We start from the raw sequence: 56,059 nt of genomic DNA, 5'->3' as shown, positions 1-56,059 counted from the left end.
TTCATCGCGCCGGATGAAGGCGGCAAGGATGTGTTCGTCCACATCTCGGCCGTTGAGCGCTCCGGGATGACGGGGCTGGCCGACAATCAGAAAGTTTCCTACGAACTTCTGGACGGACGCGACGGCCGCCAAATGGCCGGGGATTTGAAAGCGTTGTAAGCATTCCCCCCTTTAAGTCTCGCCCGCCCCTGCCCCCTTGTCGGGGCGGGCGTTTCCCCTAGCCTCCGGGTCCGGGCTCTGCGGCGACCTTCGGCATGAAGGTCTGCCAATTTTCCCCCATTGCCAAAAGACAAGATATTCCAGTCGCATAGGTCGCCACCAGCGCCCACGCACCGTTCTGCGCGGACCACAATTCGATCACCTGATCCTGGTCGCGGATGCCGCTGGCGGTGCGGCTGAGGCGCATCCGCCGCTCCAGCCGGTCGTGCATCTTGTCGGTCGGTTCGCAGATCACCTCGGCCAGGGGCGAGGCCGCCCGCACGGAAGCCCCCGCGCCAAGCGCGACGATCAGGGCCAACGGGGCGAGGCATCGGAACATGATGCCAATGTAACGTATTTATGACGCCCTGAGTAGCGTGACGCTATAGACCGCCGCTTCGCAACAGGTCCCGCGTCGCACCGCAGCGACTCCCGTCATAGAAGGTCTCCAGCAGCTCGGCAAAGACCGGACCGCCGCCCGCCGCCTCGAACAGCGTCGCGCAGGAGCGCAGCTTGACCGCGTCCACCGGGCCCAGAATCGCCTGGGCGCTGCGCTCGGGATGATCCAGCATCGCCCGTGCCGCCTGTTGCAGCCGCGCCCCCAGCACCGGATCGGCGAGATAGGCCCTGGCCTCGGCCAGATTGGCAAGGCCATAGCGCCGCGCGGTGGCCGACCGGCCGAGCCCACGCAACTGCGGAAAGATGAACCACATCCAGTGGCTGCTCTTGGCTCCCGCCTGCAGTTCGGCCAGGGCTTGGGGCCAGGCATCCTGCTGCGCGTCGTGAAATCGGGAAAGATCATCCATATCGCCAAGATAGCTTACCCACGCCCAGCCGCAATGTCGCAGACTGGACAATCGCACCTGTTTGGCGACAAATCCCACCATGGACCTGCACAGCACATACCCAAGCGTTCCCGACCTGAAACGCCGCGCCCGCCAGCGGTTGCCGAAATTCGTCTGGGAGTACCTCGACAGCGGCACCGGCACCGAGGCCACAAAGACCCGCAACCGCACCGCGCTCGACGCCGTGGGCTTCCTGCCCTCGATCCTGCACGGGCCGCAAACCCCGGATCTGGGCACGCGCTTCCTGGGACAGGACTTTCCACTGCCCTTCGGCATCTCGCCGGTGGGGATGTCGGGGCTGATCTGGCCCGATGCCGAAGGCCATCTGGCCAGAGCCGCGGCCGAAGCCGGCATTCCCTATTCGCTCTCCACCGTGGCGAGCCAATGCCCCGAGGATCTGGCGCCACATCTGGGCGATCACGGCTGGTTCCAGCTTTATCCGCCGAAGGATGAAGGCATCCGCGCCGATATGCTGAACCGCGTGCGCGACGCGGGGTTCAAGGCGCTGATTCTGACGGTCGACGTTCCGGTCGCCTCGCGCCGCGAACGGCAGACCCGATCCGGGCTGACCCAACCGCCGAAACTGACCCCGCGGCTGCTGGCGCAGGTGGCGATGCGGCCGGCCTGGGCGCTGGGGATGGCCCGCCGCGGCATGCCGCATATGCGGATGTTGGACAAATACGTGCAGGCGGCCAGCGGCGCGCTGTCCTCGACCGCGCATGTCGGCTATCTGCTGCGCACCTCGCCGGACATGAGCTATGTGAAATGGCTGCGCGATCACTGGCAGGGGCCCCTGCTGATCAAGGGCGTGCTGCGTCCCGAGGATGCCGACCCGCTGGAGCGGATCGGTGTCGATGCGCTCTGGGTCTCGAACCATGCCGGCCGGCAGTTCGACGGCGCCCCCTCCTCGATCGAGGCGCTGCCGCGGATTCGCGCCGCCACCCGACTGCCGCTGATCTTCGACAGTGGTGCCGAAAGCGCGCTCGACATCCTGCGCGCCCGCGCACTGGGCGCCGATTTCGTGATGATGGCGCGGCCGTTCCACTATGCGCTGGGCGCCCTCGGCGCCAAGGGCCCGGCGCATCTGATCGAGGTGCTGCGCCGCGATCTGGTGGCAAATATGGGGCAATTGGGCATGGAGCGCCTGGGTGATCTGCCGCCGGCCATCCCGCTGCCGGCCCTGCCGCACCCAATGACAAATTGATGACAGACCGATAGCGCAACCATGCTGGTCACACCGGGAAAACGCCGCTACGCCTTTGCAGCAAATCACGCTGCACCGCGGCAACACCCTAAAGACCAACAGAGGTGACCATGTCCGACTTCCGCAAGATCCTGATCGCAAACCGGGGCGAAATCGCCATCCGGGTGATGCGTGCCGCCAACGAGATGGGCAAGAAGACCGTCGCCATCTATGCGGAGGAGGACAAGCTCAGCCTGCATCGGTTCAAGGCGGACGAGGCCTATAAGATCGGCGAAGGCATGGGGCCGGTTGCCGCCTACCTGTCGATCGAGGAGATCATCCGCGTCGCCCGCGAAAGCGGGGCGGATGCCATCCACCCCGGCTATGGGCTGTTGTCCGAGAACCCGGATTTCGTCGAGGCCTGCGAAAAGGCCGGCATCACCTTCATCGGGCCGAAGGCCGACACCATGCGCGCGCTTGGCGACAAGGCCAGCGCCCGCAAGGTCGCCGTCGCTGCCGGCGTGCCGGTGATCCCGGCGACGGAAGTGCTGGGCGACGATATGGAGGTCATCGTCAAGGAGGCCGAGGAGATCGGCTTTCCGCTGATGCTCAAGGCCTCCTGGGGCGGCGGCGGCCGTGGCATGCGGCCGATCCTGAACGCCAAGGAACTGCCCGAGAAGGTGATGGAAGGCCGACGCGAGGCCGAAGCCGCCTTTGGCAATGGCGAGGGTTACCTTGAAAAGATGATCACCCGCGCCCGCCATGTCGAGGTTCAGATCCTCGGCGACAAGCATGGCGGCATGTATCATCTCTACGAGCGCGACTGTTCGGTCCAGCGCCGCAACCAGAAGGTCGTCGAACGCGCCCCCGCCCCCTATCTGACCGAGGCGCAGCGGGCCGAGATCTGCGATCTGGGTTATCGCATCTGCAAGCACGTCAATTACGAATGCGCCGGCACCGTCGAATTCCTGATGGATATGGAGACGGAGCAGTTCTATTTCATCGAGGTGAACCCGCGCGTTCAGGTCGAGCACACGGTGACCGAAGAGGTCACCGGCATCGACATCGTGCAGGCGCAGATCCTGATCGCCGAGGGCAAGACCATCGCCGAGGCCACCGGCAAGGCCAGCCAGGACGATATCCGGCTGAACGGCCACGCGCTGCAGACCCGGATCACCACCGAGGATCCGCAGAACAACTTCATCCCCGACTATGGCCGCATCAGCGCCTATCGCACCGCCACCGGCATGGGCATCCGGCTGGATGGCGGCACGGCTTACGCCGGGGGCGTGATCACGCGGTATTACGATTCGCTGCTGGTCAAGGTCACCGCCCACGCCCAGACGCCGCAGAAGGCCATCGCCCGGATGGACCGCGCGCTGCGCGAATTCCGCATCCGCGGGGTGAACACCAATATCGCCTTTGTCGAGAACCTGCTGAAACACCCGGTGTTCCTGAACAACACCTATACCACCAAGTTCATCGACGACACGCCGGCGCTGTTCCATTTTCCGAAACGGCAGGACCGCGGCACCAAGGTGCTGACCTATATCGCCGATATCACGGTGAACGGTCACCCCGAGACCAAGGACCGGCCGCTGCCGGTGGCGGGGCTGAAGCTGCCGAAGCCGCCGACCAAGAAGGCCGAGCCGCAGATGGGCACCCGCAACCTGCTGGAGCACAAGGGCCCCAAGGCGGTGGCCGACTGGATGCGGGCGCAACAGCAGTTGCTGATCACCGATACCACCATGCGCGACGGGCATCAGTCGCTGCTGGCAACCCGGATGCGGTCGATCGACATGATCCGGGTCGCCCCCGCCTATGCCGCCAACCTGCCGCAACTCCTCTCGGTCGAATGCTGGGGCGGCGCGACCTTCGATGTCGCCTATCGCTTCTTGCAGGAATGCCCCTGGCAGCGGCTGCGCGACCTGCGCGAGGCGCTGCCGAACCTGATGACGCAGATGCTGCTGAGGGGCTCCAACGGCGTCGGCTATACCAACTATCCCGACAACGTGGTGCAGGCCTTCGTCAAGGAAGCGGCGCAGAACATCGACGTCTTCCGCGTCTTCGACAGCCTGAACTGGGTCGAGAACATGCGCGTCGCCATGGATGCGGTGATCGAGCAGAACAAGATCTGCGAAGGCACCATCTGCTATACTGGTGACCTGCTCGATCCGGATCGGTCGAAATACGATCTGAAATACTACATCGGCATGGCCAAAGAGCTTGAGGCCGCCGGCGCCCATGTGCTGGGGCTGAAGGACATGGCCGGGCTGATGAAGCCGGCCTCGGCCAAGGCGCTGGTGCGCGCGCTGAAGCAGGAGGTCGGGCTGCCGATCCACTATCACACCCATGACACCGCCGGTGTCGCCATCGCCTCGATCCTGGCGGCGGCAGAGGCCGGGGTGGATGCGGTCGATTGCGCGATGGACAGCTTCTCGGGCAACACCAGCCAGGCGACGCTGGGGTCTGTGGTCGAGGCGCTGCGCCACACCGATCGCGACACCGGGCTCGACATCGACGCGATCCGCGAGATCAGCGATTACTTCGAAGCGGTGCGCGGCCAATACGCCGCCTTCGAATCCGGCCTGCAGGCGCCGGCCTCCGAGGTCTATCTGCACGAGATGCCGGGCGGCCAGTTCACCAACCTCAAGGCCCAGGCCCGCAGCCTCGGGCTGGAGGACCGCTGGCACGAGGTCGCCAAGACCTATGCCGATGTGAACATGATGTTCGGCGATATCGTCAAGGTCACGCCCTCGTCCAAGGTGGTGGGCGACATGGCGCTGATGATGGTGAGCCAGGGTCTGACCCGCGCCCAGGTCGAGGATCCGGCCGTCGAGGTCAGCTTCCCGGATTCGGTGATCGACATGATGCGCGGCAATCTGGGCCAACCGCCGCAGGGCTTTCCCGAGGTGATCCTGAAGAAGGTGCTGAAGGACGAGGTGCCCAATACCGAACGCCCGGGCAAGCATCTGCCCGCCGTCGATCTCGACGAGACCCGCGCCAAGCTGAAGGCCGAGCTGGAAGGCAAGCACATCGATGACGAGGATCTGATGGGATATCTGATGTATCCCAAGGTCTTCCTCGATTACATGGGCCGGCACCGGATGTATGGCCCGGTGCGGACCCTGCCGACCAAGACCTTCTTCTATGGCATGGAGCCGGGCGAGGAGATCTCGGCCGAGATCGACCCCGGCAAGACGCTGGAAATCCGCTGCCAGGCGGTGGGCGAGACCGATGAGAACGGCGAGGTGAAGGTCTTCTTCGAACTGAACGGCCAGCCGCGCACCATCCGGGTGCCGAACCGTCTGGTGAAAGCTGCCAAGGTCGCCCGCCCCAAGGCGGAGCAGGGCAATGGCAATCACATCGGCGCGCCGATGCCGGGCGTCGTCGCCACCGTCGCGGTGCAGGTCGGCCAACAGGTCAAGGAAGGCGATCTGCTGCTGACGATCGAGGCGATGAAGATGGAAACCGGCCTGCATGCCGAACGCGATGCCACCATCAAGGCGCTGCACGTCCAGCCCGGCACCCAGATTGACGCCAAGGATTTGCTGATCGAGCTGGAATAACCCCCTGCCCGCCGTCTCGCGCCTCTGGTGCGGGACGGCGATGGCCGTCAGCCGCCGCGAGCTGTCGGAATTTAGATAACATTTGATATCTTTTCAGCCCCGCCGCCGCGCACGCGGCCCCGGGGCCCAAGCCGCATCGGTCCCGCCGCGATATGGCAACCGATCCGACGGAAAATATTTTTTTTCACTTACAATCAAATAGTTAGATTACGTACCCTGGGCGCTTTCCCGGCGGAGAAACGTCTTCGCCAACACGGTTCCGACGATCGTTCCGAAGCCTGAATAGACAAAATTCGCCTGACTTTCCCCGACCCAAGCAAGTGAAAAGTAACGACTTCAGGCCCCCATAGACAGAACCAGCCCCGAACTCGCGGCATCACGGGGAAAAGCAGCAGCGCCAGAAGGTCGGTTCCATGTCTACCTATTCGCTTCAGCTCATTCCCCTGTCGGGCCTCAATTTCATCGGTCCTCAACCCAGCGATTTCCAGATCCAATATGGCAGCGGCAGCGGCTGGGACTGGGGCAGCTATAAGTTCACCTATTCCAACAGCGATCTGGTCACCGTCGGCGTCAACGACGCCGACGACAGGCTGCAGGACGATCCCGCCAATCCCTGGTGGAGCGGCGGCCACTTCCCGCCGCACAGCCAGGTGATCAGTGACAGCGTCACCGTCGATGGAACCACCTATTCCTCGGGGCTGCGGATCGAGGATGAATATGAACTCTGGGCCGTAGATCAGAGCGGCAACAAATACCGCCTGGTGGCGGTAAGCGTCGACAGCGACCCCAACAACCCCTACTCCGGCAGCACGGTGATCGGCTATACTTTCGACGGCGCCTGGCCGCCGGAGGACACCCGGCTGACCATCCTGCGCGGTTCGGGAGAGGACGGGCAAGAGATGCGCGCCCCTCCGCCGCCGCCTCCCTGCTTTGCCAAGGGCACGCTGATCGCCACCCTGCACGGCGAAATTCCGGTCGAGGATCTGGAACGCGGTCACCGCGTGACGACGCTGGACAACGGACCGAAGCCGATCCGCATGATCCTGTCGCGCCGTCTGAGCGCCGAGGAGCTGGCCCTCTACCCCCAGCTGAGACCGATCCGGATCGCCGCCGGCGCGCTCGGTCCCCGCACCCCGCGCGAGGATCTGCTGGTCTCACCACAGCACCGGATGCTGGTGTCCTCGCGCATCTCGGCCCGGATGTTCGACAGCCCCGAGGTTCTGGTCGCCGCCAAGCACCTGATCGGAGCCCCCGGGGTCGAGGTCGCCGACGAAACAGGCGAGGTGACCTATTATCATATCCTGTTCGATGATCATCAGATCGTCACCGCCAACGGCGCATTGAGCGAATCGTTCTATACCGGCCCCGAGGCGCTGAGGAGCGTGCCGCCGGAAGCGCGTGAAGAGATTTTCCTGCTGTTCCCGGAGCTTGCCAGCAGGACGGACAACCCCCAACACCCCGCCCGCGCGCTGATCAGCGGGAAGGAGGCCAGGACGATGGCGATGCGTCACTGCAAGAACCAGCGGCAGTTTCTCGAACCCATTCCGGCCCCGCTTCGCCCCGGCGCCTGACCGATCGTTCCCCCCTCCGGCACAGGTCCGCGCCAAGACAGAAAAATCCTCCCGCCCCATGCATTTTCCACTTGCAGCCCCGGCTGGATATTTATATCTCACGCCTCACTCAAGGACGCGGGCGTAGCTCAGGGGTAGAGCACAACCTTGCCAAGGTTGGGGTCGAGAGTTCGAATCTCTTCGCCCGCTCCAGAGAGTAACAAAGACCTACCCAAGGATGCGGGCGTAGCTCAGGGGTAGAGCACAACCTTGCCAAGGTTGGGGTCGAGAGTTCGAATCTCTTCGCCCGCTCCAAAACTCTTCATATTGCAGAGACTTACAGACGACGATGGGCCACCAGCCCCTCTCGTCCTGTGCCGTCTGTCAGGTCTGGACCGAGCCCCCCTGCCCGAGCCCGAGCCGCCAGAACCGCGCCATCAGCAGCACCGCCGCACAGGCCAGCCCCAGCACCAGCCCAAGCCAGATGCCGATGCCGCCGAAGCCGAAGGTGAAGCCCAGCAGATAGGAACACGGCAGCCCGACCACCCAGTAGGACAGCGCCGCGATCACCATCGGCATGGTCATGTCCTGCACCCCGTGCAACAGCCCCAGCGCCACCACCTGGCCGCCGTCGACCAGTTGGAACAGCGCCGCCGCCGCCAGCAGCCCGACCCCGATCGACAGAATCTGCGCCCGCTCCGGATCGGCCGGGTCGAGGAAAAGCGAAATCAATGCCTCGGGCCAGATCAGGAAAGCCGCGCTCGCCAGCAGCGCCAGCCCCAGCGACATCACCGTCACCACCAGCGCCCCGCGCATCATATGCGCGCGATCACCACGGCCATAGGCATTGCCAACCCGGACGGTCGCCGCATTGCTCAGCCCCATGTGCACCATGAAGGTGGCCGAGGCGAGCTGCAGCGCGATCCCATGGGCCGCCAGCGGTACGATGCCCAGCCAGCCCATCATCAACGACGATGCGGTGAACAGCGTCACCTCGCTGAGGCTGGTCAGCCCGATCGGCACCCCAAGGCGGAAGACCCGGGCGAACATCTCCCAATCCGGGCGCCAGAAGCGTCGGAACAGCTCATGTTCGGGCAAGGCCCGCAGCACATAGGCCACCACCGCCACCAGCGCGATGATCTGGGTGATCACAGAGGCCAGCGCCGCCCCGCGTACCCCGAGTTCCGGCGCCCCGAAGTGGCCGAAGATGAAGACGTAATTCGCCGCCGCATTGGTCAGCGCCGCCAGCACCGTGATCCAGAGCACGATCTGCGTCCGCTCCATCGCCGCCAGATAGGATTTCAGCACCACCAGCAAGAGTGCCGGGAACAGCCCCCAGCCGGAGATCCGCAGATAGTGCGCTGCATCGGCCGAAACCTCGGCCTGCTGCCCCATCGCGCGCAGGATCGGCTCAGCCCACCAGAGCGCCGGCATCGCGGCGGCCGCGAACAGCCAGGACAGCCACAGCCCCATCCGCGCCGAGCGCCGCGCGCTGACATCGTCGCCCTCGCCATTGGCGGCGGCGACCATTGGCATCACCGCCCAGCCAAAGCCGGCGCCGGTCAGATAGATGACGAAATAATAGCTATTGGCCAATGTCACTGCCGCCAGCGCCTCGACCCCGTACCAGCCCAGCATCACGCTATCGGTCATGCCGATGGCGAATTGCGCCAGATTGCCGCCGATCAACGGCAGCCCCAACAGCGCGATGGCCTTGGCGTGGCCGGCATATGACATTCTTTTGATCATCTTTCAGCCAATAGACGCCGCCCCCTCACCTGGCAAGCTGGCGCCCGCACCGCCGCCTTGCCCAGCAATTTTCGTTGCCGAAGGGCCGCAAGCGGCTAGAGTGGCGCCATGAAAACCGAGAGTATTGATCTGAACGGCCACCCGTTCCTTCTGCGCCGCTGGGGCAATCCGGCGAATCCGCCGCTTTTGCTGCTGCATGGCTTCCCCGAATACGGCGGCGCCTGGGCCGAGCTGGCACCGCTGCTGGCCGAACGCTTTCACTGCGTCGCCCCGGATCAGCGCGGCTATGGCCAGAGCTGGTCGCCGGACGATGTGTCGATGTATCGCGGCTCGCAACTGGTCGGCGACATGGCGGCGCTGATCGACCACCTGGGCGGCGGCCCGCTGACGGTGATGGGCCACGACTGGGGCGCGGCGGTGGCCTATGGGCTGGCGATGTTCCGCCCCGAACTGGTCCGCCGGCTGATCATCGCCAACGGGGTTCACCCGGTCCCCTTCCAGCGCGCGCTGGCCCGGGGCGGCGCCCAGGCGGAAGCGTCGCAATATATCCTGATGCTGCGCCACGACGGGTCCGAGGATCGGCTTGCCGCCGATGACTTCGCCAAGATGAAGGCCCTGTTCCTGGCGAAGATGGACCACGCCTGGATGACGCCGGCGAAATTGGCCGAATACGTCACCGAATGGTCGCGCCCCGGCCGGCTGAAGACGATGATCCACTGGTATCGCGCCTCGCCCCTGCAGGTGGCGAAACCGGGAGAGCCGATCACCGATCTGCCCGAGCCGCCGAAGGACAGGTTGATGGTGCGCTGCCCGCATCTGCTGCTCTGGGGGCTGGGAGATACCGCCCTGCTGCCCGAGGCGACCGAAGGTCTTGAGGATTACGCCCCCGATCTGACCCGGGTGGAGTTCAACGGCGCCGATCACTGGATCTGCCATCAGATCCCGCAACAGGTGGCGCGCGCCGTCCTGGAGTGGTGCGACCGGCCCTGAGAGCGCCTCCCTTCAGACGGGGATCAGTGGCGTGATCCGTGACATCCCATTCGTTCGAGAGAACTTCATTTCATGAATGAAGTTGGAGAGGGCGTCAGATGGAGCCAACCTTTTCCGATCAAGGGAGAAATACGTATCTCTCACGAACCTCACTGAAAGTACGGGCGCGGGGTTTGATGGTTGGGACAGACTCTGCACCAAACCAGAAGGAGGATCAGGGGCTCAGGTCATTGCCAGTGACAGGCCCCACTTTCCCCCGACCGGCAGCTCTGGCATACTGGCCGCCAACCAACAAGAATGAGCAGCAGCCGATGCCTGACGATCTCCTTTCCGGGACCGAATCCGCCACCTATGATGCCTCCTCGATCGAAGTGCTGGAGGGGCTGGAGCCCGTCCGCAAGCGCCCCGGCATGTATATCGGCGGCACCGACGAGCGGGCGCTGCACCATCTGGTGGCCGAAATCCTCGACAACTCGATGGACGAGGCGGTGGCGGGCTATGCCAACCGGATCGAGATCGAGCTGCACGCGGATTATTCGCTCACCGTCAAGGACAACGGCCGCGGCATTCCGGTCGACCCGCACCCGAAGTTTCCCGGCAAATCGGCGCTTGAGGTGATCCTCTGCACGCTGCACGCGGGCGGCAAATTCTCTGGCAAGGCCTATCAGACCTCCGGCGGTCTGCACGGGGTTGGCGCCTCGGTGGTCAACGCGCTGTCGGATCTGATGGTGGTCCAGGTGGCCCGCGACAAGACGCTTTACGAACAGCGATTCTCCCGCGGCATTCCGCAAGGCCCGGTGGAGAAGATCGGCGCCGCACCGAACCGGCGCGGCACCACGGTCACCTTCCACGCGGATCCGGAGATCTTCGGCTCGCATCGCTTCAAGCCGGCGCGGCTGTTCAAGTCGATCCGCTCGAAAGCCTATCTGTTCTCCGGCGTGGAAATCCGTTGGAAATCCGAAATCGACGATGGCGAGACCCCGCTTGAGGCCACCTTCCATTTCCCCGGCGGCCTGGCGGATTACCTGAAGGAGACGCTGGCCGGCGTCTCGACCTATGCCGACCAGCCGTTTTCCGGCACCGTCGATTTCACCGAACGGTTCGGCGTGCCGGGCAAGGTGGAATGGGCAATCAACTGGACGCCATCCCGCGACGGGTTCATTCAATCCTATTGCAACACCGTGCCGACCCCCGAAGGCGGCACCCATGAGGCCGGCTTCTGGGCCGCGATCCTCAAGGGCATCCGCGCCTATGGCGAGCTGGTGAACAACCGCAAGGCCAAGGAGATCACCCGCGAGGATCTGACCACCGGCGGCTGCGCGCTGGTGTCCTGCTTTATCAGCGAACCCGAATTCGTCGGCCAGACCAAGGATCGCCTCGCCACCGTCGAGGCGCAGCGGTTGGTCGAGAATGCGGTGCGCGACCATTTCGACAACTGGCTGGCCGCCGATACCAAGAGCGCCGGCGCCATCCTGGATTTCCTGGTGCTGCGCGCCGAGGAACGGCTGCGCCGCCGTCAGGAAAAGGAAACCGCCCGCAAGACCGCCACCAAGAAGTTGCGCCTGCCCGGCAAGCTGGTCGATTGTTCCTCCAACGTGCGTGAGGGGACCGAGCTGTTCATCGTCGAAGGCGACTCGGCCGGTGGCTCGGCCAAGATGGCACGGGACCGGAAGACCCAGGCGCTGCTGCCGTTGCGCGGCAAAATCCTCAACGTGCTGGGGGCGGCCTCCAACAAACTGGGGTCGAACGCCGAAATTTCTGACCTCAGCCAGGCCCTGGGCGTCGGGCTCGGCAGCAAGTTCAACATCGACGATCTGCGCTATGACAAGGTCATCATCATGACCGACGCCGACGTCGACGGGGCGCATATCGCCTCGCTTCTGATGACCTTCTTCTTCACCCAGATGCGGCCGATGATCGACACCGGCCACCTCTATCTGGCCTGCCCGCCACTGTTCCGCCTGACGCAAGGCGCCCGCCGCATCTATGCGCTGGACGAGGCGGAGCGCGACATCTGGCTGGAGAAGGGACTGGGCGGCAAGGGCAAGATCGACGTCAGCCGGTTCAAGGGTCTGGGCGAGATGGATGCCAAGGATCTGAAGGAAACCACCATGGATCCGAAATCGCGCAAGCTGATCCGGGTCACCATCGACGAGGACGAACCGGGCGAGACCGGCGATCTGGTGGAACGGCTGATGGGCAAGAAACCCGAGCTGCGGTTCCAGTACATCCAGGAGAACGCGCGGTTCGTCGAGGAGCTGGATGTGTAAGGGGCCGGCCGCCCCGCCATACTCCCCCCAAAGTGGGCGCCTCGCCGCGCACCGCAGACCTCGAATGCATCACTTGGCAACTGGAACACCTGCATGACAAAAGGCCCGCCCCACCGGGGGACGGGCCTTTCTTCAATCCATATCTAAGGCTCAGTTGCCCGAGACGGTCGGGAACACCGGGACGATGCCGCCGCTGGTGGCCTTGAGCACGGCCAGACGTTCCGGCGTCTGGCCCAGCACCGGGGTCGACCCCAGCGCCACCTGCATCCAGCTTGCCGCCACCTGGGGCGCGGCCGGCGCCGTGCCGAAGCCTTCGCGCAGCTGGTGGCTGACCATCTCGCCATAGCCACCCTCCCCGGCCGCGGTCAGCAGCACGGCGGAGGCCAGCGCCATTTCCGCGTCATCGGCGCGATAACCGGCACCGAGGCAGACCTTGCCGCCGGAAATCACCTGAGCCATCGGCTGGCCCGACCCGTCGAGAAACGCCTTGGTCGAGGCAATCACCTGCGCCGCCGGCGTGCTGCCGATGGCCGCGATCTGCGGCGCGATGGCCTGGGCCAGACCGGCGCATTGCGCCTCGATCTGATCCTGGCTCATGTTCGGAATCGTCGCTTCGATCCGCGAGGTGTCGGACATCGCCTGGGTGCGGGCCAGGCAGAACTGTTCGTTCAGCGCCAGGGTCGGGTCGGAGATCTGGCCCGGAGCGCTCAGCCCGCCATTGGCAGCGGTACGCACGTTGACCTGATCACATTGGCCGCGCATCGAGTTCTGCGGCGCCTGGAAGCCAAAGCTCGGCAGTGCGGCCCCGGTATCGGCGCGGGTGCTGACCGGCTCGGGCTGGGTGGGCATCGGAACCGGCGCGGGGGTCACCGCCATCTGCGTCCCCGGCGTGGCGATGCCAAGCTGTTCGTTGCGATAGGTGCGCAGCAGGCCCGGATAGCCCTGGGTCGCCACGATCTGATTGTAGGGCGCCATCTGGGCGCTGGAGAGCGCGCGCTGATAGCTGGCCAGCAGGAAGTCCTGCTCGTGCGGGTCGAGATAGCCATCCACCCCATAGCCCATGTCCGCCTGATAGCGGCGGATGCCGTTGCGGCTGTTGCTGCCCAGCGCGCCGTCGGGGGTGCCGACGTTATAGCCGAAATAGTTCAGCGCCACCTGCACCTGGCGGTTCGCCTCGCGCTGCGACGACGAGACCGAGCTACGCCGCACCGTGGAATTCTGTTGTTGCTGCTGTTGCTGCTGCTGCTGCAGCAGTTGCTGTTGTTGCTGCTGCTGGCGCTGCTTGTTCTTGTTCACTTCGTTGACGATGATCCCGCCCAGGATCGCCCCCCCGATCAGAGAGGTCGCGTCATTCGCCTGGGCACGGCCGGCGCTCACCACGATCGTGCTGGCAACGACGATCGATGCGCAAAGATTACGTTTCAACATCTCAAATCCTCATTCAAATGGGCGAACCGCTCGCCTCTCGTTCCGGCGACAGACGCCCAACGAGCGCGACCCGTCGAAATGCGCTCAGTAGATAGGCAAAAGGATGATCCCCAGGGGGGCTTTCTGTCAAGATGTTCACCAGCCCACCGCCCCGCCCCGGCGTCGGATCGCCGATGCGAAACGAGGCTCAGCCGAAGCGGGCGCGGTCGATGGTCTCGATCTGCTCGGGCTCCAGCGTTTCCATTCCCGGGCTGTAGAACCGCAGCCCGGCGCGACCGCCGCGCTTGGCGGCATAGAGCGCCACATCGGCCTGATCCAGCAGCTTGAGCGGATCGCTCGCTGGCTGTTCGGTCGAAATCGCGATGCCGATGCTGGCCGAGATCCGGCAGCTCTGCCCATGAAAGCGCATCGGCTGCTCGATCCGGTCGATCAGCCGGCGCGCGATACGTTGCAACCGCGGCCGGTCGGTGAGGTGATCGAAGATGATGACGAATTCGTCGCCGCCGGCCCGCGCCACGGTGTCTTCACGCCGGGTCTCCTCGACCAGTACCCGGGCGACCTGTTGCAACACGTAATCGCCCGCCGCATGCCCCAGCGTGTCGTTCACCTGCTTGAAGAAATCCAGGTCGATATGCATCAGCGCATAGGGCATACCGCCGCCGGCCTTGCGCGCCATCACATGTTCCATCGCCCGGCGGTTCTTCAGCCCGGTCAGCGTGTCGGTAAAGGCCTGTTCCTCGGCCGAGATCTTGGCGGCCTGCAGCCGCAGGTTCAGCTGCCGCGAGGCCTCCATCGCCACCGAATTCGCCTCGGCCAGATAGAGCAACTCGATCGCCGGATCGGTCGAGGAGAAATCGGCGCTGGTCAGATGAAAATCGCGCACCGCATCGACCACGGAAATGCCGAAGGACAGCTTGACCACGGCGCCGCCCTCGATCCCCACGACCAGCCCCTTGAGGGTGGTCTTGCGGGCATCGCGGAAACTCAGGTTCAGCTTGCCGCCCTTGGCCGCCAGAAGATCCGAGAACTGAGACACGCAGCGCGGCCGCGCCAGATCGAAGAGATCAAGGAACTTCTCGCCTTTCAACTCGCGATCGGGGCGGATCTTCTGCATGGTCGGTCCCACCCGGGTGATCACCCCCTGCTCGTCCAGCAGCATGTACATCGGACAGAGCATGTCCAGCATGCGGATCAAATCATGGTTCTCGATCATCCCACGCGCACTCCCAACTCAAAACTCCGCCCCTCGCTGAAGGCGGATTCGACCAGGGTGATCGCGATCACCTCGGCCCCGTCGCGGGCACCGGCATGCTCAAGCATGACCAGGGCACCGTAATCATCCGCCATCGCCCGCAGGATACCCATCATGACCCAGCCGAACCCCGGCAGCCCAGGCGCACAGGTCAGGCTGAACTGCCCCGGGCGAATTTCCCGCAGCTCCATCGCCGGCAGGATCAGATCGTTCACCGCCAGCCGCGCCCGCCCTGGCAGCTCGTCCAGGGAATAGAGGAAATCGACATAGGTCTCCCCCCCGAACCGCAGCAGGCGCCGTAACGCCTCGACCGCCGGATGCGACACCAGATAGGTGCCCAGATCCTCCAGTATCTCAGAGCGGTCACGGCGCAATTCACCGCTGAGCGCGTCGAGCACATTGTCGGTCAGATCGTCCTCATAGGTCAGCATCGCCTCGAAGTCCGAAAAACTCAGGCCAGCGGCCTCGGTCACGTCGCGCCAACGATCTTCACCATATGTGTTGCAGACGAAGGACTGGATCGCCCTGTTGATCAGACCGTGCATGCGCACCTCCGAGGTTGCCGTGCGGGAAGCATGGCCGAAAATTGATTAACAAAGCTCCAACAAACGGTCGTCCCGGCCCGACTTTCCAGGCGAAACCCTCGTCGACACAACCCAGAAGGGAAGGCGCGTTTCGGAAATCTGTCGGAGCCCCTCCTGCGTCCTTGCGGCGGGCACCGAATTCGGCCAGCTCGGCGCGAATGGCCGGAACCATCGGCGGGGCTTCGAAGCTGACCAGAATCGCCTTCGACACCAGATGCGCGCGTTGCGGTGTCCAAACCGCCCCGGCGCCCCCTTCGGAGTTGCGCCAATCGCTTGGAAACGGTTGATGGAGGGCTGTGGCATAACGCTCCTGCGGAGGCGGGACCCCGAGCCGACGCCACCGTGCGTTATGAGAGAGTCGCGCTGTCCGCCATGCCTCCCTCCAGCCGGTTGCCGCAGGACAGAAGGCCCCAGCCACGGCCAGAGCGCCGCTCAGTCTACGGCAAGATTTGTTGCTGTCGGGTCGGCGATCCTCACGCCCCTCGAAAGGATCAGCGGCGCGCCGCCAGCCAGTCGGGGATATGGCCGATATCGGGCAGCACCGCATCGGCATGCGGCGCCAGCTCCTCCGCCCCGGCCATGCCGGTCAGCACCCCCAGCGTCGCCATGCCCGCGGCACGCCCGGCGATCAGGTCATGGGTGCTGTCGCCCACCATCGCGGTCCGCGACGGTGCCACCCCGACCGCGTCACAGAAGGCAAGCAACGGATCGGGTGCGGGCTTGGCACCAAAGCCGCTGTCGAACCCGGCGATGAAGTCGAAGCGGTCCAGCACCCCGGCGCCACCAAGCTGGGCCCGGGCGCTGTATTCGGTGTCATTGGTCATCACCCCGAGCCTGATGCCACGCGCCGCCAGCGCGTCAAGGAACTCTGCCAGCGGCACCGCCGGCGCCAGCGGCGCCTCGGCGGCGCTGCGAGTCAGATGCGCCTCGATCTCCTCGACGCTACGATGCGGCAGGGCGCCAGCCAAGTATTCCGCCGCCTCGCGGTTGGTGCCGGCGATCACCGGGCTGTCGGGCAGAAAACTGTTGCGATCCAGATCGAAGCACACCGCCGCCGCCATCGCGCGGGTCAGCGCGGCATCGCCCTCGGCCAGTTCGTCGATCACCCGCCGGGCCCAGACGTTCCAGGTGGCGCCGAAATCGAACAGCGTGCCGTCCTTGTCGAAGAGAATGGCATCAACGGGCATCGGCGCGCTCCTTTCGGCGGCTCAGGTCCAGTTCATCTGGGCGCCACCCGGCAGGGCGGCGCGAGCCTTGATCAACCTATCATATGGGATCCCGAGGCTGTCACAAAAGGCCATTACCCAAGCATCGTCCATCATCAGGAAGTCGAGCACCCCCGCCAGAAAGACCGGATCGGTCGCACGCGATTTCAGCTCGTCCAGCCCGGCGCCGCTGGCGCCCAGGAAAACCGGCAGAAGCTCCTCGTTCGAGACAAGCCAGCCCAGCGCCTGAAGGCCAAGGGTTTCAGCGGCATCGGAGGAAAAGCTCATGCGAAATCCATAGGTTGCAGCGGCCATGGCCGGTTGCCCAGTCCTGCGCGATTTGTCCGCGCAGGTCAATCGAAAGCGGCAGCGCCTAACCCGCCAGGCGCGTGCCCCGCCGCGCCGCCGCGACCTGCTGCGCGATCTCCTCCGGGGCATAGCCCAGCGCCGTGGCGTCTCCCCCCTCGATCAGGCTGCGGACCAGAAACCGCGCGGTCTGCAGGGTCTGCACCCGGAAATAGCCCGCCTCCTCCACCGCATCGACGGCGGCGAGCGGCGTCTGCGGCTGCGGACAAAGCGCCAGCAGCCCCCCTTCGACATAGATCGCCTCTTCCTGCGGAAAGACCAGCGTGACGCTCTCCAGCTCAGGCCCCACCTCGGCCTCGGCAATGCGCCTTTGCCCCGACAGGGCACGGGCCGGAACCACGACGAAAGCCTCGCCCAGCATCGCCTGCGCCGCCTCGCTTTCCAGCAGCAACCCCTGATCCGGCATCAACCAGAGCGGCGCCTGATTGCCCAGCGCCCGCGGCGGCACCCGCAGCGCCCGGCAACCGCCCGCGCGACGCTCCTCCCCCAGGCTCAGATGATCGCGCTGCACGTCGATCACCGGCTGAAACCCACGATCAAAACCCAGCACCCGGTCGCCGACGCGCAGCGCCTCGACCGGCCGCCAGCCGCGATCGGTCGCCACCCGGGTACCCGCCACCAGCCCGGCCTGCCCCGTGATCAGCATCCCCTCGAGCGGGCGCTGGACCTCTTCGTCCAACGGCTCGCCCCGGACCAGATCGCGCAGCAGTTTCAGCATGAAAGGGCCCTTCCTTCAGCGCCCCAGCAGGGCGCGGCACAGATCGTCATCGCGCCATAAAGCCTCCCCAGAGGGCCGGAGGTGAGCCGGAAATGGGGAAAACTCGTGTCATTGTTTCCCGGGTCCCCGCAATCCCGGGCCAGGCGGAAAACTGATCCCGCATCGCCATGGGTGTCTTCTCGCGCTCCGCGCCAACCGGCCGGAGCTTCCACGCCCCCCTTCGTCTTTGCAAGAATACTCAAATGCCCCGCCCCTCGCCCGGGCGCACCGTTCGAAGGGCTCAGTCGAACCCGTAGCCGAAGCGCGCGACATCCTCGGCGCAGGCCTCGGCCACGGCCTCCGCCGCCAGCGGGCTATAGGCGGGCTGGTAGGCGGGCTCGGCACCGGAGCGGTTCACATGCGGCAATAGCAGCGAGACGCCCAGATGGGCGAGCAGCGGCTGGGCATCCGCGTCGAAATGTTCAAGCCGGATATAGGCATCGCACTGCTCGCGCCCGTCAGATCGGCGCATGTAGGAGCCATAGGGATGCGCGCGAAAGGCGGCGCGGGTGTCGCGATGGGTGACGAAGCCCTCGAACGCCAGCCCGCTGGCCAGCCGCACCGCCGGGTGGTCGAAGGATTGCAACCGCAGCCAACGATAATAGCTCAGCGCCCGCGCCCAGGGGTTGCGCACCAGGGTGAAGGCGAAAAGCCCATCGAGCGTGGCCGCCGGCACCAGCCCTTCGATATCGGCAAGCGTCGAATGCTTCCACAACCGGCCGCGCGCCACCGCCCCCTTGAGCCGGCGCCGCCGCAGCCGCGCCTTCGGCGTGTCGCCCAGCATCAGATCGTCCTTCATCGCCCGCGCCTCCAGCGCCAGCGCCAGCGAGGTGCCCCCCGTCTTGGGAATATGGATGAAGACGTAACCGCGCCCGGGGCTCAGGATCATGAGCGGCAGGCTAGCCTATTTCGACCGGATCGCAATGATCCCCCCGCCCGAGACGATCAGCGCGATCCCGATCGCCTGCGCCGGCTCGATCGCCTGGCCATAAAGAATCCAGGCGGTGAAGGGCGCCACGATTATCACCGAATATTCGAAGACCGCGACATAGGAGGCCTCGCCCAGTTGATAGGCCTTGATGATCAGGAAGACGCCGCCGACCACCCCCAGCGCCTGCACCGCCACCCAGGGCAGCACGCTTGCCATCGGCCAGACCCAGCCGCGCAGGGCGAAGCCCGCGGCGCCCGGCGCCGCCTCGACCGGAAAGACCGCCAGCACGGCAACCCCGGCGGCACCGATCAGCGCCATGGCGACCAGCATCCCGGCCAAGAGCGCCACCGTGCTCTCCCCCTCGCAGAGGCTGCGGGTGGCGATCGAGCCCAGCGCATAGAAGAGGCCCCCCGCCACCGCCAGCAGGATCGAGCCGTCGAAATGCGCCGGATCGGGGCGCAGCACGAAGAGGATGCCGGCAAAGCCCAGCGCCACCGCCAGGATGCGCCAGGGCCCGATCCGCTGCCTGAGGCCCAGCGCGGTGATCAGCAGGATGAAGATCGGCGAGGTGAACAGCCCCGCCAGCGCCTCACCGATCGGCATCAGCGACAGGGCGGCATAATAGAACATCATCGACACCGCCAACAGCAGGCTGCGCAGCGCCACCGGCGCATAGCGACGCGGCCAGAACCGCCCCAGCCCCAGCGCCGAGAGCGCCGCCAGCAGCGGCAGGGCCAGCAGCGCCCGGGTCAGGTGGAATTGCCAGAGCCCGATCTCGGCCGAGATCAGCGGGATCACATTGTCGGCCACCCCCGCGATGGTCATGGCGCAGATCATCACCGCAGCGGCGGTCAGGGGGCGGTTGTCGCCGGGCAGAGTCGCAAGATGTGTCATGCCTCCGTCTTGCCAGTCTCGGGGCGCGCCATCTGCGCCTAAAGCGACATCATCGCGAAATGACGCGAGGGAATATTCCGTCATATGCGCCGGTGGATCAGCCGCCGTCCCAACACCGGGAATTGCCCGCCTTGCCGCGTTCCGGGCTTGCAAAAGATCAAACGCATTCTTAAATTGGAATACAAAGGCGCCCCGGCGGCGCCGGCTAGTCAAAAGGACTCGGACATGACCATCCATAACGCTGTCACCGCCTTCGCGGGCTTCATGGTTCTGCTGTCGGTCGCCCTGACCTATTGGGTGTCGCCCTATTGGGTCTGGCTGACCGTCTTCGTCGGCGCCAACCTGCTGCAATCCTCCTTCACCGGCTTCTGCCCGGCGGCGATGATCTTCGCGAAGATGGGTCTGAAACCGTCCTGAGCTGACCCGCCCCCAGACCTACCCAGACTTACCCAGACTTTCGCGCCCGGGGCAAAGCCGTTTGCTGCCCGGGCGGGCGCCGTGCTAGGGTGAAACAAAAATACCTGAGGCACGGCAGAAGCACCCGACATGACGGCGCTGCGCGAATATGAACGGCTTGAAGCCAGCGGCCTCTGGCGCCGCGTCCCCGAAGATCAGCGCCGCGAGGTGATTGTCTCGATCGGCGAGGCAACTCTGACGATCACCGACATGGCTGACCGCCCTCTGACCCATTGGTCGCTGGCCGCCGTCGACCGGCAGAATCCCGGCACTCTGCCCGCGATCTATCACCCTGACGGCGATCCCGACGAGACACTGGAACTGGCCGAGAGCGAAGATGCGATGATCGACGCGATTGAGCGGGTCCGCAGCGCCATCGCGCGGTCGCGGCCGCGCCCGGGCCGGCTGCGCGTCGCCAGCGTCAGCGCCAGCATCGGCGCGGTTCTGCTGCTCCTGCTGCTCTGGCTGCCCGGGGCGCTGTTGCGCCACACCACCCAGGTCGTCCCCGCGATCAAACGTCAGGAAATCGGCCAGACCCTGCTGACCCGGATCGAGCGGGTGGCGGGACAGGCCTGTCAGACCCCGGAAAGCGCGCCGGCTCTGCGGCGTCTCGCCCGGCGCACCGGCGCCGGCCGGCTGGTGGTTCTGCGTACCGGCGTGCCCGGCACCCTGCATCTGCCCGGCAATATCATCCTGCTGAACCGCGATCTGATCGAGGGCTATGAGGATCCGGCCGTCACCGCCGGTTTCATCCTGGCCGAACAGGTCCGCGCCGCAGAGAACGACCCGCTGGCCGATCTGCTGCACTTTGGCGGACCGCTGGCGGCCTTCCGGCTGCTCACCACGGGCGAGATCACCCGCGGCACGCTGGACGGCTATGCCGAACATGTTCTGATCGCCCCGCGCCCGAAGCTGAAGGAAGCGACGCTTCTGGAGGCCTTCGCCCGGGCGAAGCTCTCTTCCTCGCCCTACGCCTATGCGCTCGACACCACGGGCGAGGCGACCCTGGGGTTGATCGAGGGTGATCCGATGGCCGGCAAGGAAACCGATCCGGTGCTTCCGGATCGGGATTGGGTGCTGCTGCAAGGCATCTGCGGCGGCTGAAGCGCCGCCCTGCCGCCAGGCTTATCGCCCGACGAACTCGGTCTTGCGGTCTTCCCGGGCGGAGCGTGTCGATACCCGCACCACCGGCGCATCGGTTGCGATCAGAGTATCGGGCACCGCGATCACCGGGCGATCGGTCGGCACTTTCACCAGACGCCGCGGCACGGTCTTGGTCCAGATCAAATCGGTCTGGGCATCGCCACCTTCGGTCCGGATCCCGCGGCGCAGGTTCAACCGATCGTCGTCACGCACCGTCTGCAGATAGCCGGCCGGCACATAGGGCGCCGCACTGATCTGCGCCGGCACCAAAGTGACCTCAGCACGATGCGGGTTCAACCGATCATCCGTCCAGACCGGGCGATACCCCGGCGGCACGGTCACATCGGCGGTATTCTGACGCGCATCATAGACATGGCGCGGCACCACCCGGGTGCCGGCCGGATAATAGGGCTGCACGGACGAAAGTTGCAGGCCGCTGCGGCGATAGGCCAGCGCCTGCGGTTCCCGCTGCGGCCCGCAGCGCACGTCCGGGGAATTGTTGATATATTGCTGGCTGAGCGGCGAGGCATCCGGGCAAGGCCCATGCGCCACCCGTGACGCGCCTGGCCCCGACGCATGGACCGGAGCCGGCTGATACCGCGGTGCCGACTGTGCCGATTGGTAGCGCGGGGTCGCCGCCGCGGCATGCGGCTGCGGCACCGGTGCGGCCGGTTGATATCGCGGCGCGGCGGCGGCCACCGTCGCGGGCTGTGGCGACGCTGCCGGCCGCAGTTCGGGGGCAAGGGTGATCTCAACCGGCGCCCGCGCCGGCGTGGTCGGAGCGGCAGGGGCGGATACGGCAGCCGCCGCCGCCTGGGTGCCGAGGCTGGGCTGATAGCCGCAGATCAACTGCCGCGAGCGCGTGACCCGCGGCACCCAGGTCACATTGCCGTCGATGCCAGCCCGGATGAAGATGCAGCCGCGACTGTCGACATACTGGGTGCCGGTGAAGGAGGCCGGGGGAAATTCAGCCGGGGCGACCGCCGCCTCGGCCTGCAGGCTCTGCGCCTCGGCCGACAGCGTACCGACCGCGGCTGCGATCAATGTGGCCACCATAACCCTTGTAAAATTCATCGGCACCCCCACAACATATGCCTTAAGGATGCCGCAATTCCACGGGTGAGTAAAGTGGACAGTTCCGCCTTTGGCACAGCTATTTCGTGCCGAACATCCGGTCTCCGGCATCGCCCAGGCCGGGCATGATATAGCCCTTGCTGTTCAGCCCGCGATCGAGCGAGGCGGTGACGATCGGCACGTCGGGATGCGCCTCTTTCATGCGGGCGACGCCTTCGGGCGCGGCCAGCAGGCAGAGAAAGCGGATATCGCTGGCGCCGGCCTGTTTCAACAGCTCTATGGCCGCCGCCGAGCTGTTGCCGGTGGCCAGCATCGGGTCGACCACGATCACCATGCGATCGTTCAGCCCCTCGGGCACCTTGAAGTAATATTGCACCGGCTTCAGCGTCTCTTCGTCACGGTAAAGGCCGATGAAGCCGACCCGGGCCGAAGGCACCAGTTCCAGCACACCGTCGAGCATGCCGTTGCCCGCCCGCAGGATCGACACCACCGCCAGCTTCTTGCCCGCCAGGATCGGCGCGTCCATCTCCTCCAGCGGGGTTTCGATGGCGCGGGTGGTCATCGGCATCTCGCGGGTGATCTCATAGGCCATCAGCAGGGTGATCTCATGCAGCAGCTGGCGGAATTCGGCCGAAGACGCCCCCTTGTCCCGCATCAAGGTCAGCTTGTGCTGAACCAGCGGGTGATCGACGACGGTGAGCAGATCGTGAAGCGCGTGCATGGGGGTCTCCGGACAGTCTGTGGCAGTTTTTCCGTATTAGGCCGGGCGCGCCCCCGCCCGCAAGCGGCAAGGCGTCCGAAAGGCTCAAAGGAAACTTCGCCCCGGCCCCCGCTCTGCCAGCCCCAGATGATCAGCGATGCTGGCGGCGACATCGACAAACCCCACCTGCCCCAGCGCCTTGCCCCCGCGCCCTGCGCCCAGCACCGGCACCCGTTCGCGGGTGTGGTCGGTGCCGCTCCAGCTCGGGTCGTTGCCGTGATCGGCGGTCAGGATCATCAGATCGCCGGGCCGCAGCCGCGGCAGGATCGCGCCAATCTCGGCATCGAACCATTCCAGCGCCCGGGCATAGCCGGCGATATCGCGGCGATGACCAAAGAGGCTGTCGAATTCGACGAAATTGGCGAAGGTCAGGCTACCCTCCTCGGCGCTGTCGACCAGGGCGGAGAGCTGCCGCATCAGATCGGCATCGGGGCCTTTCACCACATCGTCGATGCCCTGCATCGAGAAGATGTCGCCGATCTTGCCCACCGCATGCACCTTGCCACCCCCGGCCTGCACCCAATCGGTCAAGACCGGCGCCGGCGGGGTGATGGCATAGTCATGCCGATGCACGGTGCGGGTGAACCCGGCCTCGGCGTTGCCGATGAAGGGCCGCGCGATCACCCGCCCGACCTTCATCGCATGCAGGATCGGCGCCACATCGGCGCAGAGTTTCAGCAACCGGTCGAGGCCGAAGGTGTCCTCATGCGCGGCGATCTGGAACACGCTGTCGGCGGAGGTATAGCAGATCGGCCAGCCGGTCCGCAGATGCTCGGCCCCAAGGCGCGCGATGATCTCGGTTCCCGAGGCGTGGCAATCGCCCAGAATGCCATCGGTGCCGGCGACGCGGGCCACAGCCGCACTCAGATCGGGAGGAAAGGCGGGGATCGTGTCGGGGAAATAGTGCCAGTCCCAGGGCACCGGCAGGCCGGCCAGTTCCCAATGCCCCGAGGGCGTATCCTTGCCCGGCGACACCTCGGTCGCCGCGCCCCAGAGGCCTTGCGGCTCTGCCCCCAGCCCCGGCACATCGGCGCCTGAGGCAAGGCGCACCGCCGCCCCCAACCCCAGTGCGTCGAGATTGGGCAGGCAGAGGCGGCCGGCGCGGCCCTGATCGGCGCGCCCCGCGGCGCAGGCCTGGGCGATATGGGCCAGCGTATTGGCGCCGCTGTCGGGCAGCGTCCCGTTGAAGAAACGGTCGGCATCCGGCGCGCCGCCGATACCGACGGAATCCATCACCACAAGGAAGGCGCGGCTCACAGGCTGATCCTTTCGCGCACCAGCGCCGGCACCGGGGCCGGTTTCGCCCCGATGGTGATCGCCGCCCGCACCGCCTGCGCCGCCCGGCGCGCCGCATCCTCACGCGCGGCGTGGATCATGGCCAGCGGCGTGCCCCGGCCCACCTTCGCGCCCAACCGGATCACCTCGGACAAGCCGACAGCGGGGTTGATGACGTCGTGTTCCACCTGACGCCCACCGCCCAGCGCCACCACGGCCAGACCCAGCGCCTCGCCATCAATGGCGGTGACAAAACCTTCGTCCCGCGCCGTGACCTCGTGCATCACATCCGCCTCGGGCAGATAGCGCGCCCAGTTGTCGACAAAGCCCATCGGGCCGCCCTGCGCCGCGATCATCCGGCCGAACCGCTCTGCCGCGCGACCATCGGCGATCACCGCGCGGATCCGCGCGGCACCGGCCTCTGCCTCCGCCGCCAGCCCGGCATCGACCAGAACCTGCCCGCCCAGCGCCGCCGTCAGATCGGCAAGCAGCCCCGCCTCGGCCCCGGTCAGCACCCGCAGCGCCGCGTCGACCTCGACCGCGTTGCCCAGCGCCGGCGCCAAGGGCTGCGACATGTCGGTGATCAACGCCGAGGCCTTGCAGCCCGCCGCATTGGCAGTCTCGACCAGGGCCCGCGCCAGGGCCCGCGCCTCGCCTTCCGTCTTCATGAAAGCCCCGCTGCCCAGCTTCACATCCAGCACCAGCGCCTGCGGCGCCTCGGCCAGTTTCTTCGACAGGATCGAGGCGGTGATCAGATCGAGACTTTCGACCGTGCCGGTCACATCGCGCACCGCATAGAGCCGCTTGTCCGCCGGCGCGATCCGGGCCGAGGCCCCGGCGATCACGCAGCCCACCTTGGCGACGAGTTGCGGCAGAACCTCCTGCGGGATCTGGGTGGTGACGCCGGGGATCGCCTCCAGCTTGTCGAGCGTGCCGCCGGTATGGCCCAGCCCCCGGCCCGAGATCATCGGCACATAGGCGCCGCATTCGGCCAGCGCCGGCGCCAGCACCAGAGAGACACAATCCCCCACCCCGCCGGTCGAATGCTTGTCCACCACCGGACCGTCGAGCGCCCAGTCCATCACATCGCCGCTGTCGCGCATCGCCAGGGTCAGCGCGGTGCGCCCCTCGGCCCCGAGATCGCCACGACAGACCCCCATGGCAAAGGCCCCGGCCTGGGCGTCGCTGACCCGGCCATCGGCCAGGCCTTCGGCGAACCAGCGCAGGTCCTCGACCGACGGCACCTCGCCCCGACGCAGCCGGGACAGGATCGCACGTGCATCGCTCATCGGATCAGCTCTTTTTCATGTGGTCGGTGTTGAAGGCGCCCGGCAGCAGGTCGGCCAGGGTCATCACCTGTTCCTCTCCGGCGATGGTGCCCATGATCACCGGCACGTGGCCCTTGCCGAATTCCGCCAGCTTCTGCCGGCAACCGCCACAGGGCGACACCGGCATCGGGGAATCGGCGATCACATAGACCTCGGTCAGCGCGGTTTCGCCGGCGGCAACCATGGCCGCGATCGCGCCGGCCTCGGCGCAGGTGCCTTCGGGATAGGACACATTTTCGACATTGCAGCCGGAGTATATCACCCCCGAAGCCGCGCGGATCGCCGCCCCGACCTTGAACTTGGAATAGGGCGCATAGGCATTCTGGAAAACGGCGGTGGCTGCGGTTTTCAGGGACATGAGACTCTCCGGAATTTTTCGCCCATCTTGCGGCCCTGACCCGAGGATGCAAGAGGGGGCGCCGGCGCAGAGACCCCGTCGGCGCTGAGCCGGTGTCCGCCGCGTCCGTGATTTCGGTGGTTTCGCCCGCCGAAAAAGAGGTTTAATATTAAACTATATCCCCAGCGGAGCACCCCAGATGACCGACCACCAGAATTTGCGTCAGGCGTCCCTGTTTTATCACGAATTCCCGAAACCCGGAAAACTCGAGATCAGGGCAACCAAGCCGATGGCCAACGGCCGCGATCTCAGCCGCGCCTATTCCCCCGGCGTGGCCGAGGCCTGCCTCGAGATCAAGGCCGATCCGGCCAATTCGGCGCGCTATACCGCGCGCGGCAATCTGGTCGCCGTCGTCACCAACGGCACCGCCGTGCTCGGGCTTGGCAATATTGGCGCGCTCGCCTCCAAGCCGGTGATGGAAGGCAAGGCGGTCCTGTTCAAGAAATTCGCCAATATCGACTGTTTCGATATCGAGCTGAACGAACCTGACCCCGAAAAGCTGGCCGAGATCGTCTGCGCGCTGGAACCGACCTTCGGCGCCATCAACCTCGAGGACATCAAGGCCCCCGAGTGTTTCATCGTCGAGAAGATCTGCCGCGAGCGGATGAACATTCCGGTGTTTCACGACGACCAGCACGGCACCGCCATCGTGGTCGGCGCGGCCGCCAAGAACGCGCTGCACGTCGCCGGCAAGAAATTCGAGGATATCAAGATCGTCTCCACCGGCGGCGGCGCGGCCGGCATCGCCTGCCTGAACATGCTGCTGAAGCTGGGGGTAAAGCGGGAAAACGTCTGGCTCTGCGACATTCACGGCCTGGTCCACGAGGGCCGCAACGAGGACATGAACCCGCAGAAGGCGGCCTATGCGCAAAAGACCGATCTGCGCGATCTCAGCCAGGTGATCGAAGGGGCGGACATGTTCCTCGGCCTCTCCGGCCCGAATGTGCTGACGCCCGAGATGGTGGCCAAGATGACCTCGCGCCCGATCATCTTCGCGCTGGCCAACCCGACCCCGGAAATCCTGCCCGAAGAGGCCCGCGCGGTGGCGCCCGATGCGATCATCGCGACGGGGCGGTCGGATTACCCCAACCAGGTCAACAACGTTCTCTGCTTCCCCTTCATCTTCCGCGGCACGCTGGATGTCGGCGCCACCGAGATCAATGACGAGATGCAGCTTGCCTGCATCGAAGGCATTGCCCAGCTTGCCCGCACCACCACCAGCGCCGAGGCCGCCGCCGCCTATCGCGGCGAACAGCTTACCTTCGGCGCCGATTATCTGATCCCGAAACCCTTTGACCCACGGCTGATCAGCACCGTCGCCACCGCGGTCGCCAAGGCGGCCATGGCCAGCGGCGTCGCCACCCGCCCGCTCGAGGATATCGAGGCCTATAAGCAGAAGCTGAACGGCTCGGTGTTCAAATCGGCGATGATGATGCGCCCGGTCTTCGACGCCGCCCGCACCGCCAGCCGCCGCATCGTCTTCGCCGAGGGCGAGGACGAACGCGTGCTGCGCGCCTCGCAGGCGGTGCTTGAGGAAACCACCGAAACCCCGATCCTGATCGGCCGCCCGGACGTGATCGAGCGGCGCTGCGAACGCTATGGGCTGACGATCCGGCCCGGACGCGATTTCAAGATCGTCAACCCGCAGGACGACCCGCGCTATCGCGACTATTGGGGCACCTATCATTCGCTGATGGCACGGCGCGGCGTCACCCCCGACCTGGCCCGCGCCATCATGCGCACCAATACCACGGCCATCGGTGCCGTCATGGTGCAGCGGGACGAGGCCGACAGCCTGATCTGCGGCACCTTCGGCCAGTACCTGTGGCACCTGAACTATGTGCAGCAGGTGCTGGGCACCGCCGACCTGCACCCGGTCGGCGCGCTCAGCCTGATGATCCTCGAAGACGGGCCGCTGTTCATCGCCGACACCCATGTGCATTCCGAACCGACGCCGGAACAGATCACCGAAACCGTGATCGGCGCCGCCCGCCATGTGCGCCGCTTCGGCCTGACCCCGAACATCGCGCTCTGTTCGCATTCGCAGTTCGGCAACCTCAACTGCGACACCGGCAAGCGGATGCGCGCCGCGCTCGAGATCCTCGATTCCGAGCCGCGCAACTTCTCTTATGAGGGCGAAATGCATATCGACGCCGCCCTTGACCCCGAGCTGCGCGAGCGGATCTTCCCCGACACCCGCATGCAGGGCTCGGCCAATGTGCTGGTCTTCGCCAATACCGATGCGGCCTCGGGTGTGCGCAACATCCTGAAGATGAAAGGCGGCGGGCTCGAAGTCGGGCCGATCCTGATGGGCATGGGGAACCGGGCGCATATCGTGACGCCCTCGATCACCACGCGGGGGCTTTTGAACATGAGCGCCATCGCCGGCACGCCGGTGGCGCATTACGGCTGAGCCCTCTCGGCGCGAACGATTGACAGCGAATCAGGCGGGCGATGAAGTTTGCAACTTCCGCCCGCCTTTTATTTTGCAAACTCACCGGATCATTTGCTGTAAATTCAGAGCCTTTACTGTATTTGCAAAATTTTCCTGCCCCCTCCCCCTCCTCCCAGCAATTTTATTGCGATAAACTGACGCTGGGCCCCGCAGGTGGCTTGCCCAGGGGGAAAGCGGCTCGTAACAAAACGGGGACGCAAGAGGAGGGAATACCATGGCATACAAGGACGTCTACGCGGGCTGGCAACAGAACCCCGAGGCCTTCTGGATGGACGCAGCCCAGTCGATCGACTGGGTCAGGCCCCCCTCGAAGGCGCTGTTCGACGACAAGGCGCCGATCTACGAATGGTTTTCCGACGCGCTGGTCAACACCTGCTGGAACGCGGTGGACCGTCACGTCGAGGCCGGCCGCGGCGAACAGATCGCCATCATCCACGACAGCCCCGTCACCCAGACCAAGCGCTGGATTTCCTACGTGGAACTGCGCAACCGGGTGGCGAGCCTGGCCGGCGCACTGCGCGCCAAAGGGATCGAAAAGGGCGACCGCGTGATCATCTACATGCCGATGATCCCCCAGGCGCTCGAGGCGATGCTGGCCTGTTCGCGCATCGGCGCGATCCATTCCGTGGTCTTCGGCGGTTTTGCCGCGCATGAACTGGCAGTGCGGATCGACGATTGCAAACCCAAGTGCATCATCGCCGCCTCCTGCGGGATCGAGCCCGACCGCGTGGTGCATTACAAGCCGCTGCTCGACGGCGCGCTGGCGCAATCGACCCACCAGCCGGATTTCTGCGTGATCTTCCAGCGCGAACAGGAAGTCGCGCATCTGGAAGAGGGCCGCGATTTCAACTGGCACGGCTTCCAATATGGCGTCGAACCGGCGGAATGCGTGCCGGTCGAGGGTAATCATCCGGCCTATATCCTTTACACTTCCGGCACCACCGGCCAGCCCAAGGGGGTGATCCGCCACACCGCCGGTCAGCTGGTGGCGCTGAACTGGACGATGAAGAACATCTACAACGTCGACCCCGGCGATGTGTTCTGGGCCGCCTCGGATGTGGGCTGGGTCGTCGGCCACAGCTATATCTGCTATGCGCCGCTGATCCACGGCAACACCACCATCGTCTTCGAGGGCAAGCCGGTGGGCACCCCCGACGCCGGCACCTTCTGGCGGGTGATCTCGGAGCATAAGGTGAAAAGCTTCTTCACCGCGCCGACCGCCTTCCGCGCCGTCAAACGCGAGGATCCGAAGGGCGAGCTGGTCGGAAAATACGATCTCTCCTGTCTCAAGCAGGTCTATCTGGCCGGTGAACGCGCCGATCCCGATACCATCACCTGGGCGCAGACCAAGCTGAACGTGCCGGTGATCGACCATTGGTGGCAGACCGAAACCGGCTGGGCGATCGCCGCCAACCCGATGGGGATCGAGGAACTGCCGGTCAAGCTCGGCTCCCCCTCGGTGCCGATGCCGGGCTATGACGTGAAGATCCTCGACGAGGGCGGGCATCCGGTGAAACCGGGCACTTTGGGCGCCATCGCCATCAAGCTGCCGCTGCCGCCGGGCACCCTGCCGACGCTGTGGAACGCCGAGGATCGCTATATCAAATCCTATCTCACCAACTTCCCGGGCTACTATGAGACCGGCGACGCGGGGATCATGGATGAAGATGGCTATCTCTATATCATGGCGCGCACCGACGACGTGATCAACGTGGCCGGCCACCGCCTGTCGACCGGCGGGATGGAGGAGGTTCTGGCCTCCCACCCCGATGTGGCCGAATGCGCGGTGATCGGGGTTGCCGATGATCTCAAAGGCCAGGTGCCGCTGGGTTTCCTGTGCCTGAACGCCGGCACCGACCGGCCGCATGACGAGATCGTCAAGGAATGCGTCCAGCTTGTCCGCAACCAGATCGGCCCGGTGGCAGCCTTCAAGCTGGCAGTGGTGGTCAATCGCCTGCCCAAGACCCGCTCGGGCAAGATCCTGCGCGGCACCATGGTGTCGATCGCCGACAGCAAGCCGTTCAAGATGCCGGCGACCATCGACGATCCCGCCATCCTGGACGAGATCAAGCTGGCGCTGCAGAGCCTCGGCTACGCCAAGGCCTGAAATCGGCGGCCGCGCAATTCTAGCGACGCTTCGGGCGGGGCCATGATTTTTCATGGTTCCGCTTGCACTCTCCCCCGCCTGACCTAGGCTGGCCCGCGCAGGAGAGTGATTGACATGTCAGATAAAGACCTCTGGCGCCTGAGCGCCACCGAAACCGCCGCCCGCACCATCGCCGGCGACGTGACCGTCGAAGCCGTGATCGCGGCGAACCTCGCCCGGATGGAGGCGGTGAACCCCAGGCTGAACGCCGTCGTCGTGCCCCTGGCCGAAGAGGCGCGCGCCCGCGCCAGGGCGCTCGACCAAGCCCGCGCTGCCGGCGCCCCCTGCGGGCCGCTGCACGGCGTGCCGGTGACCATCAAGATCAATGTCGACCAGACCGGCCAGGCCAATTCCAATGGCGTGGTGGCGTTGAAGGATGTGATCGCGCCCGGCGACGCCCCGGTGGTCAGCAATCTGCTGAAGGCCGGCGCCGTGGTGATCGGGCGCACCAACACGCCGGAATTTTCCTTCCGGGCCGATACCGACAACCCGCTGTTCGGCCGGACCCAGAACCCCTGGGGCACCCATATCTCTCCGGGCGGATCGTCCGGCGGCGCCGGGTCTTCGGTGATGGCGGGGATCGGCGCGCTGGCTCATGGCAACGATATCGGCGGATCGCTGCGGTTTCCCGCGGCCGCCAATGGTGCGGTGACGGTGAAACCGGGACTGTCCCGCGTCGCCGCCTATAACCCCAGCCAGACCGCCGAACGCGGCATGCTGGCGCAGGCCATGTCGGTGCAGGGGCTGATCGTGCGCTCGGCCGCCGACCTGCATCTGTCGATGCCCGCGCTGATCGCGCCGGACGCCCGCGATCCGTTCCATGTGCCCCTGCCCTGGCGCGGCGCGGCGCTGGAGGGCCCGATCAAGGTGGGCTTCACCAAGGAGACCTATGATTTCGATCTGCACCCCGAGGTCTCGGCCGCGCTCGACACCGCGCGCGACGCGCTGGTCGATGCCGGCTATCAGGTCGAAGAGATCGACCCGCCGCTACTGCATGAAGCCGGTATCGTCGGCTATCGCGCCCTGATGGGCGAAGTGCTGGCCCTGATGGAGCCGGCGATCCGCGCCCAGGGGTCGAAGGCGATCAACGATGTCTTTGACGAATACTTCAGCCAGTTCCCGCCCTATGAGGGCACCGAATTGCTGCAGATGATGGCGAAGCGAACCTATTACGCCCGCGCCTGGTCAGAGCTTCAACAAGACTATCCGCTGGTGCTGACCCCCTTCCTGCCGCAGCCCTTCTTCGCCCCCGACCGCGATCTCGACGGCGTCGAGGGCATGCGCGAGGCTCTGGGGTCAGCCTTCTGGTCCTATGCGATGAACTACATGGGCCTGCCCGCGGGCTGCGTGCCGGCGCGGCTGGCCAATCTGCCCCAGGGCCCGCAGCCGATCAATGTGCAGATCGTCGCCCGCCGCTGGCGCGAGGATCTGGCGGTGGACGCCTGCATCGCCATCGAAGAGCGTGTCGGCCGGATGTGCGACCCACTCTGGGCGAGACTGGGGTGAACAGCAAAAAATCCGGGCGTGGAAAGCTTTCCACGCCCGGGTGCTTGAAAATATCTTTGATCCTATGGTCACTCCCCCGACCGACACTCACGGAGACGGGGCTCGCCTAGCGAACATGATCAAGATAGCATGGATTTGCGGTCATTTCTGTGACTTTGATCAGGATATCGCCCATCCCGGCAAAGAAAATCAGGTAAATTGTTCCGAAATCAGCCGCTCCTCCAGCCCATGGCCGGGGTCGAACAGGATCCGGTGCCGGATCCGCGGCTCGGAGCGGATTTCCACCCAGTCGATATCCGGGATCGAGGCGGAGTCCGCATCCGCCATCACCGGCCGCTTTTCGGGCTCGAGCACATCGAAGCGCACCTTGGCGGTCTTTGGCAACAGCGCCCCGCGCCACCGCCGTGGCCGGAACGCCGCGATGGCGGTCAGCGCCAGAACATCGGCGCCGATCGGCAGGATCGGCCCATGGGCGGAATAGTTGTAGGCGGTCGATCCCGCCGGCGTCGACAGCATCGCCCCGTCGCACACGAGTTCCGCCAGCCTGAGGCGTCCGTCGACCGAGATCTTGAGCTTGGCCGCCTGCGGCCCGGCCCTGAGCAGCGAGACTTCGTTGATCGCCAGTGCCTTGTGCATCTGGCCCTGCCGGTCCATCGCCGTCATGGCGAGCGGATTGATGATCTCCTCCTCGGCCTCGGTCAGCCGGGCCTTCAGATCATCTTCGTCATATTCGTTCATCAGGAAACCGATGGTGCCCCGGTTCATCCCATAGACCGGCACCGACAGTTCCGCCGTCGCGTGCAGGGTGCGCAGCATGAACCCGTCGCCGCCCAATGCCACGATCACATCCGCCTCCTCCGGCAGGCAATCGCCATAGCGCTCGATCAACTCGGTCCGCGCCGCCTGCGCCACCGGCGCCGGGCTTGCGAGGAACGCGATTTTCAGGGTCATGGCAGGGGTTTCCGGTGTTATACAATCGGTTCCGAAACAACCATACCTTTCCACGCTTGACCAGTCTTGCCGTCGCAACCTAGCGAAACGTCGCATTCCGGGCTTTTCGCGCGCGCGCCTTTCCAGTAGGAACGCCGCCATCCACCGCAGATGATGGGAGTTACCATGAGCGCGCCCACCCGTGACACCGGCTTTTTCACCCAGCCCCTCGCCGACCGCGATCCCGAGATCGCCAAGGCCATCCAGCTCGAGCTCGGACGTCAGCGCGACGAGATCGAGCTGATCGCCAGCGAGAACATCGTCAGCGCCGCCGTGATGGAGGCGCAGGGCTCGGTCATGACCAACAAATATGCCGAGGGCTATCCGGGCAAACGCTATTATGGCGGCTGCCAGTTCGTCGACATCGCCGAGAACCTGGCGATCGACCGGGCCAAACAGCTGTTCGGCTGCGACTTCGCCAACGTTCAGCCGAACTCCGGTTCGCAGGCCAACCAGGGTGTCTATCAGGCGCTGATCCAGCCCGGCGATACCATCCTGGGCATGAGCCTGGATGCCGGCGGTCACCTGACCCATGGCGCCGCCCCGAACCAGTCGGGCAAATGGTTCCACGCGGTGCAATACGGCGTGCGCAAGCAGGACAACCTGCTGGACTATGATCAGGTGCAGGACCTGGCCAACGAACATCAGCCCAAGCTGATCGTCGCCGGCGGCTCGGCCATCCCGCGGCAGATCGACTTCGCCAAGATGCGCGAGATCGCCGACAGCGTCGGCGCCTATCTGATGGTCGACATGGCGCATTTCGCGGGCCTGGTGGCCGGCGGCCAGCACCCCTCGCCCTTCCCGCATGCCCATGTGGTCACCACCACCACCCACAAGACCCTGCGTGGCCCGCGCGGCGGCATGATCCTGACCAATGACGAGACCATCGCCAAGAAAGTGAACTCGGCGATCTTCCCCGGCATCCAGGGCGGCCCGCTGATGCATGTGATCGCCGGCAAGGCGGTCGCCTTCGGCGAGGCGCTGCGCCCGGAGTTCAAGGACTACGCCAAGCAGGTGATCGCCAACGCCCAGGCACTGAGCGATCAGCTGATCAAGGGCGGGCTCGATACCGTGACCCATGGCACCGACACCCATGTGGTGCTGGTCGACCTGCGCCCCAAGGGCGTCAAGGGTAACGCCACCGAAAAGGCGCTGGGTCGCGCCCATATCACCTGCAACAAGAACGGCGTGCCGTTCGACCCCGAGAAGCCGACCGTGACCAGCGGTATCCGCCTGGGCTCGCCCGCCGGCACCACCCGCGGCTTCGGTGAGGCGGAGTTCCGCCAGATCGCCGACTGGATCATCGAGGTGGTCGACGGGCTGGCCGCCAACGGTGAGGACGGCAACGCCGAGGTCGAAGAAAAGGTGCGCGGCGAAGTGGCCGAGTTCCTCAAGCGCTTCCCGATCTATCCGAACCTCTGATCCCGCGGATCAGCACAGCGAAACGGCCGCCCTCGGGCGGCCGTTTTTCCTTGCGGATCAGCTGGCGAAGAGCCCGGCGAAATCCTTGAACCCCTTCACCTCGATCGGGTTGCCCGAGGGATCGAAGAAGAACATCGTGCGCTGCTCGCCCGGCTCGCCCTCGAAACGGACGACGGGCGGGATATCGAATTCGACGCCCGCCGCCGCAAGCCGGTCGGCCAGCGCCAGCCAGTCTTCCAGCGGCAGCACCACGCCCAGATGCGGCATCATCACCATGTGATCGCCGACCTTGCCGGTGCGGGTGGTCGGGAAGGGCTCGCCCAGATGCAACGAAATCTGATGGCCGAAGAAATCGAAATCGACCCAGGTCTCGGTGCTGCGCCCCTCGGCACAGCCCAGCACGCCGCCATAAAAGCCCCGCGCCGCATCCAGATCGCGTACGTGATAGGCAAGGTGAAAGACCGATGTCATGAGGCTCTCCTGTTCTGTCCACCCCCTGCTTACGCGAGCCGGCCCCCCGAAGGCCAGAGCCTGGCTTGCGCCTTTTTCTAGCTGAAAATATCCTCGCCGAAGGCAGGCGCCAAAGGCGCCTTCCTCACCCGCCCCTTGTCGCGCGCCCAGAACTCAGACGAAACCGCGCCAGCGCAGAACCAGGATCAGCGCCGCGAAAAGCGCCAGGATGTTGAAGGCCAAACCGCCCAGCATCCCCAGCCACCAGCCCTTGCGCCGGTCGACCAGGTCGATGGACTTCAGATAGGCCGCGATCTCATCCGCCGCCCGGCCCAGAGCCTTCGCATCGAGCGTCAGGCAAAGCTTCGGGTGATGCGCGAAATCCTCCGCCTCGGCCAGCAGCCGGGCCTGGCCGCGAATCCGCCGCGGCAGCCGGTGGTTGGCCCGTTTCAGCGCGCCCTTGAGCGTGCTGCCTCCTGCCCCCAGCTTTTCTCGCAAAAGCATAAGGGTTTCCTCGATTCGGATCTCGATTCGGGCAGGCTCGGTCACGGGCGGGGCCTCGGGTCAGCGGAACAATCGGAGCTAAATAGCGCCAGCGCCGTGCGGGCTCAATGGGTCTGGCGCTGACGTTGCGGCGGCGCTATCACAACTTCCATGCTGAACACCATCCTCCATGGCACTGCCACCGACCGCCCGCCGCTGATCATTGCCCACGGTCTCTTCGGGTCCGGGCGCAATTGGGGCGTGATTGCCAAGCGGCTGTCGGATGAACGCCAGGTGATCGCGGTCGACATGCGCAACCATGGGCAGAGCCCCTGGCTGCCGCAGCACCGCTATGCCGATCTGGCCGCCGATCTGGCCGAGGTGATCGCCGCTCATGGCGGCCTTGCCGATGTGCTGGGCCATTCGATGGGCGGCAAGGCCGCGATGATGCTGGCGCTGAGCCATGGCGAAATGGTCCACAGGTTGGTGGTCGGCGATATCGCTCCGGTCACCTACGGCCACAGTCAGGCGCATCATATCGCGGCGATGCGCGCGGTGGATTTCAGCAAGGTCGAACGCCGCTCGGACGCCGAGGCGCAGCTTGCCGCCGCCGGGGTCGACAAGGCGCTGCAAAGCTTCTTCACCCAATCGCTCGACCTGAAGGAAAAACGCTGGCGGCTGAACCTCGATGTGCTCGAGGCGGAGATGTCCGAAATTCTCTCCTTCCCGCCGGTTACCGGCCATTGGGACGGCCCCGCCCTGTTCCTGACCGGCGCGGAATCGACCTATGTCAAGCCGGAGGACCGCCCGCGTATCCTCGAGCTTTTCCCGCAGGCGCGGTTCGTCAAGCTGGCCGGCGCCGGCCACTGGCTGCACGCCGACAAGCCGCGCGAATTCGAGGCCACCGTGCGCGCTTTCCTGAACGCCCGCGCCTGAGGCGCGCCCGCAGCGCGTCGCCGCCCATTCACGCCAATCGGCCGATCCGGGGCTTGACCCTACGTCCGCCACAACCCTGAATGGCGGCAACGACCTCAGACAGGACAGGCCGATGATCCAGAACGAGACCGCGGTGATCGCCAACAGCCTCTGGGCTGCCACCGCCAATCCCGCGCCGATCTATCCCGCGCTGACCACAACCGAAGAGGCCGAAGTCGTCGTGATCGGCGGCGGTTATACCGGGCTTTCCGCCGCGCTGCATCTGGCCGAAGCCGGGATTTCCGTCGCCCTGCTGGAGGCCGAGCAGCCGGGCTGGGGCGCCTCGGGGCGCAATGGCGGGCAGGTCAATCCCGGCCTGAAGGCCCCCCCCGACACCACCGTGGCCCATTATGGCGAAATCACCGGCGGCCGGATGGTGCGCAGTTCAGGCGCGGCGGCGCAACTGGTCTTCGATCTGATTCGCCGCCACGCGATCCGCTGCAATGCGCAGCAGGTGGGCTGGATTCGCGCCGCCCATACCCTACCCGCGCGGGACGATCTGCACGAGGTGGCGCGGCAATGGCAGCGCCGCGGCGCCGATGTCGACCCGCTGACCCCCCAAGAGATCGCCGAGCTGATCGGAACCGAGACCTATCGCGGCGGGCTGATCGACCGGCGCGGCGGCAACCTGCACCCGCTGAACTATGCGCTTGGTCTGGCCGAGGCGGCGCGCCGCGCCGGGGCACGGATTTACGGCCACAGCCGCGCCATCGCGCTGGAGCGTGAAGGCGCCGCCTATATCATCCGCACCGAGACGGGCGCGGTCAGCGCCCATAGGCTGCTGCTCTGCACCAATGGCTATACCGACGGCCTCTGCCCCCCGCTCGGGCAGACGGTGATCCCGGTCCGCTCGATCCAGGTGGCAACCGAGCCCTTGGGGGAAGCCGCGGCGCATATCCTGCCCGAGGGGCACTCGCCTTCGGATTCCCGCCGGCTGCTGCTCTATTTCCGGCGCGATCCCTCGGGACGGTTCATCATGGGTGGACGTGGCGCCTATTCCGACGGCGGCACTCGGCTGCAGATGCAGGCGCTGCGCAAGGCCTCGGTGAGCCTGTTTCCCGCTCTCGCCGGGGTACGCTGGGATTATGCCTGGGGCGGCTTCGTGGCGATGACCGCCGATCACTATCCGCATCTCCACCTGCTGGAGGAGACCATGCTGGCCGGGCTCGGCTACAACGGGCGGGGCGTCGCCATGGGCACGCTGCTGGGCAAGGTGATGGCCGATTGGGCGATGGGCACCCCGGTCGAGTCGCTGGACTATCCGGTCACCCCGATGCGGCCCCTGCCCTTCCACGGGCTGCGCAAGCTGGCGGTGACGACGGCGGTTGGCTATTATCGGCTGCGCTCGATGCGCTTGGCGACTGACCGTCCCCAAGCCGTCCAAAACCAGCCGCGCAGGATCAATCGTCGTAGGGCCAGAGCCCCTGACCCAACGCCTCGATCGCGACCTCGATCCGCTCAAAGCTCTCGCGGGCGCGCCCGGCCATATGACGGGCGCGCAGATAGCCATGCACCAGCCCGGGTTCGTTGATCCAATGCACCCTGACCCCGGCGGCGCGCAGCCTGGCGGCATAGGCCGGGGCATCATCGCGCAGCGGGTCGCAATCTGCCGAGATGATCACCGTCGGCGGCAAATCGGCATAATCGCTGTCCAGGAGCGGCGCATAGGTGGGATCGTCGGTCGGCTTCTCCTGCCCCTCGGCCAGGCGGACACGTTCATAGAACGCCATCTCCGCCGCGCTCAGGAGCGGCGCATTGGCATTTTCACGGTAGGAGGGTGCGCTGCCGTCGCCACCGAGGCCGGGATAGATCAGCACCAGCCCCAGAATGCCGTCGAGCCGTCCGCGCGCATGATGCGCCACGCAGGCCGCCAGATTGCCCCCGGCGCTGTCGCCCGACAGCACCAGAGGATCGCCGAATTCCTTCGCCGCCCAGACCGTCGCGGTCCAGCAGTCGTCAAAGGCGGCGGGGTGGCTGTGCTCTGGCGCCAGCCGATAGTCGACCGAGACCAGGCGATAGCCGGTTCGCGCGCAGATTTCGGCGCAGACATCGTCATGGCTGTGCAGCCCCCCCACCACGAAACCGCCACCATGGAAATACATCACCGTCCGGTCGGGGGTGCCGGCGGAATAGACCCGCACCGGCACGCCGGCGGCCGACTGATCGCTGGCCGTCACCCCGTCGGGATAGGGCTGCGCAAAGGCCTGACACATCACGTCATAGACGCGGCGCTGTTCGCCGACGGAATTGTCCACCGCATCGTCGGGATAGCTCTCGGCGGTCTTGGCGATGAAGGCCCAGACCTCCTCGTCGATCAGATCGCTGTAGTTGCGTGTCATTCTTCCCATTCCCAAGGGCTGGTGAAGGCTCCCAGCACCCGGGCGACATCGCCTTCGTCAGCACCGTTGCGCCGCAACAGCGCGACAAGTCCCCGGGTCTTGTCGTCGATCACGCCTTCGACCCGGGCCTGAACGCCCGCCTCTTCCAGCGCTGCGTTATAGATACGCGTGATCGCCATCTTGCGCAAATCCGGCTTGAAGACCTTGCCGACGGCGGTCTTCGGCAGCTCGTCGAGGATGCCCACGAACTTCGGCCGCGCCGCCCGTTCGTGAACGTGGATCTTGCAGTGCTGCATCAGCTCGTCCTGGGTCACCACCGCGCCCTCGACCAGCTCGACATAGGCGCAGGGCACTTCCCCCGCATAGGGATCGGGCTGACCGATGGCGCCGGCAAAGGCCACCGCCTCGTGGCTCAGCAGCGCCTCCTCGATCTCGGCGGGGTCGATGTTGTGGCCGCCGCGGATGATCAGATCCTTGGCCCGCCCGGTGATCCAGACATAGCCGTCCGCGTCGATCCGGCCGAGATCGCCGGTGCGCAGATACTTGTCGTCATAGAAGAGATCGAGGTTCTTCGCCGCCTCGGTATAGGTATGGCCGGCGAAGACACCGGGGGTGGACACGCAGATCTCGCCGATCTCGTCGACACCGCATTGCTTCGGCCCCTCGGGAGATCCCTTCATGATCCTGACGTCGGAGTAAGGGAAGGGAATGCCGATCGAGCCGATCTTCTTCTCGCCGTCGGGCGGATTGCAGGAGACCAGGCAGGTGGCCTCGGTCAGACCGTAGCCTTCGACGACATTGACACCGGTCGCCTGTTCGAACCGCCGGAACAGCTCGACCGGCAGCGGGGCCGAGCCGGAGAAGGCGATCTTCACCGTGCTGACGTCGGCGTTCACCGGTCGTTGCATCAGCGCCGAGATGGCAGTGGGCACGGTGATGATGAAGCTGATCTTCCAGCGTTCGATCAGCTTCCAGAAATTGTCGAACACCCCGTCGCCGCGATAGCCCGCCGGCGTCGGGAACACCACATGCGCCCCCGAGGCGAGCGCCGCCATCACCACCACGTGGCAGGCGAAGACGTGGAACAGCGGCAGCGGACACATCATGTTGTCTTCGTGGGTGAACAGCAGCGTGCTGCCGATCCAGCCGTTATAGATCGCGCCAGAGTATTTGTGCTGCGCCACTTTCGGCATACCGGTGGTGCCGCCGGTGTGGAAATAGAAGGCGACCCGATCTTTGCCGCCATCCTCGAAAGTCAGCTGGGTCGGCTGCTTCTTCAGCTCAGCTCGGAAATCGACGTAATCCGCGTGGGCGATCATCGCCTTGCCTTCGATCTTCGGCCGGATCAGCGGGACGACCCAGGATTTCGGCGGCGTCAGATAGCGGTTCAGATCGACTTCGAGCACGGTGTTGACATGGGACGAATGGCGTACCGCCTCGGCCACCTTCTGGGCGACATCCGTCTTCGGGAAGGGCTTGAGCGTCACCACCACCTTGGCGTTGGTCTCGCGCAGGATGGCCGCGATCTGCTCGGGCTCCAGCAGCGGGTTGATCGGATTGACGATCCCCGCGATCGCCCCGCCCAGGATGGTCAGCAGCGTTTCGTTGCAATTGGGCAGGACACAGGCCACCACATCGGTCTCGCCGACCCCCAGCGTGCGGAACAGGTTCGCCGCCTGGCAGCTCTGCGCCAAAAGCTGCGACCAGGTCAGCGTCTCGGCCTTGTCCGTGGGACCGGAGAGCAATTGATAGCTGACCGCCTTGCCGTTGGGATACTTGTGCGCCGTCCCGGCCAGCATGTGATAGAGCGTCTTGGGAAGATCGCGCTGTTCCCAGGCCATCTCGTTTTCGATCGCCAGCCGATCCTGCACTCCGGCAAAACCCATATCACGTCCTCCCTGACGGCTTGCTTCCGGGTCATCTTGCGAGCGGAAGATCACCCATAGGCCAGATTGGTTGGAAAACAGCCGGGTTTCAAGGCGATGGCCTGGGAAATCAGGCGGCCGAGGGGATGACGTCGCGCCAATCGAGACGCCCGGCGCGCCGGTTTCGCCGAGAAAATCCGGTTTGCATTGCAGAGCGCCCTACTCCGCCGCCGCCCCGTCGGTGAACTGCAGCCGCGCCAGCCGGGCATAGAGCCCGCCGCCCGCGACCAGCTCCTGGTGGCTGCCAATGTCGACGATGCGGCCAGCCTCCATCACCACGATGCGGTCGGCCTTTTTCACCGTGGCAAGCCGGTGGGCAACGATCAGCGTGGTGCGGCTCTGGCTCAGCTCGTCGACCGCCATCTGCACCGCCCGTTCGCTTTCCGCGTCGAGCGCGCTGGTCGCCTCATCGAGCAGCAGCACCGGAGCGTCGCGCAGGATGGCGCGTGCGATGGCGATCCGCTGTTTCTGCCCGCCCGAGAGCATCACGCCGCGCTCGCCCACATAGCTGTCATAGCCCTGCGGCAGCGCCACGATGAAGTCATGCGCGGCGGCGGCCATGGCAGCGGCCTCGACCTCGGCATCCGTCGCCCCGGGTCGGCCGAAGCGGATGTTTTCGCGCGCCGAGGCGGCGAAGATCACCGGGTCCTGCGGCACCAACGCGACGGCGCGGCGGAAATCGTCGCGCGCCATGTCGCGCAGGTCGATCCCGTCCAGCGTCACCCGGCCCTGATCGGGGTCGTAGAACCGCAGCGCCAACTGGATGATCGTGGTCTTGCCGGCACCCGAGGGGCCAACGAAGGCCACCGTCTCGCCCGGCCGGATATGCAGCGACACATCCGACAGCGCCGCGGTCTCGGGCCGGGCCGGATAGCGGAAGGTAACCCCCTCAAAGGCGATCTCGCCCCGCGCCGGCTGCGGCAGGGCGCGCGGCGTCGCCGGGTCCTGCACCTTGTCCACCGCATTCAGGAGTTCAACCAGACGTTCGGTGGCGCCGGCGGCGCGCTGCAGTTCGCTCCAGATTTCCGACAGCGCGGCCACCGAGCCGGCCACCAGCACCGCATAGATGACGAATTGCACCAGCATCCCGTCCGACATCACCCCGGCCCGCACATCGCGCGCGCCGATCCACAGCACCCCGACGATGCCGGTGAAGACCAGGAAGATCACGATCACCGTCAACAGCGCCCGGGTCAGGATGCGCCGCTGCGACACCTGAAAGGAGGTCTCGGTCAGTTCGCCGAAACGGGCGCGGGTGGCGGCCTCGTTGGTGAAGGCCTGCACCGTCTGCACCGCTCCCAGCGCCTCGGAGGCATTGCCCGAAGAGGCCGCGATCCAGTCCTGGTTCTCGCGGCTGACCTGGCGCAGCCGCCGGCCCAGCACCAGGATCGGCACCACCACCGCCGGCACGATCAACAGCACCAGCCCGGTCAGCTTGGCCGAGGTCAGCAGCATCAGCACCATGCCGCCGAAGAACAGCAGCATGTTCCTCAGCGCGATCGAGGCCGAGGAGCCCAGCACCGACTGGATCAGCGTGGTATCGGTGGTGATCCGGCTCAGCACCTCGCCGGTCATGATCTGTTCGAAGAACTCCGGGCTCATGCCGATCACCCGGTCGAAGACCGCCTTGCGCAGGTCGGCCACCACCCGTTCGCCCAGCTTGGTGACCAGCGCATAACGCAGCCCGGTGCCCACGGCCAGCAACCCGGCGATGCCAAGCGCGGCCAGGAAATACTGATCGAGCAACTGGGTTTCGCCGTCACGGAAGCTGTCGACCACCCGGCGCACCGCCAGCGGCAGGATCAGCGAGACCGTCGAGGTGAAGACCAGCGCCACCAGCGCCGCCATGATCAGCCCCAGATAGGGCCGCATATAGGGCCAGAGCGACCCCAGCACCCCGATCCGGCGCGACCGCGCCCGATCGGTTTCGGCCCCGGGGGCATTGACGGCGGCGGGGGTCTGGGTGGAACGGCGGGCCATGACGGGTCCTTATCTGGCTGAACTGCGGGAAAACCGGACATTGCCGCCCCGGACCGTTTCATGGCGGCGCCCGACAGGCGGGTCAAGCGCACAGTTGTCTTTGTCGGCGCGCGGCCTTCGGAACGGCAGGATCAAGGGTCATTCCCGGAGACATCCGGTCTCTCGCGTCAAGATAGCTGTGGGACAGGCGGCTTCTTCGCCCCCCCGCACGCGATCTGAACCGAACTGACGCAAGATGTCCTAAGCTACGCCGAAAGGTCCCGGACCGCCCGAAAGACGCCAGCTTGCCGAGAGCCTGAGATGACATCGCCAGCATTCACCCGGATCAGGACAAGGGAACCGATACGGCACATTCTCTCAGTGCTTCCCCGGCCCCCGCGACAGGGGCGATGAAATATGAACGTTATAATTTTCCGCGTCGCGCCCCCACGATCTGTCGCGCACAGTCATTTTTTGCAAGACTTCCGAAACGCGCCCATCGTAAATGTCATGACATGACCCAATTTGACTTTTCGAAATTCAGCTAGGTTCCGACGATGAAATTTCAGGACAGCAAGACGATCAACGCCCCAAGGGGGAGAACCTATGCGCTGTTCTGCAAGCCTCGCGTGCTCCAGCGTTGCATTCCAAAGTGCAACGGCCTGACGCAAATTTCGGAAAACCACTTCGAGGCCCGGATCGGCGTTCGCATCGCATGGCTCAACGAGGAAGTTCCCTGCGTGATCGAACTTGATACGTCGGGAAAACCGGACAAGCTTGGCATTGCGATACGCGGCCGGGGGCGACTTGCTGACCTGGCAAAAGGCGATATCATCATCATCTTCACCAGATCCTCGGAAGACAAGACCCAGCTCTCCTATGTGGTCCAGTCGCACCTGGATGGGGCGATCATGCGCTTTGGAAGCCGCCTGATCGAAAGAGAACTCAAGACGCTGACGATCAATTTCTTCAACAATTTTTCCGACGTGGTGGATCAACGCGAGGCGCAGCGCGCGGCCAAAGTCTGAGGCGAAACCGCCACTTGTGCGCGCCAGGGCAGCCACTGCGATCATGTGCTGTGGGCAAGGGGGCAGAGCCCCCGGCACCGACGGAGGCTTCCGGACAGCCTGAGCCCCCTCCGCCCCACTCCGCGCCTCTTGGACAATGATCGCGCCCTATCCTATCGGGGCGGGCGACCCTAGCGCTTGCCGCGGCGCCAGTCCCAGGGCATCACGAACTGGCTGGCCCAGACGCCCCGTTTCGCGGCCTTGGCCTCGCTCTCCCGCGAAACATAGTCCTTCCCATATTGGCGATAGGCCACCGCCCAGCCGCTTGCGACCAGCCAGGCATTGAGGTCTTCGCCCCGCTGAAAGCACTTGGCGACGAAGCGGCCGTATCGGTCCTTGTCCGTCACGCGGCATTCGACTGGAGCCTGTCCAATTTTCTCGGAGAGAGCCTTTGCGGCATCGGCGCCGCATCTCCATTCTGTCCCATCTGACAGAAGGCAGCGCTGACGGCTTTCGATTGCGTCAACGGCATGCAGCCTGATCCGCGCGCCATGGATTTCGATGGTGTCGCCGTCGATCACGCTGGCGGTTCCGGTGATCATGTGCCGTGAGGCCGCATCGGCGCCCGGAGAGGCGCCGAGGGCTGCCAGGAGGACCCCAGCGACAACACCGGGCAAGAAGGGGCGCAGACGGCTGTCGCGACGTCTGTGGAGGAGCTTGTCGAAGGGGGCCATGAAGGCAGGTTCTCTGTTCGGCGGATTGGCCGGTCGCATGGCGGGGGCATGAGCGTCTGCTCGGCGACCTCGCTCCGCCGATGACCGGCAGAGACTTTTCTGGGCGTTGCCACCCTTTGTGTGGAGGATCAAGGCTGTCCAGCGTCAGCGCGCGGGAAAAGCGCCTGTCGGGAAACCATGGCTTCAGCTTCAGCCTGTGAAGCCGCGTTTCATTTCGTGTTATCAGGGTTGGCTAGCGCAACATGTCTCCCATAAATTTGCCCAACAAAACAAATCGTTACAGGAGATACTGGAGCGGGTAGACGGAATCGAACCGACATAGCCTGCTTGGAAGGCAGGGGCTTTACCATTAAGCTATACCCGCTCGGAGCAGATGCTGACTAGGCTATGCCGCTCCGCTCGTCAAGCAGGAAGGCGTCGCGCAATCGCACCGCGTGCCAAGACGGCGCCCTCTGGGCCCTTCCCCCGGGGGAAAGGACATCGGGATGCGGGTCTGATCGCGGTCCGCCTGCCCGCCAAGCCGGGCTCGCTGCCGTACATTGATCTGGTTGATCTGGCCCGATAGCGGCTGCCTGATAATCCTCTGTCACGGATCAGGGGGGGGAGGCGCAGCCTTCCGACTGCGGGGAAGAAATTTCCGACATCCTCACCGATGGAAAGATCGCCAGCGTCTGGAAAAACAATGGGAGGGCAGCAGCCCGCCCCCCTCATCTTGCTCCGGCCCCCCGAGTCGCCGGGCCGATTTCCGACAGCCGCCGGCTCAGTCGCCGCCCAAGAGCGCCGAGATGCGATGGCCACAGGCGCGCACCGCCGCGCGCACCTCTTCCGGGATCGGGCCGCTGTCCTCGGTCCCCCTTGTCGCGTTGATCGCCGCGATCACCCGGCCCGACATGTCATGCACCGGCGCCGCGACCGAGGCGATGCCGGCCTCGAAACTGCCGATCTGCTCGACCGTCTCGGCGCCGCAGTCACGTTCCCACTGGGCGCGGATATCGGCAAAGCTGCGCCCCGGCGCGGCGCCCTGATCGCGATAAAGCGCAATCAGCGTCTGTTCGTCCACATCCCCCAGCAACACCCGCCCCATGGTGGTGACCGCCGCCGGCAGACGGCTGCCGACATGGACGATGCTGCCCATCCCCAGCCGGCTGGGGCAGCGCAGCATGTAAAGCACCCGGTCGCCATCCCGTACCCCCAGATGGGTCGACCAGTCGGTCTCGTCCCTGAGCCGTTCGATCTCGGGCAGGGCCAGCTCGACCAGTTCACGCGTCGCCATATAGCCATAGCCGAGCCGCAGCACCGCCGGCCCCAGGCTATAGGCCTTGCTGCGCGGCTCCTGCAAAAGGAAGCCCATCTGCGCCAGCGTATAGGCGGTGCGGAAGGCGGCCGAGCGGCTGAGCCCCAGTTCGCGCGCCAGATCGGCCAGCGTCATTTCCTGCCGGTCGGGCGAAAAGGCGGCCAGCGCGCGCAGCCCGCGCACCAGGCCGGGCACGATATAGCGATCCTCCAGCAGTGGATCGGCGGTATCGGGTGAGTCGGAGAGTGTTTTGTCCATAAAACGCCATATAGCCGGCAAAACGCTTTCTTGGTAGATCCGAATCCAACGACAGACCGCGCGACAGAGGAAGAGGATACCGCCATGAACGTGCAAACCCCGACCACCACCCTGGCCGATGACCTGACGGCCCATACCGGCCGCTTCACCGACAAGGTGTTCGACTGGAACGCTTTCCCCTCGAACGCCGGGTTCGAGGAACTGGCCCGCGCCCAGATGCGCTATATCGGCGCCGGCGGTTCGCCCAAGGTCGGCGACACTTCGACCCTGAAGCCCGATCACTTCACCCTGTCGCTGATCTACAAGGAACCGGGCCACTACGCCGCCTGCCACAGCCATGAGATCGAGGAAAGCTTCCTGATCATCGACGGCGCGCTGATCGTCGGCTGGGAAAAGGATGGCGAAGTGGTCGAGGTCAACCTCGGGCCGAAGGACATGATCCTGAACGCCCGCGAAATCGGCCATGGCTTCCGCGTCGACGGGGTCGAGCCGGTGATGATGTCGATCTCGGTCGATGTCGGCAAGCCGCTGCCGCCGGTCTACCACTATCACCCCAAGGAACACCCGACCGAGCTGGCCCGCACCTTTGGCGCCCTGCCCGGCAAGACCCTGAAGTTCGACCGCAACGGCAGCCACCCGCTGCAGCAGCTGATGTCGAAATATGTGGTGCGTCACCACGAACAGCCGACCATCTGGGAAGACGCCGGCTTTACCCGCAAGGTCTATGTCGGCAAAGGCGGGATCGAGAACGACACCTGCCGCAAGGAAATGTGGGGCGTGCCCAGCCGCGTCGGCGTGAAGCCCTTCGTGCGTCCGGTCGAGGATGCGCTGATGGTGCTGGAAGGCGCGCTGATCGTGGGCTGGGAAGAGAATGGCAAGATCGTGGAAACCGAACTCGGCCCGCGCGATCTGGTCAAGACGCCGGCCGGGCGCAAGCACTGGTTCCGCAACAACTCCGCCGCGCCCGCAACGGTGTGGTCGGTGATCGGCCAGTCGGACGAAGACGGCGTCAAATACGAAGCCGCCTGAAGAGACATAACGTGTGAGTGAGTGACTGGGCGCCTGCGAGGGCGCCCTTTTTTGTTAGGCGCTTTTTGTTGCGCGGTCATGCCCAGGGTCAGAGGGTCGCGCCCGGCCCGAGGGTGGGCGCGACCCGGGGCTGACGCCCCGGGGACAGGCTTTTCGCTTACGCCGCCGGCGCGGGTTCCCCCAGCGGCGCGCTCCAGGCGTGATAGCCATAGACCCAATCAGCATTGCCGCCCTGTTTCATCCAGTCGTTGGCCAGCGAGCCGCGCTGGATCGCGGCAGTGCGATCGCGGCGGCTGTCCTCATAGGCCGTCAGCGCGGCGGGCACATCCTCTGCCCCCGCGTCCAGCGCCCGGGCCAGCACGATCGCATCCTCGATCGCCATGCAGGCGCCCTGCGCCATGAAGGGCACCATCGGATGCGCGGCATCGCCCAGCAGCGTCACCCGCCCCCTGGACCATTGCGGCATCGGCTCGCGGATATGCAGCGCCGATTGCATCACCTCGCCGCAGGCCGCCAGCAGCGCCCGCGCCTCGGGATGGAAATCGGCATAGGCCGCGCGCAGTTCCTCGATATCGCCGGGCAGGGTCCAGCCCTCTTCGCCCCAACCGTCCTGACCGGTGGTGGCGAAGACAAAGATTTCCTCGCCCCGGGTCAGCGGGAAGGTGACGATCTGGCGGGTCGCCTCAGGCCCCCACCACTTGGTGAAACTGTCGAGGTTCGCCGCCCCCTCGAGCGCGGCGCGCGGCACCACCGCCCGCCAGGAGACCAGGCCGGAGAATTTTGGCGCATCGGGCCCGAACAGCGCGGTGCGGATCACCGAATGGATGCCATCGGCACCGATCACCACATCGGCCTCGACCCGGGTGCCATCCTCGAGGATCAGGACGGCCCCCTCGGCCCCCTGCTCCACCCCGGCGACACCGGCGCCGAAATGCATCGTCCCCGGCGCCAGCGCCTCCTGCAGCGCGCCCAGCAGATCGGCACGGTGAATGGCGAGCTGAGGTGCGCCGTATTTCTCTTCCGCCGCGGCGGACATCGGCAGGCGCGAGGTTTCGCGGCCGTCGTCCCACATCCGGCTGATGCGGAATTCCGACCGGGCGCCGGTGGCGCGCAACGCCTCACCCAGGCCCAACCCGTCCAGCGCATGCACCGCATTGGGCGTCAGGTTCACATCGGCACCGATTCGACCGAAGGCGCCCGCCTTCTCATAGATCGCCACCTCATGCCCCTTTGCCTGCAGGGCCAAAGCCGTGGTCATCCCCCCGACGCCGCCGCCAGCGACAGCGATTCTCAGTTTCTTCATCCCCAAACCCCCTTCAGTTGCGAGACTCATGATGTGTTCAATATTTAACGCTGTGTTCTTATGCGAATTGTTGGGATCACAGCGGCAATTGTCAATGCGGCCTGTCCGGACAGGTCGAGGTCCCGAAATTTTCTTGACTCGAAGGGCGGGCTTGCTTCAATCTAATTTTTGAACAGACTGTTTATATTTGAACAGATCGCTGCAGCATGGAGGCTAGACACATGGACGCATTCAAGGACAGGCTGTCGGAACGGGCCCGCGACACCAGCCGCCCCGACCTGGCGCATCAATGCCAGGGCCGCCCGCTGACCGAGGCCGAGGTCGCATTCGCCGAGGCGCTGATGGCCATCTATGGCGCCGGCACCCATGACTATACCGCCGTCGCCGCCGCCCTGGCCGAACGCGCCCTGCCCGCACCGATGTCGGGCCGCACCGACTGGACCGAGGCGCTGCTGGCCGAGGAGCTGACCGCCATCAACGCCGACCTCGACGCCGCCTATGAGGCCAACGGCTATGGCGCTTGAGTTCCGATCGGTCACCAAGACCTTCCCCACCACCGCCGGCGGCGAGATGACCGCCGTGTCGGACGTCAGCTTTCGCGTGGACAAGGGCGAATTCGTCTCGGTGGTCGGCCCCTCGGGCTGCGGCAAGTCGACCATCCTGTCGATGACCGCCGGCCTTTATCAGCCCACCCGGGGTGAAGTTCTGGTCAGCGAGCAGCCGGTGCACGGGCCGAACGCCCATGTCGGCTTCATGCTGCAGAAGGATCTGCTGCTGCCCTGGCGCGATATCATCTCGAACATCGAATTCGGGCTCGAGGCGCGTGGCGTCTCCAAGGCTGACCGCCGCGCCCGCGCCATGCAAGAGCTGAAGGCCTGCCATCTGGCCGGCTTTGAGAACCACTATCCCTATCAGCTCTCGGGCGGCATGCGGCAACGCGCGGCGCTGGCGCGTACCCTGGCGATCGACCCCGAGATCATCCTCCTGGACGAACCCTTCTCGGCGCTCGACGCACAGACCAAGCTGCTGCTGCAGAACGCCTTCGCCAAGACCATCACCGAGGCCGGCAAGACCACGCTCCTGATCACCCACGATCTGGCCGAGGCAGTGCTGATGTCCGACCGCATCCTGGTGCTGAGCGAGCGCCCCGGCACCATCATCGCCGAGATCAAGGTCGACCTGCCGCACCGCGACGAACCGATCAAGCGGCGGATCCTGCCGGAGGTGAGCGACTATGCCGCCCAGCTCTTCAAATACCTGAAGCTCGAAGAAAAAGCAGCCTGACACAGATCGGGCGACAGGGAGCAACACATATGAAGAAGGCCTTGATCAACTCTCTCGCAGCGGCGGCGACCGCTGTGCTGTCCGCCTCGGCCGTGGCGGCGCAGAGCGAGCATTTCGTCCTGGTCCATGGCGCCTGGCATGTCGCCGATGCCTGGGACGGGGTAATCGCGGAGCTGGAAAAGCGGGGCTATACCGCCGAGGCCGTCAGGCTGCCGGGTTATGGCAAGGAGGTCGACCGCGCATCGGTCACCTTCGACGAGATCGAGACCGCTCTGGTCAATGCGGTCTCCGCCTATGACGGCCATGTGGTCCTGGTCGGCCATTCCGCTGCCGGCGTGCTGCTGCAGCAGGCTGCGGGCAAGGTCGCGGACAAGCTCGATGCCGTGGTGTTCCACGATGCCTTCCTGGTGCCGGACGGCACCTCGCTGTTCCAGGCGCTGCCGCCCGATCTCGGCAAGCTGTTCGCCGAAGCCGCGGCCGCCTCGCCCGACAACAGCCTGCCGGTAGACGAAGGCTTCTGGCGCCATGTCCTGCTGGCCGGCGTTCCCGAGGCGGAAGCCAGCCGGATCATCGACACCATGGTGCCGCAGCCGTTCAGCTACTACACCCACAAGCTCGATGCCGCATCCTTCGCCGATGTCACGGCGCCGAAATTCGTCCTTCTGGCCACCGATGACGCCTCGCTCCCGCAGGGGGCATGGCAGGGCATGGCCACGTGGCTCGGCGATTTCGACACCATCGAAATTCCCGGCGGGCACGAGGTTCTGCTGACCGATCCTGCCGTGGTGGCAGACGGGCTGACCCAGATCGCAGACAAGCTGTAACGCCCCCCGAGACAGAAAAACCAAGATCCCAACGGAGGTTTTCATGAAGTTCAAGATCGTCAACACCATCGCCGCCGCAGCCCTGGCGCTGTCAGCGACCGCCGCGATGGCGACCGAGAAGGTCACCTATCTGTTCCCGGCGCCCGACTTCCTGCCGGCCTTCGCGCCGTTCCAGATCGCCAAGGGCAAGGGCTATTTCGACGAAGCCGGCCTTGACGTGACCTTCCAGGTCGGCAAGGGCGGCGCCGACGTGGCAACCCAGGTCGCCGTGGGCAACGCCGATCTGGGCGGCGGCATCGGCGACACCCCGATCATCGTGCGCGCCAACGGGCTCGACATCCGCGGCGTGGCGCTGCTGGGCGGGCGCGGCCTGACCCAACTGGCCTGGCGCAAGGACAGCGGCATCACCGGCCCGGCCGACTTCAAGGGCAAGTCGATCGGCGTGCTCGCCTTCCAGGACACCACCTATTACAACCTGCTGGGCGCGCTGGCCTCGGTCGGGCTGACCAAGAACGACGTCGACATCCAGGCGGTCGGCCCGGGCGGCATCATCCAGCTGACCATCGCCGGCAAGCTTGACGGTTTCTCCGGCGTGCCGGAATGGATCGCCGCCATCCAGGGCGCCGGCGTCGCGCTGGAGCAACAGCCGGTCGACACCATCTTCCCGGCCATGGCGCAGGCGATCATCGCCTCGGACAAGACCATCAAGGAGCGTCCCGAAGTGGTCCGCGGCGTCGTTCAGGGCGTGCTCAAAGCGATCAAGGACATCGAGGCCGACCCGGCCCAGGCCGCCAAGGATTACATCTCCTTCGTGCCGCAGCACTCCGGCAAGGAAGCCGAGATCGAAAGCATCCTGCGCGCCTATGCCACGCTGGTCTATCCGGCCGCCGAGAACCAGCCGCTGGGCTCTTTCGACCCGGCCCGGATCGCCGCCGTGCAAAAGTTCTATGTCGATGCCGGCCTGGTGAACACCGCCGTCCCGGTGGATGAGCTTTACACCAACGACTTCGTGAAATGACCGACGCAACTGCAACCTCGGCCGGGGCAAAAGCCCCGGCCACCCCTCAAGGACGGGCGAAAGCCGGGAGAACGCGCATGGACCGCAGCAAAAGCACCACTATCGCAAGCCTCGGGCTGCTCGCCCTCGTGCTGCTGGCCTGGCAATACCTGCCGCCGGCGCTGGACGTGCCGAAATACATCATCCCCACGCTGACCGACTGCCTGGTCGAGATGAAGCGCATGTGGCTTTACGAAAAGCTGATGTCGAACACCCTGTCGACCGCGCTCTACACCGTGCTGGGCTTTGCCATCGGCAGCCTGCTGGGCGCTATCCTGGGCTATCTCCTGGGCATGTCGGTTTTCTGGGAAAAGGTGCTCTCGCCCTATATCTTGGCGCTGCAGATCGCGCCCAAGGTCGCCTTTGCGCCGCTTTTCATCATGTGGTTCGGCTATAATGCCATGCCCAAGATGCTGGTGACGGTGCTGATCGTCTTCTTCCCGGTCCTGGTCAACGTGTTGCAGGCGATGCGCACCGTCGACCGCGATCTGGTCAACCTGGCGCGCGCCTATAACCTCAGCCGCCTCGGCATCTTCTGGAAGGTCGAGATGCCCTCGACCCTTCCGAACCTGATGGCCGGCCTGCGCATCGCCTCCACCCTCGCGGTGATCGGCATTACCGTGGGCGAGTTGATCGGCGGCAACACCGGGCTTGGCTATCTGATTTCCTACGGCGGCGGTCAGGCCAATGCCGCGATGGTCTTCAACGCCATCATCCTGCTGACCGTGATCGGGTTCCTGCTCTACACCGTGCTCCAGCACATCGAAGAGCGTGTCCTGCACTATCTTCCCAAGGCGCAGCACTAAGCCGCCACACAGCTATTCGAACGATATCCCAAGGGAGAAAGCCATGACTGCCATCGACAAGAAAGCCTTGATCGAGAAACGGGTGAACGAAGGCCTGCGCGGCCAGTGGTATCCGGTGTGCAAATCGGTCGAGGTCAAGACCTCAAGCCCCTATGGCACCAAGCTTCTGGGCGAAAAGATCGTCCTGTGGCGCGACGGCGCCGGCAAGCTGCGCTGCATCGAGGATTTCTGCCCCCACCGGGGCGCGCCGCTGAGTTATGGCGAGCTGCACGAGGGCAATATCGCCTGCCGGTATCACGGCGTGGTGGTGGATGGCGACGGCGTCGTGGTCAGCGTGCCGGCGATGCCGGAATGCGCGCTGGAAGGCCGCAAGGCGCTGAAATCCTATCCGGTCACCGAAGCCTATGACGCGGTCTTCGTCTATGTTCCCTCTGTCGACCAACCCGAAGCGCCCGAGCTGATGCTGCCCGCCGTCATGCGTGACGAAGAGAACTGGGCCGGCTTCCTCTGCACCTCGGTCTGGGAGGCGAACTATCGCTATGCGCTCGACAACCTCGCCGACCCGATGCACGGCTGCTATCTGCACGCCGAAAGCTTCACCCTGGCCTATGGGTCGAAGCAGGATCTGATGCAGCTCGACAAGACCGACAACGGCTTCCGCATCGAGCGCGTCGGCCAGACCGGCGAGAACTTCGACTGGACCGAATTCGAGGTCTATCCGGGCGACATGTTCTGCTTCCTCGAGATCCCCTATCCGCCGGCCGCCGGCCCGGGCGGCGTGTTCCGCATCATCGGCTTTGTCACGCCGATGGACGAACATACCACCAGGGTGTTCTTCTGGCGCATGCGCGAAGTGAAGGGGCTGGCCCGCGACAGCTGGCGGTTCCTCTATCGCGCCAAGATGGAAAAGACCCATTGGGACGTGCTGGAGCAGGACCGCGTCATGCTGGAAGGCATGCCCGACGACGCCCGCAAGCGCGAAATGCTCTATCAGCACGACCTGGGCATCACCCGCCTGCGTCAGATCCTGACCCGCGCCGCCAAGGCGCAGATCGAATCCGAGCTGAAACAGCAGAACGTCGCGGCGGAATGAGCATGCTGAAGGATCGCAACATCCTGCTGACCGGGGCGGCCCGGGGCCTGGGGGCGGAGATCGCCCGCAGCCTCGCCGCCCATGGCGCCCGGCTGATCGTCGCCGATATCGCCGAGGACGAGGGGCGCGCCACCGCCCTTGAGGTGGGAGCAGAGTTCCTGCCCGTCGATCTGGCCGATCCGGCCTCGATCGCGGCGCTCGGCGCCGCGGTCTCGGACAAGACCGGCGGCGCGCTGCACGGCCTGGTCAACAACGGGGCCATCGCCACCGGGATCGGCGGCATTCCCTTCGAGAAGATCGAGATCGACAGCTGGGATCTGGTGCATCGCGTCAACGTGCGCGGCACCTGGCTGATGACCCGCGCCTGTGCGCCGATGCTGCGCGCCTCGGGCTCCGGCCGGGTGGTCAACGTCGCCTCGGACACCGCGCTCTGGGGCGCGCCGAACCTGCTGTCCTATACCGCCAGCAAGGGCGCCGTGATGGCGATGACCCGGTCGCTGTCGCGCGAACTCGGCCCCGACCGCGTCGGCATCACCGCCGTGGCGCCGGGCATCCTGACCACACCCTCGACCGATTATGTCCCCGAGGCGCGCCACCGGCTCTATTCCGAAGGTCGCGCGGTTCCCGGACCGCAGGCACCGGGCGAGATCACCGATGTGATCGCCTTCCTTCTGAGTGAAGGCGCGCTGACGCTGACCGGCCAGACCCTGCCGGTCAACAACGGCTTCGTGTTCAAATGACCGGCTGGAGCGCGCATAAGGCGGCTGGCATCAGCTATCTCGAACGCCCCGGCACCGGGCCGGTGCTGGTGCTGCTGCACGGCATCGGATCGCGCGCGGCCTCGTTCACGCCGCTGCTGCCGCATCTGCCCGCCGAGTATCGGGTGATCGCCTGGAACGCGCCCGGCTATGGCGACAGCGATCCGCTGGATCAGGACTGGCCGGTGGCGGCGGATTATGCCCGTGCGCTCGACCGCTTCCTGGATCAGGTGGTGCCCGAAGGGCAGGTCATGCTGCTGGGCCATTCGCTGGGCGCGCTGATGGCGGCGAGTTTCGCCGCCGCCCGGCGCGACCGGGTGTCCCGGCTGATCTTCGCCTCGCCGGCGCTTGGCCACGGCATGGCGCGCGGCGGCACGCTCAGCGCCGCGGCGCAATCGCGGATCGACGATCTGGAACGTCAGGGCGCCGAGGCCTTCGCCGCCGCCCGCGCCGCGCGCCTGGTCCATGACCCCGAGGCCAACCCCGAGATCGTCGCCCTGGTGCGCTCTGCCATGTCGCAGGTGAAACTGCCGGGCTATGCCCAGGCGGCGCGGATGCTGGCCTCGGGCCGGCTGCTCGACGATGCCGAACGGCTGTCGGTGCCCACCGACGTGATCGTCGGCGCCGAGGATCGGGTGACCCCGCCCGAAGGCGCCGAACGCGCCCATGCCGCCCTGCCCCGCGCCATGCGCGGCCGCCTCACCCTGCTGCCCGAGGCCGGGCACGCGATCTATCAACAGGCCCCCGCCCGGTTCGCCGCCGCGCTGGAGCTGTCACCCGTCCCCGCCGCCCTTTAAGGCCCGGACCCGGAGGATATGACCATGACCGAGACGATACGAGCGGGCGGCCTGCGCGGCATCATGATGCGCGGCCCGAACCTGACTTCGACCCTCCCCTTCTACGAGGACATGTGGGGGCTGAAGCTGGCCCACAAGGACGACGGCTGCGCCTATCTGCGCGGCACCAGCGCCGAGCCCTTTCTCTATGGGCTGAAGGACGATCCCACCTATGGGATCGAATACATCCACTTCTCGATGCCCGACCGCGCCACGATGGACGCGCTTTACGATCAGGTCATCGCCAAGGGCGCGCCGGTCAGCGGCAAGCCGGCCGAGTTCGACGACTGGATGGGCGGTTATGGCTTCGAGGTGCTCGACCCCGACAACCGCCGCCTGCGGTTCCGCACCGATGCGCTGAGCGTCGAGGCCGAACCGGAATGGGCCAAGCCGCGCAAGGTCAGCCATGTGGTGCTGAACACGCCCGACATGGAAGGTCTGGAACAGTGGTATTCCGAGGTGCTGGGCTTCCGCGTCTCGGATTACTCGGCCGATCAGATGGTGTTCCTGCGCTGCTCCACCGATCACCACGCCATCGCGCTGGTCCGCGCCTTCTATCCCAGCGTCAACCACGTGGCGTTCGAGCTGCCCTCGCTCAACGAATACATGCGCTCGATCGGCCGGATGCGGCAGAAGGGCCATGTGCCCACCTGGGGGCCGGGCCGTCACGGGCCGGGCGACAACCCGTTTGCCTATTTCGTCTCGCCCTCGGGCTTCGTGATCGAATTCACCTCCGAGGTGCAGCAGATCGACGAGGTCACCCACGAGGCGCAGGTCTGGCCGCGCGACGTGCCCGAGAAGATGGACCAATGGATGACCGCCGGCCCGCCCACCCCGGCGCAACGCGCGGTGATGCAGGGCCGCCCCGATCCGGGCTTTCCCGAGATGCGCAAGACCCAGACGGAGGCTGCGGAATGAACTT

51 protein-coding genes, 3 tRNA genes and 1 pseudogene (2 of these 55 running past the window's edge) are annotated in these 56,059 nt (G+C 65.6%); 28 read left to right on the top strand and 27 right to left on the bottom strand.

The genetic code is table 11. The annotated features are described in order from the left end of the window. On the top strand, window positions 1-159 hold the 3' portion of the coding sequence (locus ACN0V4_RS14435; protein WP_417677281.1) for a cold-shock protein. Its footprint begins 48 nt before the window's first position; 159 of the gene's 207 nt are visible here — the last part of the coding sequence; the start codon falls outside the window, past its left edge; its stop codon occupies window positions 157-159. A 58-nt stretch (window positions 160-217) separates the two neighbouring features. On the opposite strand, the gene ACN0V4_RS14430 is transcribed toward ACN0V4_RS14435, so the two are convergent. Both ACN0V4_RS14430 and ACN0V4_RS14425 read right to left on the bottom strand, forming a co-directional pair. Continuing rightward, the gene (locus tag ACN0V4_RS14430) at window positions 218-517 is read right to left on the bottom strand and encodes a hypothetical protein (RefSeq protein WP_417677279.1); all 300 of its coding nucleotides are present in this window, start codon (window positions 515-517) and stop codon (window positions 218-220) included. Window positions 518-581: 64 nt separating this feature from the next. Then, complete coding sequence (locus ACN0V4_RS14425; RefSeq protein WP_417677277.1) at window positions 582-1,004, bottom strand: DUF1810 domain-containing protein; 423 nt, start codon at window positions 1,002-1,004, stop codon at window positions 582-584. A gap of 79 nt (window positions 1,005-1,083) precedes the next feature. Here ACN0V4_RS14425 and ACN0V4_RS14420 point away from each other — a divergent pair, with 79 nt between their 5' ends. From ACN0V4_RS14420 to ACN0V4_RS14400, 5 genes are all read left to right on the top strand, one after another. Beyond that, window positions 1,084-2,247, top strand: a complete 1,164-nt coding sequence (locus ACN0V4_RS14420; protein WP_417677275.1) for an alpha-hydroxy acid oxidase — start codon at window positions 1,084-1,086, stop codon at window positions 2,245-2,247. A 110-nt stretch (window positions 2,248-2,357) separates the two neighbouring features. Then, complete coding sequence (locus tag ACN0V4_RS14415; RefSeq protein WP_417677603.1) at window positions 2,358-5,795, top strand: pyruvate carboxylase; 3,438 nt, start codon at window positions 2,358-2,360, stop codon at window positions 5,793-5,795. A 413-nt stretch (window positions 5,796-6,208) separates the two neighbouring features. Further along, window positions 6,209-7,366, top strand: coding sequence for a Hint domain-containing protein (locus tag ACN0V4_RS14410; RefSeq protein ID WP_417677273.1), 1,158 nt, complete (start codon window positions 6,209-6,211; stop codon window positions 7,364-7,366). Between the two features lie 117 nt (window positions 7,367-7,483). Next, window positions 7,484-7,558: transfer RNA gene (locus ACN0V4_RS14405), tRNA-Gly, on the top strand. A 27-nt stretch (window positions 7,559-7,585) separates the two neighbouring features. Further along, window positions 7,586-7,660: transfer RNA gene (locus ACN0V4_RS14400), tRNA-Gly, on the top strand. Between the two features lie 69 nt (window positions 7,661-7,729). On the opposite strand, the gene ACN0V4_RS14395 is transcribed toward ACN0V4_RS14400, so the two are convergent. Then, window positions 7,730-9,082, bottom strand: coding sequence for an MATE family efflux transporter (locus ACN0V4_RS14395; protein ID WP_417677271.1), 1,353 nt, complete (start codon window positions 9,080-9,082; stop codon window positions 7,730-7,732). Between the two features lie 120 nt (window positions 9,083-9,202). On the opposite strand from ACN0V4_RS14395, the gene ACN0V4_RS14390 reads away from it, so the two are divergent. Further along, complete coding sequence (locus ACN0V4_RS14390) at window positions 9,203-10,084, top strand: alpha/beta fold hydrolase (protein WP_417677269.1); 882 nt, start codon at window positions 9,203-9,205, stop codon at window positions 10,082-10,084. Window positions 10,085-10,395: 311 nt separating this feature from the next. Further along, window positions 10,396-12,354 (top strand): DNA topoisomerase IV subunit B, encoded by a 1,959-nt coding sequence (parE, locus tag ACN0V4_RS14385; protein ID WP_417677267.1) that lies wholly within the window; start codon window positions 10,396-10,398, stop codon window positions 12,352-12,354. A 150-nt stretch (window positions 12,355-12,504) separates the two neighbouring features. Here parE and ACN0V4_RS14380 read toward each other — a convergent pair whose 3' ends face one another. From ACN0V4_RS14380 to ACN0V4_RS14340, 9 genes are all read right to left on the bottom strand, one after another. Then, a complete protein-coding gene (locus ACN0V4_RS14380; RefSeq protein WP_417677265.1) occupies window positions 12,505-13,782 on the bottom strand; it encodes a peptidoglycan-binding domain-containing protein in 1,278 nt (425 codons plus the stop codon). A gap of 187 nt (window positions 13,783-13,969) precedes the next feature. Continuing rightward, window positions 13,970-14,995: a diguanylate cyclase domain-containing protein gene (locus ACN0V4_RS14375; RefSeq protein WP_417677263.1), complete on the bottom strand. Its 1,026-nt coding sequence runs from the start codon at window positions 14,993-14,995 to the stop codon at window positions 13,970-13,972. Then, on the bottom strand, window positions 14,992-15,579 hold the full coding sequence (locus ACN0V4_RS14370; protein ID WP_417677261.1) for a heme NO-binding domain-containing protein: 588 nt from the start codon (window positions 15,577-15,579) through the stop codon (window positions 14,992-14,994). Before ACN0V4_RS14370 ends, ACN0V4_RS14375 begins: the two co-directional genes overlap by 4 nt. Then, entirely contained in the window at window positions 15,524-16,165 is a 642-nt protein-coding gene (locus ACN0V4_RS14365) for a trimethylamine methyltransferase family protein (protein ID WP_417677601.1), read from the bottom strand. Before ACN0V4_RS14365 ends, ACN0V4_RS14370 begins: the two co-directional genes overlap by 56 nt. After that, window positions 16,110-16,805: an HAD family hydrolase gene (locus ACN0V4_RS14360; RefSeq protein WP_417677259.1), complete on the bottom strand. Its 696-nt coding sequence runs from the start codon at window positions 16,803-16,805 to the stop codon at window positions 16,110-16,112. Before ACN0V4_RS14360 ends, ACN0V4_RS14365 begins: the two co-directional genes overlap by 56 nt. A gap of 21 nt (window positions 16,806-16,826) precedes the next feature. Beyond that, on the bottom strand, window positions 16,827-17,111 hold the full coding sequence (locus ACN0V4_RS14355) for a DUF3572 domain-containing protein (protein ID WP_417677257.1): 285 nt from the start codon (window positions 17,109-17,111) through the stop codon (window positions 16,827-16,829). A gap of 85 nt (window positions 17,112-17,196) precedes the next feature. Further along, a complete protein-coding gene (locus ACN0V4_RS14350; protein ID WP_417677255.1) occupies window positions 17,197-17,907 on the bottom strand; it encodes a Hint domain-containing protein in 711 nt (236 codons plus the stop codon). A 280-nt stretch (window positions 17,908-18,187) separates the two neighbouring features. After that, complete coding sequence (locus tag ACN0V4_RS14345) at window positions 18,188-18,835, bottom strand: Type II secretory pathway, pullulanase PulA (RefSeq protein WP_417677253.1); 648 nt, start codon at window positions 18,833-18,835, stop codon at window positions 18,188-18,190. 15 nt (window positions 18,836-18,850) lie between these two features. Then, complete coding sequence (locus ACN0V4_RS14340; protein WP_417677251.1) at window positions 18,851-19,771, bottom strand: DMT family transporter; 921 nt, start codon at window positions 19,769-19,771, stop codon at window positions 18,851-18,853. Between the two features lie 225 nt (window positions 19,772-19,996). Here ACN0V4_RS14340 and ACN0V4_RS14335 point away from each other — a divergent pair, with 225 nt between their 5' ends. After that, complete coding sequence (locus ACN0V4_RS14335; RefSeq protein WP_028093584.1) at window positions 19,997-20,188, top strand: DUF2892 domain-containing protein; 192 nt, start codon at window positions 19,997-19,999, stop codon at window positions 20,186-20,188. Window positions 20,189-20,317: 129 nt separating this feature from the next. Beyond that, complete coding sequence (locus tag ACN0V4_RS14330; RefSeq protein ID WP_417677249.1) at window positions 20,318-21,331, top strand: hypothetical protein; 1,014 nt, start codon at window positions 20,318-20,320, stop codon at window positions 21,329-21,331. A gap of 21 nt (window positions 21,332-21,352) precedes the next feature. Here ACN0V4_RS14330 and ACN0V4_RS14325 read toward each other — a convergent pair whose 3' ends face one another. From ACN0V4_RS14325 to ACN0V4_RS14305, 5 genes are all read right to left on the bottom strand, one after another. After that, the gene (locus tag ACN0V4_RS14325; RefSeq protein ID WP_417677247.1) at window positions 21,353-22,423 is read right to left on the bottom strand and encodes an SPOR domain-containing protein; all 1,071 of its coding nucleotides are present in this window, start codon (window positions 22,421-22,423) and stop codon (window positions 21,353-21,355) included. 100 nt (window positions 22,424-22,523) lie between these two features. Further along, window positions 22,524-23,165 (bottom strand): uracil phosphoribosyltransferase, encoded by a 642-nt coding sequence (gene upp, locus ACN0V4_RS14320; RefSeq protein WP_417677245.1) that lies wholly within the window; start codon window positions 23,163-23,165, stop codon window positions 22,524-22,526. 84 nt (window positions 23,166-23,249) lie between these two features. Next, window positions 23,250-24,461 (bottom strand): phosphopentomutase, encoded by a 1,212-nt coding sequence (locus ACN0V4_RS14315; protein WP_417677243.1) that lies wholly within the window; start codon window positions 24,459-24,461, stop codon window positions 23,250-23,252. Further along, complete coding sequence (locus ACN0V4_RS14310) at window positions 24,458-25,768, bottom strand: thymidine phosphorylase (RefSeq protein WP_417677241.1); 1,311 nt, start codon at window positions 25,766-25,768, stop codon at window positions 24,458-24,460. The genes ACN0V4_RS14315 and ACN0V4_RS14310 overlap by 4 nt, the downstream gene beginning before the upstream one ends. A 4-nt stretch (window positions 25,769-25,772) precedes the next feature. Beyond that, complete coding sequence (locus tag ACN0V4_RS14305; RefSeq protein WP_417677239.1) at window positions 25,773-26,165, bottom strand: cytidine deaminase; 393 nt, start codon at window positions 26,163-26,165, stop codon at window positions 25,773-25,775. 178 nt (window positions 26,166-26,343) lie between these two features. Between ACN0V4_RS14305 and ACN0V4_RS14300 the strand changes: the two genes are divergently transcribed. The 3 genes from ACN0V4_RS14300 (at window position 26,344) to ACN0V4_RS14290 (ending at window position 32,311) form a co-directional block, all read left to right on the top strand. Beyond that, complete coding sequence (locus ACN0V4_RS14300) at window positions 26,344-28,617, top strand: NADP-dependent malic enzyme (protein WP_417677237.1); 2,274 nt, start codon at window positions 26,344-26,346, stop codon at window positions 28,615-28,617. 256 nt (window positions 28,618-28,873) lie between these two features. Beyond that, window positions 28,874-30,766, top strand: a complete 1,893-nt coding sequence (prpE, locus tag ACN0V4_RS14295) for a propionate-CoA ligase PrpE (protein ID WP_417677235.1) — start codon at window positions 28,874-28,876, stop codon at window positions 30,764-30,766. Between the two features lie 114 nt (window positions 30,767-30,880). Further along, on the top strand, window positions 30,881-32,311 hold the full coding sequence (locus tag ACN0V4_RS14290) for an amidase family protein (RefSeq protein ID WP_417677233.1): 1,431 nt from the start codon (window positions 30,881-30,883) through the stop codon (window positions 32,309-32,311). A 189-nt stretch (window positions 32,312-32,500) separates the two neighbouring features. Here the strand turns inward: ACN0V4_RS14290 and ACN0V4_RS14285 are convergent, their stop codons facing one another. After that, a complete protein-coding gene (locus ACN0V4_RS14285) occupies window positions 32,501-33,262 on the bottom strand; it encodes an NAD kinase (protein WP_417677231.1) in 762 nt (253 codons plus the stop codon). Between the two features lie 165 nt (window positions 33,263-33,427). Between ACN0V4_RS14285 and glyA the strand changes: the two genes are divergently transcribed. After that, window positions 33,428-34,723: a serine hydroxymethyltransferase gene (gene glyA, locus ACN0V4_RS14280; protein WP_417677229.1), complete on the top strand. Its 1,296-nt coding sequence runs from the start codon at window positions 33,428-33,430 to the stop codon at window positions 34,721-34,723. A gap of 57 nt (window positions 34,724-34,780) precedes the next feature. Here glyA and ACN0V4_RS14275 read toward each other — a convergent pair whose 3' ends face one another. Both ACN0V4_RS14275 and ACN0V4_RS14270 read right to left on the bottom strand, forming a co-directional pair. Next, window positions 34,781-35,194, bottom strand: a complete 414-nt coding sequence (locus ACN0V4_RS14275; RefSeq protein WP_417677227.1) for a VOC family protein — start codon at window positions 35,192-35,194, stop codon at window positions 34,781-34,783. A gap of 153 nt (window positions 35,195-35,347) precedes the next feature. Further along, the gene (locus tag ACN0V4_RS14270; RefSeq protein WP_417677225.1) at window positions 35,348-35,677 is read right to left on the bottom strand and encodes a hypothetical protein; all 330 of its coding nucleotides are present in this window, start codon (window positions 35,675-35,677) and stop codon (window positions 35,348-35,350) included. Window positions 35,678-35,827: 150 nt separating this feature from the next. Between ACN0V4_RS14270 and ACN0V4_RS14265 the strand changes: the two genes are divergently transcribed. Together ACN0V4_RS14265 and ACN0V4_RS14260 are read left to right on the top strand one after the other, a co-directional pair. Next, window positions 35,828-36,592: an alpha/beta fold hydrolase gene (locus ACN0V4_RS14265; RefSeq protein WP_417677223.1), complete on the top strand. Its 765-nt coding sequence runs from the start codon at window positions 35,828-35,830 to the stop codon at window positions 36,590-36,592. A 112-nt stretch (window positions 36,593-36,704) separates the two neighbouring features. Then, window positions 36,705-37,847, top strand: a pseudogene (locus ACN0V4_RS14260) (NAD(P)/FAD-dependent oxidoreductase); the annotation flags it as partial. 184 nt (window positions 37,848-38,031) lie between these two features. Here the strand turns inward: ACN0V4_RS14260 and ACN0V4_RS14255 are convergent. The 3 genes from ACN0V4_RS14255 to ACN0V4_RS14245 all read right to left on the bottom strand — a co-directional run bounded on the left by ACN0V4_RS14255 (window position 38,032) and on the right by ACN0V4_RS14245 (window position 42,875). Further along, the gene (locus tag ACN0V4_RS14255; RefSeq protein ID WP_417677221.1) at window positions 38,032-38,970 is read right to left on the bottom strand and encodes an alpha/beta hydrolase; all 939 of its coding nucleotides are present in this window, start codon (window positions 38,968-38,970) and stop codon (window positions 38,032-38,034) included. After that, the gene (locus tag ACN0V4_RS14250; protein WP_417677219.1) at window positions 38,967-40,856 is read right to left on the bottom strand and encodes an acyl-CoA synthetase; all 1,890 of its coding nucleotides are present in this window, start codon (window positions 40,854-40,856) and stop codon (window positions 38,967-38,969) included. Before ACN0V4_RS14250 ends, ACN0V4_RS14255 begins: the two co-directional genes overlap by 4 nt. Before the next feature lie 198 nt (window positions 40,857-41,054). After that, on the bottom strand, window positions 41,055-42,875 hold the full coding sequence (locus ACN0V4_RS14245; RefSeq protein ID WP_417677217.1) for an ABC transporter transmembrane domain-containing protein: 1,821 nt from the start codon (window positions 42,873-42,875) through the stop codon (window positions 41,055-41,057). 536 nt (window positions 42,876-43,411) lie between these two features. Between ACN0V4_RS14245 and ACN0V4_RS14240 the strand changes: the two genes are divergently transcribed. Next, on the top strand, window positions 43,412-43,882 hold the full coding sequence (locus ACN0V4_RS14240; protein WP_417677215.1) for a CoxG family protein: 471 nt from the start codon (window positions 43,412-43,414) through the stop codon (window positions 43,880-43,882). Window positions 43,883-44,052: 170 nt separating this feature from the next. Here the strand turns inward: ACN0V4_RS14240 and ACN0V4_RS14235 are convergent, their stop codons facing one another. The 3 genes from ACN0V4_RS14235 to ACN0V4_RS14225 form a co-directional block, all read right to left on the bottom strand. Then, complete coding sequence (locus tag ACN0V4_RS14235; RefSeq protein ID WP_417677213.1) at window positions 44,053-44,595, bottom strand: thermonuclease family protein; 543 nt, start codon at window positions 44,593-44,595, stop codon at window positions 44,053-44,055. Window positions 44,596-44,885: 290 nt separating this feature from the next. Further along, window positions 44,886-44,959 (bottom strand) — tRNA-Gly (locus ACN0V4_RS14230). Between the two features lie 396 nt (window positions 44,960-45,355). Then, a complete protein-coding gene (locus ACN0V4_RS14225; RefSeq protein WP_417677211.1) occupies window positions 45,356-46,147 on the bottom strand; it encodes an IclR family transcriptional regulator in 792 nt (263 codons plus the stop codon). An 84-nt stretch (window positions 46,148-46,231) separates the two neighbouring features. On the opposite strand from ACN0V4_RS14225, the gene ACN0V4_RS14220 reads away from it, so the two are divergent. Then, window positions 46,232-47,176 carry a cupin domain-containing protein gene (locus tag ACN0V4_RS14220; RefSeq protein WP_417677209.1) on the top strand — a complete coding sequence of 315 codons (945 nt, stop codon included), beginning with the start codon at window positions 46,232-46,234 and terminating at the stop codon, window positions 47,174-47,176. A 157-nt stretch (window positions 47,177-47,333) separates the two neighbouring features. Here ACN0V4_RS14220 and ACN0V4_RS14215 read toward each other — a convergent pair whose 3' ends face one another. Beyond that, entirely contained in the window at window positions 47,334-48,479 is a 1,146-nt protein-coding gene (locus ACN0V4_RS14215) for an FAD-dependent monooxygenase (protein ID WP_417677207.1), read from the bottom strand. A 221-nt stretch (window positions 48,480-48,700) separates the two neighbouring features. On the opposite strand from ACN0V4_RS14215, the gene ACN0V4_RS14210 reads away from it, so the two are divergent. The 10 genes from ACN0V4_RS14210 to ACN0V4_RS14165 form a co-directional block, all read left to right on the top strand. Next, window positions 48,701-49,003 carry a recombinase-like helix-turn-helix domain-containing protein gene (locus ACN0V4_RS14210; protein ID WP_417677205.1) on the top strand — a complete coding sequence of 101 codons (303 nt, stop codon included), beginning with the start codon at window positions 48,701-48,703 and terminating at the stop codon, window positions 49,001-49,003. Next, window positions 48,993-49,763, top strand: a complete 771-nt coding sequence (locus ACN0V4_RS14205; protein ID WP_417677203.1) for an ABC transporter ATP-binding protein — start codon at window positions 48,993-48,995, stop codon at window positions 49,761-49,763. The genes ACN0V4_RS14210 and ACN0V4_RS14205 overlap by 11 nt, the downstream gene beginning before the upstream one ends. A gap of 29 nt (window positions 49,764-49,792) precedes the next feature. Then, entirely contained in the window at window positions 49,793-50,587 is a 795-nt protein-coding gene (locus tag ACN0V4_RS14200) for an alpha/beta fold hydrolase (RefSeq protein WP_417677201.1), read from the top strand. A gap of 43 nt (window positions 50,588-50,630) precedes the next feature. Beyond that, window positions 50,631-51,605, top strand: a complete 975-nt coding sequence (locus tag ACN0V4_RS14195) for an ABC transporter substrate-binding protein (protein ID WP_417677199.1) — start codon at window positions 50,631-50,633, stop codon at window positions 51,603-51,605. A gap of 77 nt (window positions 51,606-51,682) precedes the next feature. After that, the gene (locus ACN0V4_RS14190) at window positions 51,683-52,450 is read left to right on the top strand and encodes an ABC transporter permease (RefSeq protein ID WP_417677197.1); all 768 of its coding nucleotides are present in this window, start codon (window positions 51,683-51,685) and stop codon (window positions 52,448-52,450) included. Window positions 52,451-52,493: 43 nt separating this feature from the next. Beyond that, complete coding sequence (locus ACN0V4_RS14185; protein WP_417677195.1) at window positions 52,494-53,543, top strand: Rieske 2Fe-2S domain-containing protein; 1,050 nt, start codon at window positions 52,494-52,496, stop codon at window positions 53,541-53,543. A 2-nt stretch (window positions 53,544-53,545) separates the two neighbouring features. Next, complete coding sequence (locus ACN0V4_RS14180; RefSeq protein WP_417677193.1) at window positions 53,546-54,283, top strand: SDR family oxidoreductase; 738 nt, start codon at window positions 53,546-53,548, stop codon at window positions 54,281-54,283. Then, window positions 54,280-55,098 (top strand): alpha/beta fold hydrolase, encoded by an 819-nt coding sequence (locus ACN0V4_RS14175; RefSeq protein WP_417677191.1) that lies wholly within the window; start codon window positions 54,280-54,282, stop codon window positions 55,096-55,098. Before ACN0V4_RS14180 ends, ACN0V4_RS14175 begins: the two co-directional genes overlap by 4 nt. Window positions 55,099-55,122: 24 nt before the next feature. Next, on the top strand, window positions 55,123-56,055 hold the full coding sequence (locus ACN0V4_RS14170) for a VOC family protein (RefSeq protein ID WP_417677189.1): 933 nt from the start codon (window positions 55,123-55,125) through the stop codon (window positions 56,053-56,055). Continuing rightward, window positions 56,052-56,059, top strand: partial view of an SDR family oxidoreductase gene (locus ACN0V4_RS14165; protein WP_417677187.1) — the 5' portion only. 781 nt of this gene lie beyond the right edge of the window; 8 of the gene's 789 nt are visible here — the first part of the coding sequence; the start codon lies at window positions 56,052-56,054; the stop codon falls past the right edge of the window. The genes ACN0V4_RS14170 and ACN0V4_RS14165 overlap by 4 nt, the downstream gene beginning before the upstream one ends.

Origin of the sequence: Pseudodonghicola sp. (genome assembly GCF_048268305.1) — a bacterium.
Classification (GTDB): domain Bacteria; phylum Pseudomonadota; class Alphaproteobacteria; order Rhodobacterales; family Rhodobacteraceae; genus Pseudodonghicola.
This window is presented reverse-complemented; position numbering and strand designations above follow the sequence as displayed.

Coding starts and splice junctions, on each gene's coding strand:
- ACN0V4_RS14210 (WP_417677205.1), top strand. CDS start 48,701: ATGGACGCATTCAAGGACAGGCTGTCGGAACGGGCCCGCGACACCAGC.
- ACN0V4_RS14370 (WP_417677261.1), bottom strand. CDS start 15,579: ATGCACGGTCTGATCAACAGGGCGATCCAGTCCTTCGTCTGCAACACA.
- upp (WP_417677245.1), bottom strand. CDS start 23,165: ATGCACGCGCTTCACGATCTGCTCACCGTCGTCGATCACCCGCTGGTT.
- ACN0V4_RS14305 (WP_417677239.1), bottom strand. CDS start 26,165: ATGTCCCTGAAAACCGCAGCCACCGCCGTTTTCCAGAATGCCTATGCG.
- ACN0V4_RS14300 (WP_417677237.1), top strand. CDS start 26,344: ATGACCGACCACCAGAATTTGCGTCAGGCGTCCCTGTTTTATCACGAA.
- ACN0V4_RS14245 (WP_417677217.1), bottom strand. CDS start 42,875: ATGGCCCGCCGTTCCACCCAGACCCCCGCCGCCGTCAATGCCCCCGGG.
- ACN0V4_RS14265 (WP_417677223.1), top strand. CDS start 35,828: ATGCTGAACACCATCCTCCATGGCACTGCCACCGACCGCCCGCCGCTG.
- ACN0V4_RS14195 (WP_417677199.1), top strand. CDS start 50,631: ATGAAGTTCAAGATCGTCAACACCATCGCCGCCGCAGCCCTGGCGCTG.
- parE (WP_417677267.1), top strand. CDS start 10,396: ATGCCTGACGATCTCCTTTCCGGGACCGAATCCGCCACCTATGATGCC.
- ACN0V4_RS14410 (WP_417677273.1), top strand. CDS start 6,209: ATGTCTACCTATTCGCTTCAGCTCATTCCCCTGTCGGGCCTCAATTTC.
- ACN0V4_RS14365 (WP_417677601.1), bottom strand. CDS start 16,165: ATGCGGTGCTGCCCGATATCGGCCATATCCCCGACTGGCTGGCGGCGC.
- ACN0V4_RS14175 (WP_417677191.1), top strand. CDS start 54,280: ATGACCGGCTGGAGCGCGCATAAGGCGGCTGGCATCAGCTATCTCGAA.
- ACN0V4_RS14275 (WP_417677227.1), bottom strand. CDS start 35,194: ATGACATCGGTCTTTCACCTTGCCTATCACGTACGCGATCTGGATGCG.
- ACN0V4_RS14180 (WP_417677193.1), top strand. CDS start 53,546: ATGCTGAAGGATCGCAACATCCTGCTGACCGGGGCGGCCCGGGGCCTG.
- ACN0V4_RS14355 (WP_417677257.1), bottom strand. CDS start 17,111: ATGAGCTTTTCCTCCGATGCCGCTGAAACCCTTGGCCTTCAGGCGCTG.
- ACN0V4_RS14375 (WP_417677263.1), bottom strand. CDS start 14,995: ATGATCGAGAACCATGATTTGATCCGCATGCTGGACATGCTCTGTCCG.
- ACN0V4_RS14330 (WP_417677249.1), top strand. CDS start 20,318: ATGACGGCGCTGCGCGAATATGAACGGCTTGAAGCCAGCGGCCTCTGG.
- prpE (WP_417677235.1), top strand. CDS start 28,874: ATGGCATACAAGGACGTCTACGCGGGCTGGCAACAGAACCCCGAGGCC.
- ACN0V4_RS14340 (WP_417677251.1), bottom strand. CDS start 19,771: ATGACACATCTTGCGACTCTGCCCGGCGACAACCGCCCCCTGACCGCC.
- ACN0V4_RS14335 (WP_028093584.1), top strand. CDS start 19,997: ATGACCATCCATAACGCTGTCACCGCCTTCGCGGGCTTCATGGTTCTG.
- ACN0V4_RS14240 (WP_417677215.1), top strand. CDS start 43,412: ATGAAATTTCAGGACAGCAAGACGATCAACGCCCCAAGGGGGAGAACC.
- ACN0V4_RS14215 (WP_417677207.1), bottom strand. CDS start 48,479: ATGAAGAAACTGAGAATCGCTGTCGCTGGCGGCGGCGTCGGGGGGATG.
- ACN0V4_RS14290 (WP_417677233.1), top strand. CDS start 30,881: ATGTCAGATAAAGACCTCTGGCGCCTGAGCGCCACCGAAACCGCCGCC.
- glyA (WP_417677229.1), top strand. CDS start 33,428: ATGAGCGCGCCCACCCGTGACACCGGCTTTTTCACCCAGCCCCTCGCC.
- ACN0V4_RS14390 (WP_417677269.1), top strand. CDS start 9,203: ATGAAAACCGAGAGTATTGATCTGAACGGCCACCCGTTCCTTCTGCGC.
- ACN0V4_RS14380 (WP_417677265.1), bottom strand. CDS start 13,782: ATGTTGAAACGTAATCTTTGCGCATCGATCGTCGTTGCCAGCACGATC.
- ACN0V4_RS14310 (WP_417677241.1), bottom strand. CDS start 25,768: ATGAGCGATGCACGTGCGATCCTGTCCCGGCTGCGTCGGGGCGAGGTG.
- ACN0V4_RS14395 (WP_417677271.1), bottom strand. CDS start 9,082: ATGTCATATGCCGGCCACGCCAAGGCCATCGCGCTGTTGGGGCTGCCG.
- ACN0V4_RS14235 (WP_417677213.1), bottom strand. CDS start 44,595: ATGGCCCCCTTCGACAAGCTCCTCCACAGACGTCGCGACAGCCGTCTG.
- ACN0V4_RS14170 (WP_417677189.1), top strand. CDS start 55,123: ATGACCGAGACGATACGAGCGGGCGGCCTGCGCGGCATCATGATGCGC.
- ACN0V4_RS14220 (WP_417677209.1), top strand. CDS start 46,232: ATGAACGTGCAAACCCCGACCACCACCCTGGCCGATGACCTGACGGCC.
- ACN0V4_RS14345 (WP_417677253.1), bottom strand. CDS start 18,835: ATGATCCTGAGCCCCGGGCGCGGTTACGTCTTCATCCATATTCCCAAG.
- ACN0V4_RS14360 (WP_417677259.1), bottom strand. CDS start 16,805: ATGCCCGTTGATGCCATTCTCTTCGACAAGGACGGCACGCTGTTCGAT.
- ACN0V4_RS14350 (WP_417677255.1), bottom strand. CDS start 17,907: ATGCTGAAACTGCTGCGCGATCTGGTCCGGGGCGAGCCGTTGGACGAA.
- ACN0V4_RS14225 (WP_417677211.1), bottom strand. CDS start 46,147: ATGGACAAAACACTCTCCGACTCACCCGATACCGCCGATCCACTGCTG.
- ACN0V4_RS14190 (WP_417677197.1), top strand. CDS start 51,683: ATGGACCGCAGCAAAAGCACCACTATCGCAAGCCTCGGGCTGCTCGCC.
- ACN0V4_RS14185 (WP_417677195.1), top strand. CDS start 52,494: ATGACTGCCATCGACAAGAAAGCCTTGATCGAGAAACGGGTGAACGAA.
- ACN0V4_RS14200 (WP_417677201.1), top strand. CDS start 49,793: ATGAAGAAGGCCTTGATCAACTCTCTCGCAGCGGCGGCGACCGCTGTG.
- ACN0V4_RS14255 (WP_417677221.1), bottom strand. CDS start 38,970: ATGACACGCAACTACAGCGATCTGATCGACGAGGAGGTCTGGGCCTTC.
- ACN0V4_RS14250 (WP_417677219.1), bottom strand. CDS start 40,856: ATGGGTTTTGCCGGAGTGCAGGATCGGCTGGCGATCGAAAACGAGATG.
- ACN0V4_RS14420 (WP_417677275.1), top strand. CDS start 1,084: ATGGACCTGCACAGCACATACCCAAGCGTTCCCGACCTGAAACGCCGC.
- ACN0V4_RS14425 (WP_417677277.1), bottom strand. CDS start 1,004: ATGGATGATCTTTCCCGATTTCACGACGCGCAGCAGGATGCCTGGCCC.
- ACN0V4_RS14285 (WP_417677231.1), bottom strand. CDS start 33,262: ATGACCCTGAAAATCGCGTTCCTCGCAAGCCCGGCGCCGGTGGCGCAG.
- ACN0V4_RS14415 (WP_417677603.1), top strand. CDS start 2,358: ATGTCCGACTTCCGCAAGATCCTGATCGCAAACCGGGGCGAAATCGCC.
- ACN0V4_RS14270 (WP_417677225.1), bottom strand. CDS start 35,677: ATGCTTTTGCGAGAAAAGCTGGGGGCAGGAGGCAGCACGCTCAAGGGC.
- ACN0V4_RS14205 (WP_417677203.1), top strand. CDS start 48,993: ATGGCGCTTGAGTTCCGATCGGTCACCAAGACCTTCCCCACCACCGCC.